This is a genomic window from Streptomyces sp. TLI_55, assembly GCF_900206255.1.
GTDB classification, from domain to species: Bacteria; Actinomycetota; Actinomycetes; order Streptomycetales; family Streptomycetaceae; genus Streptomyces; species Streptomyces aquilus.
In genome coordinates this window covers 2,676,073-2,732,748 of the sequence record NZ_OAOJ01000001.1, presented here as the reverse complement: position 1 = coordinate 2,732,748, position 56,676 = coordinate 2,676,073, and the positions used below count along the sequence as shown (strand labels likewise).

Sequence of the window (56,676 nt, the reverse complement as noted above, 5' to 3'; positions counted from 1 at the left end):
CTACATCCCGGTGGAGGCCGCATGAGCGCGAGGCGTCTCCGCAGCATCGGTGTCGATCCCGCCACCGGCAAGGAGGCATTCGTGGTCGCGCAGCCCGGCGGTTTCCTTGAGGAGCTGGCCGACGCGTACGCACTCAAGGCCGCCGCAGTCCTGGTGACGGTCGTCGGCGCCGTACTCGAGGGAGGCAAGGCGTCGGACGTCGAACTCGCCGCCTTCGTACCGTCGTTGCACGCGGCGCTCGAAGAATGCGTCGGAATCATGGCGGCCGACAGAGCGTGACCGTGTAGGCGTCTGGCCGCGGCGCCAGTGACCGGGTGCGACCTTGTTGGCGAAGGCGTAGAGGCCTCACGGAGTCAAGGTCGCACCCGGCGTGCCCGGCGACAGGGCCAGTGCTCATTCCCAGAACCAACCAGGGTCTCACCGGCCGCCGGGCGACCAGGCCTGATCGGCTCGTGCCCATGCGTTGATCCGGCCGTCGATGCGGCGCGGTGCGGGTACCGTCTAGAACACAGCCAACATCCACCCTCGAACCAGGAGCACGGCCGTGACTGCACTGCCCGCGCAGCCGCAGCCCGGTGAGCCGCTCATCCCTATGCCTGCCTTGACCCCGGACGCCCTGCGTGCCGCCGTTGAGGAGCTGACGCCGAGCCGCATGCCGGCGTTCGTGCGTGATCTCGTCGGCGCGACTACCAGCGCGCAGCGGGCCCAGTCTCTTGCGCCACTGCGCACCTTCGTCCACACGTGGGGCGTGTTCGTCGCGATCCAGCGCTATCCCTCGCGAGCTGCTCGTCTGCGCCAACTGGAAGACGTGGTGAACGGCGGAGTGGAGGATCCGGCGGATGCCATCACCGAGATAAGGAAGATCCACGCAGAGGCGGAGGCCGAGGCCGGACTGTGACCGACTGACAAACCCGGCAGCCGCCAGGCCGGGCCTGCCCGGTAAGAACCGGTCAGGCCCGAGGCCCTTGCGCTCAGGCCATATCCCGGCTCTCCCAGCGGTCCCGGAACCACATCAGCGTCTCCGTGAGCAGGTCGAGGTTCCCGTTCTTCTCCAGCAGGGAGAGACGGACGTTGGGGCGCAGCTCCAGCTTTCCCTCGGGGATGTCGACGCCCTCCAACTTGTTGAGCCGAGCCAGGAGTTCGGCGCGTAGCGCACGGTCGGTGAACGGGTCCCGGGCGGCCAGGTACTGGAAGACCACCTCCGCCGTGCCGCCCCTGCCACTACCCGGGTACAGCGTCATCGGCCAGATGCCCCGGCCGGGGGCGCCTGCCTGGCCGAGCATGAGGAATGCGCTCGTCATGACCTGGCCCGCCCCGTGGCCGATCCAGCCGCCCAGTTCTTCCCAGCGGGCGAAGAGCGCCCGGACCGTCTCGACCGTCTCTGGGGGGTCGTCCGCCGCGAGCTGGCGGAAGAAGCGGTCGGCGCGTGTTTCCTCGCCCTGGCCGGCGCTGGTCGTGCGTTGCGCGGTGTCTTCGGCCTCGGCTCGGTCGTCGTCCTCGGTGACCAGTAGTGCGAGGTCGTCTGCGGTGAGGCGCTGCGCCGGGTCGGCGGCGCCTGTCACCGTGAAACGGACACCTTCGGCGGCCAGGCGGGAGCGGACGTCGTCGTCCTCGTCGTCGGATGTCCAACGGAAACCCTCGGAGACCTTGCCCTCGGATGTGAGGACCCGGTACGCGCCCACCACTCCGGGTGTGTTCGCAACGTGGTTGCCTACGGCCTGGGCGCCGGAGCCGAGGAACGCGGCTAGGTCGCCGTAGGACGTCCACGTGCCGTGGGGGAGTGCCGCGAGCACCTGGTGCGCCAGGTGCCAGTCTCGGCTGCGTTCCGCCCGGCCGACTCCACGTAGCGGGGCAGGCCACAAGGAGACTGCGCGGTCGGCGAGTTCGTCGGCGCGGGCGAGGATCTCCTTCGCGCCCCAGCGCTCGGTGGCGGCGATGCGGCGGTTCATCTCCAGGTGGCTGCCGTGGAGGAGGCCCTGCTTGCGCTCGAAGGGGTGGTTCGACAGCTCCGAGTTGACCGCGGTGAGTGTCAGGTTTCCGAGGGTGTGCTGCAGGCGGGAGTGCAGGTCCTTCGCGCTCTCCCCGTCGGCCGCCTCCTCTTCCAGCATCTCGAGCCACTCATCGCCGGGCGACTGCGGCATGACGTGCTCGATGGTGAGCTGCGCCGCGGCGAAGTCCACAGGCTCCGGATGCTCGTAACTCTCCTCCAGCCGCTGCAGCACCACCTTCCGCTGCTGTGAGCGTCCGAACTGGTAGAAGGGCGCCTTCCGGATCTTCTCGCGCAGCTCCACGTCGTCGGGCCAGAACCGGTTCTCGGAGGAGAGCAACTGGTGCAGCCCGTCGGCGACGGGCGCGTCGAGCGGGAGCTGCCCGGGCACGGACTGGAAGATCCTGTTGAGGTTGTTGGTCGGCACGCGGCAGATCATCCGGCGTACCAGGAAGCTCTCGATGTATGACATCGCACGGGCGGTGTCGGCTGAATCGAGGTCTCCGCGGGCACGGCGGTCGAGGAGCAGCATCAGCGCGGGGTAGGTGACCTGGGCCTGCCAGGCGTTCAGGCGGTGCAGATGCGCGCGGACCGCTGCGTCCGGCTCCTCCTCGGGGTGGAGCAGGCGACGGAAGACGGCGGCGCGGCTGTGCAACTCCCTGATGTAGTCCTCGATTTCCTTCTCGCTCGCCTCGCCGCGCTCGAAGCGCTGCTGCTGTGCCGCGTACAGGTCCTGGCGGCGCACCCGGTCGTCGCCGTCGAGGACCAGTTGCAGCCACATGAGCTGTTCCAGCTCTTCGTTGCTCAGGCTGTCCTGCAGCGGGAGCCAGTACGTCTCGTAGACGTGCTCGCCGCGTGTGGTCAGCTTCATGAACAGGTAGTTGCGCAGCAGGTCCGCCTGGCTGAGCTTGAGCCCGGTGTTGTTGAGGGACTCGAAGATGCGGTGCACGTTGTCCCCGGGCTGGGCGGTCACCGCTACCAGCGTCAGCCGGGAGGTGATGGCCTGCTCGATGCGGAACACGTCCTGCGGGGCCGACGGGTCGGCCGCCTCGACGAGCTTGCGGCGGAAGAAGCTGTAGGCCGTGGCGACACTACTGCCGACCTGCTCGGTGAGTGGTCCGCGGATGTGCGCGGCGAACTGCGTCCGGTCCGCCTGGGTCGGCAGCAGTCGGAAGTGGTCGATGCCGGTCTGCCACTTGTTGATCAGGTATTGCTCGTCGATCCGCTCGGCTTGGCGCGGCTCGGCGTCCTTGACGTGATCGCGGATCGCGGCCAGAGCGAGGGAGAGCGTGGTCAGGCGTTGCTGGCCGTCGACGACGAGCCATCGGGAGAATGTCGCATCGTTCTGCGGCGACGGCGCGAGGACGACGGACCCCAGGAAGTGTGTGTTCGCCTGCTCCCCGCGCTCGATCAGCTCGGCCTGCTCCAGGATGTCACTCCATAACTGTCTTAGCTGCTTCTCCGTCCAGGAGTACGTTCGCTGATAGAGCGGCACCTGAAACTGCTGAGCCCTCCCCTGCACGAGATCGGCGAACAGCGTCTCCTTCGCCTGCATCGTGGTCCCCCTTGGCAGTTGATGCGGTCGTGGCACGTGAGAACGACGATATTCCGTCTGTGGATGTGCCCCGAGCACGTCGGGCTGATAGACAGCGAAGGTGAATGCTGCCGGATGTCAGAAGTCCGGCGGCAGGACGACCCGAACCACCAGGGCGAGGACACAGGACATGCTGCTGGCCGAGCAGGCACTCACCGGACTGAGGCTGCGCGGACAGCAAGTGCAGGCCATTGTCAGTGTGTTCGCGGACGAGGCCCGTCGGCGCTCCGTAGTCGGTCTCGGCGCGGTCGACAGCAGGGCGTTGCTGACCGTCCTGCATGACCTTCCAGCGGACATCCCAGTCCCGCTGTCTTCGCTTGATGCTTATGCCCTGCGGATGCTGCACGCCGCGCCGCCCGGTGTGGTCGAGCTGGTGGAGGGGCAGTGCGTCGTCGTACGGCGACTCGTACCCGCTGCTTGTGTCGAGCTGGTTCTCCTTCACGGGCCACGAGGCATTCCACCCCGCGAATGGGACTCCGCGGTTCGGGACGCCTCGCAGTTCGCGCCGTTCTGCGCCCGCGGGGTCGTCGTATCGCACCCTGGGTCGGCGTCAGGGCAGCACGACTTCGCATCGCCTGACGATTCCGACACGGACCTGCTTCTCCTGAAGGCCCGCTTCTACGGGGTCGGCGTAGCCACCCAAGGGCCGGCGGGGCTGCGTTGGCTCCTGGAACCCGCCCCCTACCGGCCTCGACGGCATTCCGCCGCCCAGTGGCTGCTCCATGAGCAAGCCTGGCGTCAACTAGGGCCGGAATGGTCCTGAGAGGACCGGTCCTTCCCGTTCGTGGGCAGTGCGGGCGGACTCCAGCGGCGCCAGGCCTGAAGCACCTTCGGAAACGAGACCTCCGTGTCCGTCTGGGACGACAGTAGACGGTGGTATTCCCGGGCGTCCGCGAGTTGCTGACGCCACCAGTCGATGCGGTCCTCGCCTGGGAGGGTAGCGTCCAACTCCTCATGCAGTGAGTAGAGTTCGCAGACACTGTGCTGCAGGGCCCCGAGGACGTCGGCGTCGCTGTCCGTGAAGCGGGTGAGAGCCGCCCCTGCGCACACCGCGCAGTCGCAGGTCCACGGATCGACGTGGGCGAACCAGTCCTGGAGCGTCGCCACTCGGTGGTAACGGAGCAGGCGCCGTACCAGCACCACTGGAAACGGCTTGTGGCCGCCGCCTCCGTTGTCGGGCCGTGGAGCCACACCGTGCCGGAGTACGGCCGATGCTCCGACCGCTGCCCCCAGTGCCCCGTGTGCCATGGCATCGAAGGCTGCGAGATCGGTGCGCCAGAGAACGAGCCGGGGACAGGATCGGCATAACTGCCGCAGCCCTTCGGAGGCTTGGTCGCGTTCGAGTGGGTCGCCGTCCGCCTGCATGATCAACGCCACGGGATGCCGGCAGCTCCGGATCTGCTCGGCGAGGTCGGGAAGGGAAGAGCGCCGTAACCATCGCCAGCTGCACGGCAACAGTACGACGGTGTCCCCGCGGCGCAAGGAGTTGGCCTGACGGATTACGGCCTTGAGTATCGACGCGTCGCCCACGCAATCAGCCGGGATGAAACATGTGGGTGTGACGGCATAAGACGCCTTGTTGTCGCGCTGGCCGTCGAGAATCTCATTGAGCCCGGCGAGGTCCAGGTCGCGCCAGCCGTAGTTGGTCTTGAGACCGAACGGTGCATCAGTGGTGGCGATTTGGTGGGTGTGGCTGCCCTGGTCCATGACCACAGTCGTCTCGGTCCGGGCGTTGCGTATCTCCCTGCACCTGACCGGCGCGGCAGCACCCGTCAGCACCAGTCCGCCAGTGCGGGCCGGGATGTACGGGAGCACGTCGATCGCCAACTGGTCGTTGACCATGATGAGCAGACGGTCCCGCAGCATTTCGTCTATTGCGTCGATCCCAGCCCCCACGAGATCGTCCCCCTCACGGTTGTCAGGCCGCCCCGCTGTTTCTCACTGTCAGAGCAGTGAAATGAACGGCGCAAGACCGCCTGCCAGGGGCGGAGCGGTTCTCGGACAGGGGGTGATGGCGTCCAGAAGAGTTCGAGCTTCCCGCCAGCGCCCTTCTGGTTACGTTGGGTGACGTGTCGGCAGAGGGATCAGGAATCGGTGTAGGTGTGCTCAAGGGAAGGATCCTTCAGCGGACTGACATTGCGGCGAGGTAGCGTCAGGCACTGCCAAGAGCCACTTCAGGAGCCGCCGATGGACGACGACCTTCAGCTGATCAGCGACGGCGACGGCCTGGCCGTCATTGGAAGCCCGACGGCTGTCGAACGTTTCCTCGTCTCCGAAGGACTGCCGTCGAAGGATCTCGGACTGCCGAGGCTCGGCCCCACCCTCAGTGCTGTGGCCGGAGCAGCGCAGAAAGGGGCCGAGATCGCGGCCGACTCGGGCCGCTGGGTGAAGTTGACCGAGCAGTCGGCGCACGCTCTCAAGAAGTACGGGCTGATGAAAGGCTCGAACTCGGGTGTAAGCCGTGCCGTGTTGACGAAGAACGGCAAGATCAAGGGACTCCTCGAACTGGAGAAGACGCCCGGATCGTTTCTCACCAACCCGGCACGCCTGGCCGGTGCAGCGGGGCTCATGGCGCAGCTTGCGATGCAGCAGACCATGGACGAGATCACCGACTATCTCGCCGCGATCGATGCGAAGGTCGACGACGTGCTCCGTGCTCAGAAGGACGCGGTGCTGGCGGACATGATCGGAGCGGGCCTCCTGATAGAGGAGGCCATGACCGTCCGAGAGCAGGTGGGCCGGGTCTCCGCGGTCACGTGGTCGAAGGTGCAGGCCACGGCGATGACGATCGCGCGGACCCAGGCCTATGCGCTGCGTCAACTCGACGCGCTCACCGAGAAGATGGAGCACCAGAGCAGGATCGGTGACCTCGCCAAGGCCTCGAAGGAGGCGGAAGTCACAGTGGGCGAGTGGCTCGCCGTTCTGGCTCGTTGCTTCCAACTGCACGACGCGATCTCCGTGCTCGAACTCGACCGCGTACTGGACGCATCCCCGGATGAACTGGACCGGCATCGCCTCGGACTTCAGGTTGCCCGTCAGAACCGTAGGCAACTCATCTCGCAGAGCACCGAGCGGCTGCTGGCCCGCGTGGACGCGGTCGTCGGCAGGGCCAACACGAAGGTGCTGCTGCACCCGACCGCGTCCCCGGCCGTCGTGCATGCGGGCAATCATGTCGCGGTCGCCGTCGTCGACTTCCATGGGCGGCTCGGGATCGAGCACGGTCGACAGACGATGGACGCGAGACGGTGGTTGGACGCCGCTGCGGAGGCGAGGGACAAGGCGCTCGACACGGGAGCCGGAGGCGTCTACGCCGCCAGGCGGCTCGGTAACGAGACCCTCAATCGGGTCAGATCGGTGACGGGCAGGCTCTCCAGCGAGATTGGCGAGCGAGCGCTCCGTCGAAGTGGGGATGACGAGGAACGCAACGACGAACGAGACGAGGAACGAGACGAGAAAGGCTGAGACTTCGGGAAACGTCAGCGGGGCGCAATTGCTCACGTGCTCATGCAGTACACGGGCGAAAAACTGAGGCCCGCGGTCCCGGCGGTCGCGTGGCAGCGGAGCCGCCGGGGTGCTGGTACGCCTGGATCAGTTGGCCAAGGCCATGCGCTCGACCCAGGCGACCTTCACGGACTTGATGTCGGACAGTTTGTGGCCGTCTTCGAGGGTGACGTACTCATCGAACTCGCCCTTGTCGGCGTCGGTCTTGCCGGCGGCCAGGTGGGTCGTACCGATGTAGGTCTGGCCGACGAAGTCGCCGTCCTTGTCGAAGCCGTTGACGAGCACGGAGTAGTTGGCGGGTTCGTCGCCTTCGTTGGTGATCTTGTAGACGAACTCGTAGGTCGGGCTGTCCGAATCGCTGTACGAGTCACAGTCGTTGTATGAGAGTTCGTCGGTGTCGTCGCAGTCGTCGTTGTCCCCGTACGACTCGGTGTCACCCGTCACGAGCTTGCCTCCCGAGACCTCGACGTGGTCCATCGGATCACCGTCGCGGGCCAGGGCCCACCAGGCGATACCGCCACCGGCGAGGAGCACGGCTGCGGCAGCACCCACTATCAAGGCACGCTTACGCCGACTGCCCTGTGGGGCGGCCCAGGGCAGCGAAGTCGTGGGCGGCGCCGGGGGTATCGGAGGGAGCGAGGTTCCCACGAGTTCCGGCTCGGAGATGGCGGGCTGGGGCTCCGGCTGCTGGGGCGCCTTGTCGTTCAACTGGTTCTGCCTTGTCAAGAGGTTCGGACGGGGCCGGGCGGGTGGACGCGGAGGTCAACGAAAGGAAACACGTCTGTGGCCTGCGAATCGGTTCCGGCGCCGGGACGAAGTCGGCGTTGCGCCCGATGGATTTGCAGTCCTGCACAGACGCGGGTCAGCCCACCCACGGCGACGGCCGCGACAATGGCTCCCGAGTCGATGACGTGCGGCAACGAGGGAGCTCACCGGGGCAAGGGCGACCGCTGGTATCTGCGCTTGCTCAGAGGGCGCTCTCTGGAGTCACGCTCCTGCCCCGGCGTAGTGCTCGACCTGTCTCCATCTCTTCGCCTACGGTCCGGCTCGCGTCGTCAGACGGACGTCGCCTCCGCCGTCAGGCGTTCGTCCAGGGTGTGGATGATCGTGGCTGCCTTCTCGGCCGCCTCCTCGTCGTCGGGGGCGCCGATTACGGCCATCAGTGATTCCACCAGGGCCATCTTCAGGTCGTCCGTGGGGCGGGTGTCTTCGGTGGTGGTCGTCATGTGGGGTCTCCTGGCTTGTCGTGGGGTCTCAGAAGGCGTTGCAGGCCCGGAAGATGTGGGCGAAGGAGGCGATGGAGGCCGGGCCGTCGAAGGCTACGTACTCGGGGAGCGTGGCGTGCGGGGCCCACTTCTCCTTGTAGTCCAGTTGGGTTTGGGCGGGGTACAGCGCTGCGCCCTCCGCCCACAGGAAGTGCATCAGCCATTGGAAGGACGGGCTGGCACCCGGGAGTTCGTTGGCCTCGTCCAGGCCTGTGAACGGGGTGAAGCCGAAGTGGAGCCACTCCACGCCCTCGGCTGTGAACTTCTCGATCGCGTGGGCGTTGATGGCCTCCATCAGGCCCGGTGAGCCGTTCGGGATGCGACGGCTCAGGTCGTGCATCCAGCCGGCCTTGCTGCCGTAGACGGGGGAGTAGGAGATGTAGCTGACCGGGGCGCCGTCGATGTTGCCCACGAAGAGACGGCGGTGTTGCTGGGCTTCGCCTCCTATCTGGCCTACCAAGAACTCCAACGGCCTCGCGTGGTCGCCCTTTGAGCCGAGCCATGCGTTGTCGATTGTCTGGAGGGCCTCCTCGCAGTCCTCCGCCGGGACCTCCTCGATCGTCAGGCCGTTGCGCAGGGCGCGGGAGATCTTGTTGCGCAGTTGCATGAAGCGGGTGCCGCGGAGAGTGAAGTCGGGGAGGTGTACTGCCCAGGACGCGCCTATCTGGTTGACCGTGAAGCCGGCCTCCCGGTACTGCTCGGCGTCGGGGCGCTGGAGTTGGACGGAGACCAGCTGGAGCTGTTCGGCGCGGGCGTACTCGCGCAGGCCGTCCACCAGCTTGCCGTAGGCGTCGGGCGCGGCGAACGGGCCGCCGAACTGGACGAGATGGCGGCCGGTCCGGCGGTAGATGGCTACGCCGTCCACGCCGGGGAGGGTGAAGACGCTGTTTCCTGTGTTCAGGGCCAGGAAAGAGCTGGGGTTGTCTGATTGGGTGTGCGTCTTGATTGCCCGCAGGACGGGGTTGTCCAGGGTCGTTGCGCTGGTCGCCGACATAGCGTTCCTTCCTTGGTGACGCGAATCTTCTGTCGAAAGTAGAGCACCTTCGAATACCGCTTCGGTAGAGCTGCCGAGAATGGTTGTGAGGGCGTCAGGTGGACGTCAGGATGATGTCAGCGGGGCATGGCAATGTATTTCTCGAGAGCAGGACGGGGAGCCGAAAGGGGAACCGGATCTGAACTCGAGGAGAGGTGCCCGGAGCGGCTTATCGGGGACCGTGCAAATGGTCGGGCTCTTTGGGTCCGCGCAGGTTCGAATCCTGCCCTCTCCGCGCAGTGGAGCTAGTTGTTGGGAGAGGTGCCCGGAGTGGTTTATCGGGGGCCGTGTGAATGGTCGGGCTCTTTGGGTCCGCGCAGGTTCGAATCCTGCCCTCTCCGCGCAGTGGAGCTAGTTGTTGGGAGAGGTGCCCGGAGTGGTTTATCGGGGGCCGTGTGAATGGTCGGGCTCTTTGGGTCCGCGCAGGTTCGAATCCTGCCCTCTCCGCGCAGTGGTGCAAGTTGCTGGGAGAGGTGCCCGGAGTGGTTTATCGGGGACCGTACTCACGGTCGGGCTCTTGAGTCCGCGCAGGTTCGAATCCTGCCCTCTCCGCGCATGGTGTATGTCCCCGCCGAACGGGCCGGGGGATCGAGGTCTCATGGGCGAATGAGGCGGCCTTCGGTCCTCCGGCCCTTTCCCATGTTCGGCCCTGACATAATCCCCGGCTTCATCAGTCTCCGGTCAGGCGGGCGTCAGCCGCCACTGATTCCATCAGCCCATGTTCCAGCCCCCTGACCAACTGGCCCCGCCACTGACGTACAACCATCCGCCTCTTACCCGGTGACGCCCTATGGAGCATGCGATGAGCGAACAGGCCCTGGTGGTGGAGAAACTCTCCGAGCTGCCCCGGTCCGAGCGGTCGGAATATCTTGAGGAATTGGTCGTCGCGGAGTTCAGGGATGTTCTCCTCATGGGCGGCGACGAGGAATTTCCCGTCGATCAGAGTTACTTCTCCCTCGGGTTCACCTCGCTTCGGATCATGGAAGTGAAATCCCGGCTGGAGGCTCTGCTCGGGTGCGCGCTCAGCACGAACGTCCTGTTCAACAAGCCCACCGTCGAGAACCTGCTCGAATACCTGGCCGACGAGGTCCTCGGCGACCTCATGCCGTGACCACTGCGGGCTGTCGAGAAGAGGGAAGACCGTAATGTCGAAAACCCCGCACAACGAGCCCATCGCACTGGTCGGCATGGGTTTCCGGCTCCCGGGCGGCAATGAGTCGCCCGAGGGGTTCACCGAGTTCCTGAAGAACGGCGGGTCCGGTATCCGGCCCGTGCCCGAGGACCGGTGGGATGTCGCCGCCCTGAAGCCCCGCCCCGACGAGGGCGACGAGCCCGAGCTCGGCAAGGTGCGCACCACCGGCGCCGGATTCCTCGACCAGATCGACCAGTTCGACGCGCCGTTCTTCAACATCTCGCCCAAGGAAGCCGCGTTCGTCGACCCTCAGCAGCGACTGCTCCTGGAGACGGCCTGGCAGGCCCTGGAGCAGGCCAACATCAATCCCGCCGAACTCCGGCACGGCAACGGCGGCGTGTACGTCGGCGCCAGTTCCATCGACTACGCCCTGGAGATGGAGGGACTGCCGTACGAGGAGCTGGACGGGCATCTCGCCGCCGGCATCACGCTCTTTCCGCTCTCCGGCAGGCTGTCGTACTTCTTCGGGCTCCGTGGGCCCAGTCTGACGGTCGATACCGCTTGTGCCTCCTCGTTGACCGCCACCCACCTCGCCGTCGAGGGGCTGCGCAGCGGGTCCTGTGACGTCGCCCTCGCCGCCGCCGTCAACTGTCTGCACCACCCGCGCATCTTCGTGATGTTCTCGCACGCCAACATGCTGGCTCCGGACGGTCGTTGCAAGACCTTCGACGAGGACGCCGACGGGTATGTGCGGGCCGAGGGATGCGCCGTGCTCGTGCTCAAGCGGTTGTCCGACGCACAGCGTGACGGGGACCAGGTGCTTGCCCTCATTCGGGGCACCGCCATCGGTGAGGACGGCGAGAGCGCCGGGCTCACCGTGCCGAACGGGACCGCCCAGGAGACCGTGATCCGCGCGGCGCTGCGCAACGCCGAACTGACCCCCTCCGACATCCAGTACGTCGAGGCGCACGGCACCGGCACCCCGCTCGGCGACCCCATCGAGATGGGCGCCATCAGCGACGTCTTCGCCGACTCCCACACCGCCGAACGGCCCGTCACCGTGGGCTCGGTCAAGACCAACCTCGGGCACACCGAACCCGTCGCCGGCATCGCCGGTGTCATCAAGACCGTCCTCCAGATGCGGGCCGGGACCATCTTCCCGCACATCAACTTCAGCAAGCCGTCCGGTCGTATCCCGTGGTCCAACATTCCCGTCACCGTGCCGACCGAGAATCGCGCGTGGGAAGTGGACGACGACACCCCGCGACGCGCCGTCGTCAACAGTTTCGGGTTCGCCGGGTCCATCGCCGCCGCGGTCATCGAGGAGGCGCCGGCTCAGGAGGTCACGCCCTCGGTCCCCGCCGACGACGGCGGTCACGTCTTCACCCTCTCCGCCAAGTCCCGCCGCTCGCTCGGCATGCAGATCGAGCGCTACCGGCAGCACCTGGAGCAGAACCCGGGCGTCGACATCGGCGACCTCTGCTACACCGGCAACGTCGGGCGCAGCCACTTCACCCATCGGGTCGGCGGTCTGGTCACCGACCATGCCTCGCTGGCCGCCCTTCTGGAGCGTCACGCGGACGCCGCCGAGGGACCCGGCCGTCGTAACGACGTACGCAAGACCGCCTTCCTGTTCGCCGGGCAGGGGTCGCAGTACCCGGGCATGGGGGCCGCACTGTATCGGCAGTTCCCCGCCTTCGCCGCCCAAGTCGACGCCTGCGACGCGCTGTTCGCCGACAAGCTCGGGCGGTCCGTCAAGGACCTGATGTTCGCCACCGACACCGACACCGGTGGGCAGAGCGCCGGCGCGCTCCATCAGACCCTCTACTCCCAACCCGCCCTCTTCACCTTCGAGTACGCCCTCGCCAAGCTGTGGATGTCGTGGGGGCTCCGGCCCAACGTGCTCATCGGGCACAGCATCGGTGAGGTCACCGCAGCCGCCGTCGCGGGGCTGTTCAGCCTGCAGGACGCCACCGCGCTCGTCGCCGCCCGTGCCCGGCTCATGCAGTCGGTCACCGCGCCGGGCGGCATGGCCGCGGTGGGTGCGCCCGTCGAGGAGGTCGCGCCGCTGCTGGAGAAGTACGACGACCTTGCCGTGGCCGGGGTCAACTCGCCGCAGCAGACGGTGATTTCCGGTGGTGAGGAGTCGCTCGGCGAGGCCATGGCCTCGTTCGCGGAGCGCGGGCTGCGCGTCAAGCGGCTGACCGTCTCGCACGCCTTCCACTCCCCGCTGATGGCCGAGGTGTACGACGCCTTCCGTGCCGAGATCGCCGGCATCGAGTTCCATGAGCCGGCTCTCACCCTCATCTCCAACGTCACCGGGAAGGTCGCCCGGTTCCGGGAGATCGCCGACCCCGACTACTGGGTCCGTCACATCGGCGCGCCCGTTCAGTTCGCCGACGGCATGCGCACGTTGGAGAAGCGCGGTCGGCACGCCATGGTCGAGATCGGGCCGTCGCTCGGGCTGAGCGCGCCGGCCAAGCAGTGCGTCACCGCGCAGGATCACCTGTGGCTGGCCAGCTCGCATCCGAGCGACACCGACGGGCGGACCATCCGGAACGCCGTGGCGCAGCTGTACGGCGCCGGGTTCACCCTCTCCTGGACCGGGTTCCACGCGGGGCGGGAACGCACGGCCGTGGCCCTGCCCGGCTACGCCTTCGACCGCAAGCGGTACTGGCTGCCCACCACCGCCAACCGGCGGCACGGCCTCGGCGCCCGGATCGCCGACACCAGCGGGGTGCAGCATCCGCTGCTCGGCGCTGAGAGCAGTACCGAGGAGCAACGCGCCAACAACATACGGGAGTTCTCCGCCGTCATCAGTGCCGAGCAGCCCGGCTATCTCGCCGCGCACGTCGCCATGGGCAAGGTCGTCTTTCCCGGCACCGGATATCTGGAGATCGTGCTCGCCCTCCAGGACGCGGTGCTCGGGCACACCCGCCGTGCCGTCCGTGACGTGAGTCTGCGGGAGGCGCTGATCCTCGACGCCGACACCCCGACCCGGCTGCGGACCCGGCTCACTCCGGGCGCGGACGGTGTCCTCGCCGTCGAGATCGTCAGTCTCGTCGGCAGTGGTGAGGACGCCGTCGAGCGGGTGCACGCGACCGCCGTGCTGTCGGCGGCCGACGAGGCGCAGGACGGACCCAGCGACGCCGCGAGGGCACTCGTAGGGCTGGCGGGTGACGGGGAGCGGCCGTCCGATGTGCTGCGGGCGGAGGATGTGTACGCCGCCTACGCCGGTGCCGGACTCGACTACGGGCCCGCGTTCCGGCTGATGCGGTCCGTCACCCGGTTCCCGAGCGGGCTGACCGTCGGTGACCTCCAGGGCGTCGACGCGGGGCCGTTGGAGCATGTGCCGCCGGCGCTGCTGGACGCGGCCATGCACAACATGGGCGCCCTCGCCGACGACGGCAACTCCTATCTCCCCGTCCGCTTCGGGCGGTTCACCCTCTTCCGCAAGCCCCGGGCGCAGGAGCTGCGGACCCTGCTGCGGCTGGTGCCGGCCGACTCCGCGGACGTCGACGTGTGCGCCGATGTGCTGGTACTCGAAGGTGACGAGCCCGTCATGGAGTTGCGCGGGCTCGGGCTCAAACAGCTTGCCGACACGCCCGGTTCGCCGCGGCGCAGCTTCTTCCACCAACTGCGGTGGACCAAGCGGTCGTTGACGGGCCAGGACGCGGTCGCCGAGCGGCGGGTGCTGCTCGTCGGGCGGCCCGACGACGGGTTCCGGGAGACCGCCGCCCGGCTCGCCGAGAGCGGCGGACGGATGTTCTTCGCCGACGGCGCCGACGAGGCGGGCGCCTTGCTGGCGCAGGAGCGGATCACCGACGTGGCCTGGCTCTGGCAGGACGGTGTGGACGGGCTGCGGGCCGAGTCCGAGCGGAACTACGCCCGGCTGCTGGCCCTGCTCGCCGTCCTCGACCGGCAGGGCTTCGGGCGGGACCAGCGGCTGTGGCTGGTCACCGAGCAGGCCCAGCCGCTGCGCGGGGACGACCCGGCGCGGACCCGGCTCGCCGCGGCCTCCCTGTGGGGCTTCGGGGCCGTACTCCTCAACGAGTACCCGTCGTACCGGACCACGATGATCGACCTGCCCGCCGACGGCACCGGACCGGCCGCGCTCGCCGCGGAGTTCACCGCGCGGGAGACCGGCGACTTCCAGATCGCCTACCGCGGCGGCCACCGGCACGTACGGCGCCTCGTCGCCGACGACGCGCGGGCCCGCCGGGACAACGGGTTCGGGCTCGCGGTCAAGGAGTACGGCACGTTCGCCGGCATCCGGCCCGAGCGCGTCGAGGAAGTGCCGCCCACCGGTGACCAGATCCAGGTCCAGGTCGCCGCCGTCGGGCTCAACTTCAAGGATGTCCTCAACTCCCTCGGCATGATGCGGGAGTTCGGCGAGCAGCCGCTCGGCTTCGAGTGCGCCGGAACCGTCGTCGCCGCCGGACCCGACGCCTCCTTCGCGCCCGGCGACGAGGTCATCGTCAACTACCTCGGGCTCATGCGGCGCCGGGTGACCGTGCCGTCCGCGGTCGCCGTACCCAAGCCCGCCGGGCTCGACTTCACGCAGGCCGCCGGGCTCATCTCCGTGTACGTCACCGCGTACTACGCCCTGCACCGGCTGGCCGGCATGAAGGCCGGCGACCGAGTGCTGGTGCACGCGGCGGCCGGCGGCGTCGGACAGGCCGCCGTCCATCTGGCGCGGCTGGCCGGGGCGGAGGTCTTCGCCACCGCGAGCCCGCACAAGTGGCCGCTGCTGCGCGAGCAGGGCGTCGAGCACCTGATGAACTCCCGCACCCTCGACTTCGCCGACGACATCGAGCGGATCACCGGCGGGCGCGGCGTCGACATCGTCCTCAACAGCCTCAACAAGGACTTCATCCCCGCCGGTATGAAGTCCCTCGGAAAGAACGGGAGGTTCGTCGAACTCGGCAAGGTCGGGGCGTGGACACCGGAACAGGTCGCCGAGGAGCGGCCGGACGTCTCGTACTTCAACTTCGACCTCAGCGAACTGCCCGAGGACCGGCTGATCCCGCTCAACCAGGAGATCATGCGGATCATCGTGGACCTGGTGGCGGCCGGTGACCTGCCCGCGCTGCCGGTGACCGGGTACACCCTCGACGAGGTCGAGGAGGCGTTCGGGGTGCTCAGCCGCGGCGCCAACATCGGCAAGCTGGTCATCGAGTTCGACGACCCGTCCGCCGCCGAGGCGCGCCCCGTCGAGCTGCGGTCCGACCGCGTCTACGTCGTCACCGGCGGCCTCGGCGGTCTCGGTCTCGTCGCCGCGGAGAAGCTCGTCGACCTCGGCGCCGAACAGGTGGCGCTCGTCGGCCGCCGCACGGAACCCGTGGCCGATGTCGCCCACCTGCTGCAACGGCTGCGTGAGCGGGCCGAGGTCACCGTTCTCCAGGGCGACGTCTCCGATCCCGCGGACATCGCCCGGATCATCGCCTCCCTGAAGCGGGCGGGCGTGCCCGTCGGCGGCATCGTCCACGCGGCCGGTACCACCGCCGACCAGCCGGTCGCCGACCAGACCTGGCAGAGCCTCGACGAGGTCTTCCAGGCCAAGGTGTACGGCTCCTGGCTGCTGCACGAGGCCACCGCGGACCTTCCCGAGCTGGACTTCTTCGTCGGGTTCTCCTCGGCCGCCCCGGTCGTCGGCGCGCCCGGCCAGTCCAACTACGCGGCGGCGAACGCCTACTTGGACACGCTGATGGTCTGGCGGCAGGCCCAGGGACTGCCGGGGCTGTCGATCAACTGGGGGCCGTGGGCCGAGGTCGGCATGTCGGCCAGGCTCGGCGAGGCGCTCATCCGGCGCTGGGAGGACGAGGGCATCAAGCTCTTCTCGCCCGGCCGTGGCGCCCGCGCCTTCGCCTCGGTGCTGGGCCGTCCGCTCGGCCAGCTGGTGGCCGGCGAGGCGGACTGGGACCGGTTCACGTCCGCCAAGCCGGTGCGCAACGCCCTGTACGAGCGGCTGGTACGGGCCGGCGGCGGCGCCGAGGCACACGCCCTGGACCTTGAGGCCCTGCGCCAGCTGCCGCAGGCCGAACGGGTCGCGGCGCTGGAGGAGTTGGTACGGGCCAGGACCGCCGAGGTGCTGCACCTCGACGACCCCGACTCCATCGACCCCTACGCCGAGTTCGCCCAGGTCGGCCTCGACTCGCTGGTGGCGGTGGAACTGAAGACCAAGCTGGAGGCGGCACTTCGCCTCCCGCTCCCGCCCCAGTTGGCCTTCGACCACCCGTCACCGGTGCAGCTCGCGACGTTCCTGGAAGGGGAGTTGACGGCCGCGGCGGCGACCTGACCGAGAGCCGGGGCACGGGCCAGGCCACACCGACCCGCGCCCCGGCACCTACGGGACGGCACCTACGCCTTGATGTCCACGTCCGGCGCTTGGTGGGTCCGGGCTCGGGCCGGGGGCTCGTTGCCCGGCCCTTGCGTCCGGCACCTGATAGGTCCGGGCTCGAGCCGGGGGCTCGTCGCCTGGCCCTTTCGTCCGGCACCTGTTGGGTCCGGGGTAGGGCCTGGTGTTTGCCGTCCGGCCCTTGTGTCCGGCACCTGATAGGTCCGGGCTCGAGCCGGGGGCTCGTCGCCTGGCCCTTTCGTCCGGCACCTGTTGGGTCCGGGTTAGGGCCTGGCGCTTGCCGTCCGGCCCCTGCGTCCGGCACCTAATACGCCCGCACAGGGGCCGGGGGCTCGTCACCTGGCTCTTACAGCCGGTACCCAACACGTCCGCAGTCGGGCCCGGCGCTCATCGCCTGGCCACTGAGCCCGGCACCCGCCAGGCCCGCACCCGCGCCCGGCGCGCCCCTCACACCCGGCATCGATCGATCCGCTTCCGTCCCCGTCCCGCACCCATCCACCCGCCCCCGCCGCACACCCGCGCCCATCCACCCAGCCCCCTCCCCACCCCGCCCCTGCCTCCATCCGTCCCCCGCCCCAGCACCCCGCCCCCTATCCGCCCCACCCGGCACCCCCCAAAGGAGACTTCCGTGGCCGGACCGAGCACGGACACCATTGCCGCCCGATCCCTTCAGCACGCCGCCCGGCGGCCGGACCACCCGGCGATCATCTGCGAGGGCCGCGAGACCAGCTACGCCGAACTGCACCGGGCCAGCAACCGCACCGCCCACGCCCTTACCGCGGCGGGTCTGTCGCGCGGTGACCGGGTCGCCTTTCTCGGGCGGGAGAACGAGCACTACTACGACCTCGCCGTGGGCTGCGCCAAGACCGGCGTGGTCCTCGTCCCCATCAACTGGCGGCTGACCGCGGGCGAGGTGGACCACATCCTGCGCGACTCCGGCGCCCGGATGGCCTTCGTGCAGGGCGAGTTCCTGTCCGCCGTCGAGCGGGTGCGGGACAGCTTGCCGGAGCTGCGCGAGGTGCGGCGCTTCGACGGTCCCGACCACCCCGCCGAGGGCTTCCTCGCCTGGAAGGGCGACGCCCCCGACACCGACCTGGACGTGCCGGTCGGGTCCGAGGACCCGATGGTGCAGATGTACACCAGCGGCACCAGCGGCCTGCCCAAGGGCGTCGTCCTCGCCCACCGCACCTTCTTCACCTTCGTCGAGCAGATGCGACAGGCCGACTGCGACTGGATCGACTGGCGGCCCGAGGACCGCACCCTGATCTGCTTCCCCGGTCTGCACTCGGGCGGCATGGCCTGGTTCATGCATGCCTTCAACGTCGGCGCCACGTCCGTGGTGATGGGGATGTTCGTCGCCGAGGAGGCCGTACGGCTGATCCCCGAGCACCAGGTCACCACCGTGTGGGCGGCCCCGGCGATGCTCGACATGATGATGGCCGAGCACCGGGCGGGGCCCGAGGCGTTCGCGTCGCTGCGCAAGGTCGTCTACGGCGGCGCCCCCATCTCCCCGTCCCAACTGGAGCGCTGCCTCAGCGTGTTCGGCTGCGAGCTCGCCCAGATGTACGCCGCCGCCGAGACCGGCAGCGTCGTCACCTGCCTCACCCCGGCCGACCACGTCCTGGGCAACCCCCGGCTGACCTCGGCCGGCCGGGTCTGCCCCGGCAACGTCGTACGGATCGTCGACGAGGACGGCAAGGAACTGCCGACCGGAGCCATCGGGCAGGTCACCGTGTGGACGCCGGCGCACTTCGTGGAGTACTTCCGGCAGCCGGAGGCCACCGGGCGGGCGCTGCAGGACGGCTGGCTGAAGCTCGGCGACGCCGGCTATCTCGACGAGGACGGCTATCTGTTCCTCTGCGACCGGATCAACGACACGATCATCGTCGCCGGGCAGAACATCTACCCCGTCGAGGTGGAGAACGCGCTGCGGGCACACCCCGCGGTCGCCGACGTCGCCGTCGTCGGCGTCCCCGACGCCCGCTGGGGCGAGACGGTCCGCGCCTGCGTGGTCGCCGCGCCGGGCGCCGAGGTCACCGGGCGTGACCTGCTGCTCTTCCTGCGCGGCCGACTGGCCGACTTCAAGATCCCCAACAGCTACGAGTTCCTGGACGTCCTGCCCCGCAACCCCACCGGCAAGGTGCTGCGCCGCGAACTGCGTCAGCGCATCGCGGCGGCCGCGGGATGACGAACGCACCGACCATCAGCCCACCACCTCAAGGAGCGAGATGACCGAGCCCGTCGCCGCCGGGGCGGACCGCTGGTTCCAGCCGGAGAGCGCACCCGAGGCCGGAACCCGGATCTTCCTGCTGCACTACGCGGGGAGCGGGGCGTCGATCTACCGGGACTGGCCGCCGCTGATCCCCGCCGACGTCTCCACCCAGGCCATTCAGCTGCCGGGCCGTCAGGAACGGCTCGGTGAGCCGATGTTCACCGACGTCGGCCCGCTCGTGGAGACGCTGGCCGACTGTGTCACCGCCGAACTCGACGGCCGCCCCTACGCGGTCTTCGGGCACTGCATGGGGGCGCTGCTCGCCTACCGGCTCACCGTCGAGCTGGCCGAGCGTGGCGAGCAGCCCCCCGTACTGCTCGGTGCCTCGGCCTGGGCGCCGCAGGGCTTCCGCACCCCGGCGCCCGAGCAACTGCGGGTGCCGCAGAGCGAGTTGGTGGAGTGGGCCCGGGGGCTCGGCTCGCTGCCCGAGGCCATTCTCAACGACACCGAGGCACTCGGGCTGATGATGCCGGCCATGCGGGCGGACCTGGAGGTCTGCGCCAGCTATCACGACGACGCCGCCGAAGTGCCCTGCCCGATCGTCACGTACAGCGCCGACAAGGACCCGCTGGTGGACCCGGAGGCCATGGACTCCTGGGTGCCGCGCACCACGTCCTACCTCGGCAACCGCCTCTTCCGGGGCGGCCACTTCTTCCTCCACGAGGAGACGACGACCATCACCGCGGACTTCGTCCGTCTGCTGCTCGGCCGGGCCGCGGCGGCGGCCAGGTCCGCGCTGTGAACGACCCCGAACAACACGCCACCGAAAGGGAGTCCGACATGACTCTGGTCAACCCCAATGACTTCGCGGACCGTTACGTCGCCGCCTGGACCGAGACCGACCCGGAGGCCCGGCGCAAGCGCGTCGAGGAGCTGTGGGCGCCCGACGGCATCTACGCCAACGCCATCGCCGTCGTCACCGGCCACGAGGCCATCGCCACCCAGGTCGGCTACGCCCACGACGCCTACGCCACCGGCGGGTTCACCTTCCGCTCCTGCAACAACGCGCGCGGCCAGCACGACACCCTGCGCTTCAACTGGGTGATGGTGTCGGAGGCCACCGGCGCCCTGGAGGCCGTCGGCTTCGACTTCGTGACCCTGGACGACGAGGGCCGGATCATCGCCGACCACCAGTACTTCGACACGCCGCCCACCTATGTGGTCCCGGCGCCCGGGGAAGCCGCCGCCTGACCGTTCTGCTCCGCTACTCCGCTGCCCCTGTCGGCTCCTGCCCGGCAGGGGCAGCGGCATGCAGTCGGGTCAGCAGCGCGCCCGTGTCCGCGTCGGCCGGCAGGAACGCCTCGACGGCCAGCTCGGCGACGGTCACGTCCAGCGGCATGCCGAAGGTGGCGATCGTACAGAACAGGGAGAGCTCCATGTCCTGGTAGCGCAGCCGCAGCGGCAGGGTCAGATCGGCGTTGTCGCTGCGCGGCGGGTGCGTCGGCTCGGGGCCCGCCGGATACGTGCACAGTTCGTCGTACAGCTCCGAAAGGCCCGGCTCGGCGGTGAGTTCCACGCGTCGCCGCAGCCGCTGCATCAACTGCGCGCGCCAGTCGGGGAAGTTGAGGATGCGCGGCTGCATGCCCTCGGGGTGCAGGGCGAGGCGGAGCGCGTTGACGGGGGAGCGCAGCAGATGGGGCGCGGCGCCCTCCGCGAAGAGCGCGAAGCCGCTGTTGCTGAGCACGACGTTCCAGTGGCGGTCCACCACGAGGGCGGGGAAGGGTTCGTGCCCCGACAGGATCTGGCGGAGCGCATCGTGTACGGGGCGCATCTCGGCGGCATCCAGGGGAGAGTCCGTGTAGGCGGGCGCGTAGCCGGCGGCCAGCAGCAGCTGGTTCTGCTCGCGCAACGCCAGTTCGAGTTGTCGGCCCAGTCGCAGCACCATCTCGCGGCTGGGCTTGGAGCGCCCGGTCTCCAGGAAGCTGAGGTGACGTGCGGAGATCTCGGCCCGGGTGGCCAGCGCGAGCTGGCTGTAGCCCCGCTGCTCCCGCCACTGTCGCATCAGCTCACCCACGGAGCGGGACACTTGCCGGCTTACCTGCACCTCGGTCATCTCTTCACCCTGCATCATTCCGGGCGTCGGGGACAACCGCGGAAGACGGTCGCCCGAGCGGTCCACGAGCGGCGACGGGGGACACCGCTCGCGGACCGCCGTGTCCCGGTCCGCGGCACCTGCGAGTGCGCCGCGGACCGGGGGTTTGCGGGGGTGTGCGTGACTACGCCTGCGCCTGGTGCCGTCCGGCACCGACGAAGCGGTGGTGCTCGCGGATCAGGCCCTGCTCGTCGCGGAGCAGGAAGTCCACGCCGGTCTCGCCCGCTGCCGTACGCCACGGGTAGCGGAAGGCGTCGTGCTGGGCCGAGGCGCTGCCCGCCCGCTGCCGGGCCCCGCCGGCCGTGAGGGCCGCCGCGATGGCGTCCACGCCGTCGTGCGCACCGGTCTCGTCGACGTAGAGCGCGCCCGGCAGATAGAGGTCGGCGACCTCCTTGCGCGGTTCCTCGGCGGCGCCGGCCGCCAGGAGGCGTTCGGCCTGCGCGTCCAGCTCGTCCGTGGGCATGGGCGGCTCGTTGAACTGGTAGTCGGCGACGATGCGGCCCTCGTCGTCGAGGAGTACGACGTCGAAGCCGACGGCGAGCACGGTGTCGGAGTCACCGGGTGTCATCAGCCAGTTGAACGTCAGCGCGCCGGCGTGGCCGACCGGGTTGTCCCCGGACCGGAAGCGCAGGCCCTGTCCGGCCACGAACTGGTCGTGCGCCTCGGTGACCCGGGCCACCAACTGCTCGGTGCCCTGGAAGCGGCGGGTCTGGGTGTAGTGGAGCCCGTCCGGAGTCCACAGGTTCGCCACCTCGGCCCCGCGCGCGGCGGCGTCGGGCTCGTTCCAGACGGCGACGTAACGCTTCAGCAGGTCGTCGGCGTTCAACGTCAACTCTCTCTCTGTGTGAGTGTCGGAGCGGCGGCACGAGGGCCGCCGCTCCAGGGGGTCGTGCGCGAGCGCAGGTGCTCGCGGGCGTTACTTCCCGGCGTTCGTCCGCGGCAGCGCCTGCACCAGCAGGGCCAGGGCCGCGGCGACCCCGACGAGGAAGTAGATGCCCATGTCGAAGGCGTGCGCGTAGGTCGAGGCCACGGGGTGGTCGCCGAGCGCGTTGTAGAAGATCACGCCGATGATCGCCACGCCGATCGAGTTGCCGATCTGCAGGCCGGTGGTCAGCACACCGGAGGCCGAACCCGCGTACTGCGGGTTGACCCGGGCGAGCACGGTGGACGCCAGCGGCGCGACCGCCAGGCCCATGCCCGCACCGTCGATCGCCAGGCCCGGGATCAGCCACGCCGTGTGGCCGCCGTCGCCGAGCTGTGCGGCGGTGATGCCGATGACGATCAGGCCGACGGCCATGATCACGGCGCCGACCGCGATCACCTGGCGGCCGAGCTTTGCGGCGAACTTCGTCGCGTTCATCGAGGTGTACATGTAACCGGCGCCGATGGCGGCGAAGAGCAGCCCGGCCTCCAGCGCGCTCAGCCCGCGGCCCGCCTGCATGTACAGGGCGAGGACCAGGAAGAACGACGCCTGGCCCATCCAGAAGACCAGCTGGCAGCCGAGGCCCACGACGAACGCGCGGTCCTTGAACATCTCCATGTTCACCAGCGGGGAGCCGCCCCGAGCGGCGATCGACCGTTCGACACCCACGAACACGGCCAGCAGGACCGCGCACGCCGCGAAGGAGCCCCAGGTCCAGGCCGGCCAGCCCTTCTCGCGGCCCTCGATGAGCGGCAGCACCAGCGCGACCAGCGCGAGCGTGATCACGCCGACGCCGAGGAAGTCCAGCTTGGGCTTGCCCTCGGCCTTCGACTCGGGGACCAGCTTGACGGTCAGGGCCATGATCAGCAGGCAGATCGGCAGGTTCACCAGGAAGCAGGCACGCCAGTCCAGGCCCGCGATGTCGGCCTCGATCAGCAGACCGCCGATCAGCTGCCCGAAGACGGCTGCCAGACCCATGGCCAGGCCGTACCCGGCGAACACCTTCAGCCGGGCCGGGCCGGTGAAGATCGTGCCCAGCAGGGCCAGCACCTGGGGGGCGAGCAGTGCCGCGGCCAGGCCCTGCAGGACCCGGGAGAAGACCAGGAAGTCACTGCTCTGCGCTACACCGCACAGCAGCGAGGCGATGGTGAACAGGCCCATGCCCAGCAGGAACATCCTGCGGCGGCCGAAGAGGTCGCCCAGCCGGCCGCCGGTGATCAGACCGACGCCGTAGGCGAGCCCGAATCCGGCGACCACCCACTCGATGGCCGAGGCGCCGGCATGCAGGTCCGTCTGCAGCGAGGGGATGGCGACGTTGACGATGAAGAAGTCCAGCGTGGTGATGAAGACACCGGCGAGGACCGTCGGCAGGATCAGCCGATGCGGTACGGCCGGGGGCGCGGCCGCCGGTGCGCCCGCGGACGACGCCGGGGCGCTGCGGTTGGTCTCGGTGGTCATCCTTAGTAACTCCCAACGAACACACGGGTGTTCAGCTGCGCCCACGGCCGGATGGCCGATGGGTCGAGTGCGAACTCCAGCGTGTCGCCGGGGCGCCCCGGGGGTCAATTACCTACCAGGTAATCACTGGCGGGCTCCGGTGATTACCCTGCCCGAACTCAAGTGCGGTGTCAGCGCGAAGTCAGGCCATCCTGAATGCTCATCGCAGCAGTGCGCCGTCGGCACCATCGAATAGGGATCAGGCCAGGACCTGGTCACGATTCCCGGATCAGCATCGCGTCAGGACGCGGTCAGTACCGACTGCAATCATCATTTCCGAATTCTCCTGCAATCCCCTGCAATCCCATTTCGATTGCATTTTCCGAAGGGTCCGCGAGATGAATCCCGGAAAAAAGTTGCGCAGTTATGGGCTGTTTATCGCGGGGAGAGACATCGAAGGCGACGGCTGGGTTTACACCGTCAGCGCCAAGTCGCTTCTCGAGGATGTCTTCACCAGTGTCAGCCTCAAACGCACCCTTGAGAAGGACGCGGACTCCGACGCCGCGGAGCACCCTTACGTCATCGGCCGCTGCGCGATAGCCGACGACGCGGCCATCGACCTCGCCACCGAGGCGGCGGCCGCCGCGGCGCCCGGCTGGGCGGCGGTTCCGCTGGAGCGGCGCATCCGGCTCGGCAGCCTCTTCCGTGAGGAACTGCTGCGCCGCGAGGACGAGTTCGTGGAGATGCTGGTCGCCGAGTCCCACCCGGTCAAACTCGCCCGCTGGGAGCTGAGTTGCCTGCTCCAGGTCTACAGCGAGGAGAGCATCCGCTGGTACGCGCAGCAGATGCACACCGAGTTCGACGACCGCGGGCGCCGGCTGATCGTCCGCCGGCAGCCGGACGGCGTGGTCGCCTTCAACCCGCCGCAGAACGCCCCGGCGCCCAGCGCCGCCCTCGCCGTCCTGGCGATGATGGCCGGCAACGCGGTCGTGGTCCGGGCCCCGCGCAGCATCGCGCTGAGCACCCTGTGGGTGCTGCGGGACGTGGCGGCACCGCTGCTGGACGAGATCGGGGCGCCGCCCGGCACGCTGAACGTGGTGTGCGCCAACCCCAAGCAGACACTGGACCGTTGGATCTCCAGCCCGCTCATCGACGACATCTTCTACATCGGCGGCAGCCAGGAAGGCCTGCGCTTCCAGGAACAGTGCGTGGCCCACGGCAAGAAGCCGATCCTGGAACTCGCCGGCAACGACGGCATCATCGTGTGGAAGGACGCCGACCTCGGCTACGCCGCGGAGGCCATCACCGAGTCCTTCTACGGCTCCGGACAGATCTGCATGGTCCCCAACTACGTGCTGGCGCACCCCGACATCGCCGACGAGCTCATCGCGGAGGTCAAGCGGAAGGTCGCCGACGTACGCCCCGGCTATCCCGACGAGGAGGACGTGCTGCTGTCGCCGGTGCGCCGCACCGAGCGGTTCTTCGGCCTGCTGGAGCGGGCTCTCGAACAGGGCGCCGAACTGGTCACGGGCGGGCTGCGCACCGAACTGGACGGCACCCCCTCGGAGACGGGGGTCTTCCTGCAGCCGACCGTGCTGCGGGTGGACGGCATGAGCACGGCCCGCGAGCACGAGGTCGTCCGGCACGAGACGTTCTTCCCGCTGCTGCCGATCGTGGTCGCCGAACCGGACACCGACGAGGTGCTGCTCGACCGCTTCCTCGACTTCGTCAACAGCAACGAGTACGGGCTGCGCAACTCGCTGTGGGCCAAGGACGAGACGGTGGTCGACACCTTCGTCCAGCGGGTCGTCAACGGCGGCCTGCTGAAGGTCAACGACTCCCACATCGGCTTCCTGCCCTATCTGCCGAGCCACGGCGGCACCGGCCTGACCGGCGGGGTCTTCGGCGAGGCCAACTACCCGATGCTCAAGACCTCGCACGTCCAGGGGATCAGCATCGCCCGTGACGTCAGCCCCCACGAGACGGTCTTCGGCGACTGACGCGGCGCCTCCACTCGACCGACTCACGCGGCGCCCCCACTCGGCCGACTGACGAGATGTCCGCACTCGGCCGTCTCACGCGGCACCCCTACTCAGCCGACTGATGCGGCGCCCCATGCGCCGACTCCCGCGGCGCCCCACGCGCCCGAACTCCCGCGGCGCCCCACTCCACCACCCACGAACTCCCCCTCAACGAGGTGACACCTGTGCGCACACTCGACGCCGCCCGCGACACCTGCGAGCGCTTCCATCCCGGGCTGGTGAAGGCCCTGGCCGCCCTGCCGTTCGAGGAACGCGAGGCCCACGGCAGCCCGGTGGTCGACCTGTTCCGGCAGGCCGCCGGGGTGGGGCTGCTGATCCCCACCGAGTACGGCGGCCTCGGCGCCGACCCGGTCGACGCGGTGCTCGTGCAGCGGGCCGTCGGCTCGCTGTCCCCGTCGCTGGCCGTGGCCTCGACCATGCACCACTTCACCGCCGCGATGCTCTACGCCCTCGCCGACGGCAAGAACCGGCTCACCCCCGCCCAGACCGAGGTCCTGCACACCGTCGTGCCCGAGCAGCGGCTGATGGCCTCCGGCTGGGCCGAGGGCCGCACCCAGCAGAACATCCTCACCCCGGCCGTCACCGCCACCCCCGTCGACGGCGGCTATCTGCTCAACGGCGCCAAGAAGCCGTGCAGCCTGTCGCACTCGATGAGCCTGCTCACCGCTAGCATCGCCGTGCCCGGCGCCGACGGCACCCCGGAACTGGCGCTGGCCCTGGTCGACGCCGCGTCCCCGGGGCTCACCCGGCACCCCTTCTGGGGCAGCGAGGTGCTGACCGCCGCGCAGAGCGACGAGGTGCGCCTCGCCGACGTCTTCGTCCCCGAGGACATGGTCGTGCGCACCACCGACGACGACCCGGACCGCATCGAGGACCTCCAGAACGCCGGCTTCGTCTGGTTCGAGATGCTCGTCTCGGCCGGGTACGCCGGCGCCGCCGCCGGGCTCACCGAAGAGGTCCTCACCCGGGGCCGCGGCACCGCGAGCGAGCGCGGCGCCCTGCTGATCCGTACCGAGGCCGCCTTCGACCTGCTGCTCGGCGCCGCCCGCGCGGTCCGCGACGGCGTCGGCGGCGAGGAAGCCGTCTCCCAGGTGCTCATCGCCCGGTTCGCCGCGCAGGAGGCGCTCTCCCTCGTCACCCAGCAGGCCCTCGAACTCCTCGGCGGCATGGACTTCATCCGCTCCTCCGCCCACCAGCGGCTGGCGGCCTCGGTGCGCCCGCTCGCCTTCCACCCGCCGTCCCAGGGCGCGACCGTCGAGCCGCTCCTGGCGTACGCGGGCGGCGCCGCCCTCGACCTGTCCTGAAAGCGGGCCCTGTCCCGCCAGCCAAGCCGGCCCTGTCCCGCCAGCCCAACGGGCCCTGTCCCGGCAGCGGGCCCGGCAGCGAGCCCCGTCCCGAAAGCGAGTCATCGATGACCACGTACGCCGAAGCCCCGGCCGGCCAGGAGGCGGAGATCCTCCAGCTGTACCGGGCGCACCTCAGCAAGGGCCGGGCGACCCTGGCCGAACTGTTCGGCACCCATATGGAGGTCGAGTCGCAGGGCGCGTGGGTGACCACGTCCGACGGCGAGCGCTTCCTCAACGCGGGCGGCTACGGCGTCTTCATCATGGGCGCCCGCCACCCCCGCGTCATGGAGGCGGTCCGCCGCCAGCTGGAGACCCACCCCGTCGCCACCCGCATCCTCCTGGAGCCGACCGTCGCCCGCGCCGCCGAGGCCCTGGCCGAGGTCGCCCCGGAGGGCCTGGACCGCGTGCACTTCGCGCTGTCCGGCGCGGAGGCGGTGGAGACCGGCCTCAAACTGGCCCGCGCCAACGGCCGCAAGCGGACCGTGTCGATGAAGGGCGGCTACCACGGCAAGACCCTGGGCGCCCTGTCCGCCACCGCCAAGGACGTCTACCAGGCACCCTTCCGCCCCCTGATCCCCGACGTCAGCCATCTCCCGTTCGGCGACATCGACGCCCTGCGGGAGGAGCTGGCCGCGCACCCGGGCGAGGTGTGCGTGATCATCGAGCCGGTGCAGGGCGAGGGCGGCGTGATCATCCCGCCCAAGGGCTACCTCAAGCAGGTCGAGGAGGCGGTCCGGGAGTACGACGGCTTCCTGATCGTCGACGAGGTGCAGACCGGCATCGGCCGCCTCGGCGAGTGGTGGGGCCTGGACACCGAGGGCGTCCGCCCCGACGTGCTGCTGGCCGGCAAGGCGCTCGGCGGCGGCGTCGTACCGGTCTCCGCGGCCATCGCCACCCGCAAGGCGTTCCGGCCCTTCGACAAGGACCCCTACGTCCACACCGCCACGTTCTCCGGGCAGCCGCTGCTCATGGCCGCCGTGCAGGGCACCCTCCGCGCGGTCCGCGAGGAGGAACTGGTGTCCAGGTCCCGCGAGTTGGGCGCCCGGCTGCTGCCGCGGATCACCGAGATCGCCCGCCGCAACATCCCCGACCTCGTCGTGGACGTCCGCGGCCAGGGCCTGCTGATCGGCGTCGAGCTGGTCGAGCCGGGGCTGGCCGGCGAACTGCTCATCGAGCTCTTCAACCACGGCGTGGTCGCCAACCACTCCATGAACGGTTCCTCCGTGGTGCGGTTCACCCCGCCCGCGATCCTCACCGACCGGGAAGTCGACTTCCTTCTCGACTCCTTCGACAAGGCCACCGTCGACCTCGTGCGGCGCTCGGCCACGATGCCCGAAGGCGGCAACTGACCATGCGACACGTCGAACTCCACGCCCTGGTGCCTCTCGTCTCCGCCGAGGAGGTCTTCGCGACCGTCCCGCGCTGGGAGCGTTACCCCGAACTCGCCCCGCACGTCCGCGCCACCGAGGTGCACGCCGGCCTGCCCGGCCCGGTCGGCAGCTCCAGCTGGGAACTCCACTTCCGCAGCGGCCTGTTGCGCTGGACGGAGGAGGACACCTTCCTCCCCGAGAGCCACCAGATCCGCTTCGAGCAGACCGACGGCGACTTCGACAGCTTCGAGGGCGTCTGGACGCTCCGCCAGGAAGGCCCCGACGTCTCCGTCGTCTTCACCGCCGACTTCGACTTCGGCATCCCGAGCCTCGCCAGCATCCTCGACCCGATCGCCGAGCGGGTCATCAGGGAGACCGTCGCCTGGGCCGTCACCGGCTTCTTCCCGGGCGCCACCGTCCTCGACACCGACATCGACCTCGCGGCGGCGAGCTGACCCGCACCGCTCCCGCCCACCGGCGGCGGAGCGAGCCGACCGCACCGACGCCCGCCCACCGGCGGCGGACATCCCACCGCCGCCGGCCCCGTCCCCACTTCACCGGAGCCCCACAGGAGTGCAACCGTGGACCAGGCCAACCCCTTCGAGACCCCCCGCACCTACTCCCTGCATCGCGCCGAGTACCTGGTCGGCCTCGCGGTCACCACCGGCCTGATGGCCTATCACTTCTCGGACATCCGCTGGCTCCCCGCCATCGGACTCTTCCTCTACATCGACCTGATCGGCTACATCCCCGGCGCGATCGCCTTCAAGAAGGCCGGCGGAGCCCCCATCCACAAGGGCTACTACGTCGCCTACAACGTCATGCACAGCCTCATCACCCAGGGCGCCGTCGCGGCCCTGTGGTGCTGGCTGGTGAAGCCGGAGTGGGCGCTGCTGGTGCTGCCGTTCCATCTCTTCGGCGACCGGGGCCTGTTCGGCAACTTCATGAAGTCGTTCGCGCTGCCCTTCGAGCCGGTCCGCCAGCCCGGATACCTGCGGCTCCTGGACGACCTGGGCCTGCCGCACCCCAAGCCGGTCGGCCACGCCATGGACCCGACCCCGGTCGGCCACATCCCCGCCGCCCCCGGCACCGCCCCCGCCCCCGTCACCCCCGTCCCCGCACCGGCCGTACAAGAGGTGACCCGATGACGACCAACGTCACCCTGCGCAACCGCTGGAGCTCCCAGGAACGCGCCTTACGACGACTGGCCGCACCGGTGTCCGTGCTCACCGCCGTCCACGAGGGCCATCAGCACGGCACCACCGTCAGCACCGTCACCCGGGTCTCCCGCCGCCCGCAGGTCCTCGGCGTCTGTCTGCGGCCCGACTCGGTGCTGGCCAAACTGGCCACCGCCGAGGGCCGGTTCGCGGTCAACATGCTCAGCGCGGCGCAGGGCCCGCTCGCCCGGCACTTCGCCGAGAGCTCCCGGCCCGACGGCGCCGCCCAGTTCCAGGACATCGACTGGAACCCGGCCGCCTACTCCGGCGCACCGCTCTTCGCCGGGGCCCTCGCGCACTACGACTGCCGGGTGGTGGGCCGCTTCACGGTCGGCGACCACGAGGTGCTGCTCGGCGCCGTCGTCCACGCGTACAGCCTCGACGGGGACCCGCTCGTCAGCCAGGACGGCGAGCTGTACGCCGGAACCCTGATCCCCGTCGCCGACCACGACGACCGCACCGCGCAGCCCCCGGCCCCGCTCGGTGTGGACCTGCGGCTCGCCCTGCCCCTGACGCCCGCCAAGGAGAACGTACCGACATGACCACGCCCACCGCCCACGAGGCCGACTGGGACACCGCCCCCGGTCTGCTCGACGGTGCCAAGGACCTCACCCTCGGCCCCGACCGGTGCAATCTGGCGTACTGGTTCACCGAGGTCGCGCAGGGCACCCTGCGGGACCGCGGCGCCACCGGACACCACGAGAAGGCGGACGTACCGGAGTTCCTGCGCCGGCCCGGGCCGCTGCGCGAGGCGCTGGTCCTGGAGTTCGGCTTCCGCAGCCTCTCCGAGGAGATCGCCACCCGCCTCCTCGCCCACTACGTCGCCCGCGCCCCCGGCATCCCGGAGATGGAGTTCTACGCCACCCAGCTGATGGACGAGGCCCGGCACGCCCGGGTGTTCCGCAACCACCTGGTCGAACTCGGCCTGCCCGAGAAGACGTTGCTCGCCGACATCGACGCGATGGCCGTCGACTACCGGCGCGAAGTCCTCCAGCCCGTCGAGGACTTCACCCTCGACATCATCCGCGACCAGGGCGACTTCTACGGCGGCGTCGCCGTGTTCGCCATCGTCATCGAGGGCGTCCTCGCCCCCGCCGCCGAGCTCAGCGAACGCAAGTGGACCCCGCTGTCGGAGGCGACCCAGGAGGTCTCCCGGGGCACCGCCATCGACGAGATCCGCCATCTGACCGTCGCCAGCACCATCCTGCGCGACCACGTCCGCGACCACCCCGAGTACCTGCCGAGGCTGCTGGAGATCCTCGCCGCCGGCAACGAACTCTGGGACCGTGTCCCCGACAAGCCCTACGTCCTGCACCGCGAGGAACTCTTCCAGCAGGGCATGGCCGAACAGGCCGAGCTGATCGGCGACTACGAGGTCTGGCCCGGTGTCCGGCTGCTCGACACCACCCCGGAACAGCGCTACGACATGGCGGAGCGGTGGACCGACGAGATGGCCGAGAGCCGGATGGCCTACATGGGCCTGCCGACGGACGCCCTGGGACGGAGTGAGCGTCCGTGACGGCGCCCCTGCCCGCCTTCGGCGCCCCGCCCGGCCGGGCGCCCGTCATCGTCGGCGTCGGCGGTCATGTGCCGCCGAACGTGGTCACCAACGACGACCTGGTGGCCCGCCTCGACACCTCCGACGAATGGATCCGCACCCGCACCGGCATCGCCGCCCGGCACGTCGTCACCCCGGGCACCGCCACCTCCGACCTCGCAGTCGAGGCGGGCCGCAAGGCCCTGAAGTCGGCGCAGGACGCCCAGGTCGACGCGGTGGTGCTGGCCACCACCACACCCGACCACCCCTGTCCGGCGACCGCGCCCGCGGTGGCGGGACGGCTCGGACTGACCGGCGTACCGGCCTTCGACGTCGCCGCCGTCTGCACCGGGTTCCTGTACGCCCTCGCCACCGGCGCCGGCTTCCTCGCGAGCGGCCTCGCCGAACGGGTGCTGGTCATCGCCGCCGACGCGTTCACCACCATCGTCGACCCGGCCGACCGCGGCACCGCGGTGATCTTCGCCGACGGCGCCGGAGCCGTCGTACTGAAGGCCGGCGACGCGGACGAGCCCGGCGCGCTCAACTCCGTCGTGCTCGGCAGCGACGGCGAGCTCAGCGACCTCATCTCGGTCCCGGCCGGCGGCTCGCGCCAGCGCTCCACGGGACTGCCGCCCGAACCCGGCGACGAGTACTTCCACATGGCCGGCCGCGCCACCTACCGGCACGCCGTGGAACGCATGACCACGGCCGCGCGGCAGTCCCTCGCCGGCACCGGCTGGACCCCCGAGGACGTCGACCGGTTCGCCTCCCACCAGGCCAACGCCCGCATCCTCGAAGCCGTCGCAGAACGGCTCGGCATCGGACCCGAGCGGCGGCTGTCCAACATCGAGCACGTCGGCAACACCGGCGGCGCGTCCATCCCGCTGCTGCTGGCCCAGAAGTCGGCCGACGGCGAACTGAAGGCCGGCCACCGGGTGCTGCTGACCGCGTTCGGCGGCGGCCTCGCCTGGGGCGCGGCCACCCTCACCTGGCCCGAGCTGTGACCGGGCCCGCGCCCACCCACCCCACACCGTCAACCGGAGGTCGATCACCCATGTTCGAGAGCCTGAAGGAAATACTCGTCAACAAGCTCAAGGTCACCCCCGAGCAGATCACCCTCGAAGCCACCTTCGAGGACATCGAGCTGGACTCGCTGGCCGTCGTCGAGCTGTCCCTCGTCCTGGAGACGGAACTCGGGGTGTCCGTCTCCGACGACGAACTCCTGGACACGCACACCGTCGGCGAGATGGTCGAGCTCATCGAGTCGCGGAGCGCGCGGGTGTGATGGCCGCACACGACATCGCCGTCACCGGTCTCGGCCTGGTCACCCCGGCCGGGATCGGTACGGCCGCGAGCTGGTCGGGCGTCCGCGCCGGGCGCCCGGCCGCGGCGTACGACCCCGTACTCGCCGACAACCCCGTCCGGATCTCCTGCCGGGTGCCCGACTGGGATGCCGACACCCTGCTCGGCGCCCGCCGGGCCCACCGCCTCGACCGCTTCAGCCAGTTCGCGCTCGTCGCGGCCCGCGAGGCACTCGCCGACGCCGGCCTCGACCCCGCCACCTGGGACGGCGCCCGCGTCGGTGTCGTCCTCGGCTGCGCCGACGGCGGCCCCGGCACGGTCGAGGCACAGCACCGGACGCTGGTGGAGCACTCGCCGGACCGGGTCTCCCCGCTGCTGCTGCCGATGCAGCTGCCCAACATGCTGGCCGGGCAGACCGCCATCGAGTTCGGCGCCACCGGCCCGAACCTCGTGGTCGCCACCGCCTGCGCGTCCGGTACGACCGCCATCGGCACCGCCCGCGACCTGCTGCTCCTCGACCGGTGCGATGTGGTGCTGGCGGGCGGCAGCGAGGCCATGATCACGCCGCTGGTGATGGCCGGCTTCGCCCGCATGGGCACGCTGTCCCGGCGCACCGACGACCCGGCCGCCGCCTCCCGCCCCTTCGACCTGGACCGCGACGGGTTCGTGGCCGGCGAGGGCGCCGGGGTGCTGGTCCTGGAGCGGCCCGCCGACGCCCGGGCCCGCGGCGCCCGGGTCCGCGCCCGGGTGACCGGGTACGGCGCCTCCGCCGACGCCCACCACGTCACCTCCCCGCACCCCGACGGCGTAGGCCTGGAGGCGGCGATGCGCGGCGCGCTGGCCGACGCGGGGGCGCAGGCCTCGGACGTCGGGCACGTCAACGCGCACGGCACGGCGACCCGGCTCAACGACCTCGCCGAGGCCCGGGTCGTGCACCGCGTCCTGGGCGACCCGCTGGTCACCTCCACCAAGGGCGTCACCGGTCATCTGCTGGGCGCGGCCGGCGCGGTGGAGGCCGCGTTCACGGTGCTCGCCCTCGAGGAACAGACGGTGCCGCCGACCGCCAACCTCGACACCCCCGACCCCGACTGCGAGATCAAGGTGGCCACCACCCTCACCGGCACCCGCTTCGACCTGGCCCTGAGCAATTCCCTGGGCTTCGGCGGCCAGAACGCGGTGCTGGCCCTGGCGACCGCCTGAACCCAGCACGCCCCCGTCCCCTCAACTCCCTCCCCAGGAGCCCACGATGACCGCCGGACCACCACCCTCCGCCCACGCCCCGACCCGCACCCTGACCACCAGCTACATCGTCTTCATGATCGTCGCCGCGGCGGCCCCGCTCTCCGCGATGGTCGGCACCGTCCCCTTGGCGTTCGCCATCGGCACGGCCGAGGGCGTACCGGCCGCGTTCGTGTTCGCCGGCGTCACCCTGGTCTGCTTCTCCGTCGGGTACGCGATCAGCGCCCGCCGCACCGGCGGCTCCGGAGGCTTCTACGCCTCCGTCGCCGACGGCCTCGGCAAGCCCGCCGCGGTCGGCAGCGGCTGGGTGGCGGTCGTCTCCTACAACTGCGCGACCATCGGACTGGTCGGCGCCTCCGGGTACTTCACCAGCCTGGTGCTCGCCGACCACGGGATCACCGTGTCATGGCAATGGTGCTGCGCGATCGTCCTGGCGTTCGTCGCCCTCCTCGGCTACCGGGACATCGCCGTCAGCGCCCGGGTCCTCGCGGTCCTGATGGTCGCCGAGATCGGCATCCTCGCCGCCCTGGACGTGGCCGTCCTCGCCCGGCACGGGCTGCACGCGCTGCCCGGCGAGTCGTTCTCCTGGCACGCCGCCACCGGCCCCGGCGTCGGCGTCTCGCTGATGTTCGCCTTCGTGTCCTTCATCGGCTTCGAGTCGGCCGCCCTCTACGGCAAGGAGGCGCGTGACCCGCGCCGCAGCGTGCCGCGCGCCACTTACGCCGCCGCCGTGCTGATCTCCGGCTTCTACGCCCTGACCAGCTGGGCCGCGGTCGGCGCGATCGGCACGGGCCGGGTGCGCGAGACCGCCGGGACGCACCTCGGCGACCTCTTCTTCGTCCTCGGCGACGACTACCTGGGCTCGGCCGGCAGCACGCTCCTGCAGATCATGCTCTGCTCCAGCCTGTTCGCCGCGACCCTCGCCCTGCACAGCGCCGCCAACCGGTACTCCCAGGTGCTGGCCGACGACAAGCTGCTGCCCGCCGCCCTGGGCAGGCTGCACCCCCGGCACGGCTCCCCGCACCTCGCGAGCGTCCTCCAGGTGGTCGTGAGCGCGGTCGCCGTGACGGTGTTCGCGCTCGCCGGCCTCGACCCGTACGCCAACCTGACCACCAGCATGCTGGGCCTGGGCACCCTGGGGATCGTCGTCCTCCAGGCGCTGGCCGCGCTCTCCACGCTCGCCCTGCGCCGCAAGGGCGTCCGGCTGGGGTGGACCGGCACGGTTGCGCCGCTGCTGGGCTTCGCCGGCCTGGCCGCCACGGTGTGGCTGGTGGTCGGCAACTTCGACGTGCTGACCGGCGCGACCGGCGGCATCGTCGTCCAACTGCCCTGGGTGATCCCGGCGGTGGGCGTGCTGGGCGCGTTGTGGGCGCTGCGGCTGCGTGCCGTCGCCCCCGACCGCTACCGGGCCCTGGCCACCACCCACCTCGCCGCCGCCCCCGTCTCCGACGAGTCCCGCACCCCGGTGGCGGGCCCGCACACCGCCACGACGGTGACGGAAGCGGCCTGACCGGTCCGCAACGACCCCTGTGGCAGCCGCTGTTCACGCGGCCCGGCCGCAACATCCCGCACCGCAACCGCCGTTCACGCGACCCGAAGGGAACGACATGCATGACGTACGCGAGTTGATCGAGAGCGGGGCGGAGGCGGAACGGCGGCTCGCCCGGCGTGGATATCTGCTCGACCTCGACGCCCTCAGGGCCGCGCAGAAGCGGCGCGCCGGCGCGCAGGAGGCGGTGAGCGGGCTGCGGGCCGAGATGAAGAAGGCCTCCCGCGGCCCGCACGGGGCGCCCGGCGCGGAGGGCGTGGCGGAGGCACGGGAGCAGAGCCGGCGGCTGCGGGCGCAGGTGCAGGCCGCCGAGGCCGAGGCCCGCGACGCCGAACACGCCCTGAAGGAACTGCTGTTGACGGTGCCGAACCTGCCGGCGGACGACCTGCCCGACGGCTTCGGTGAGAAGGAGGCGCTGGAGGTACGCCGGGTCGGCCCGCGGCGCGGCTCGGGCCCCGGCCTCGGCCGGCACCACGCCGAACTCGGCGAGCAGCTGGGCGTGCTGGACGCGGGCGCGGCGGCGAAACTGTCGGGGGCGCGCTTCAGCGTCAGCCGGGGCCCCGGTGCCGTCCTGGAACGGGCCCTGGCCTCCCTCCTCCTCGACCTGCACACCCGGGAGCACGGATACACCGAGTACGCGGTGCCGCACCTGGTCAGCCGGGAGACGATGACCGGCACCGGACAGCTGCCCAAGTTCGAGGAGGAGCTGTTCGCCACCTCGGTGGGCGGCCGGGAGATGTTCCTGATCCCGACCGCCGAGGTGCCGCTGACGAACCTCGTGGCGCGGGAGCTGCTCGACGAGCGCGCGCTGCCGCTGGCGATGACCGCCCGCACCCCCTGCTACCGGGCCGAGGCGGGCTCGTACGGCCGCGACACCCGGGGCGTGCTGCGGCTGCACCAGTTCGAGAAGGTGGAGCTCGTGCGCATCTGCCGGGAGGAGGACGCGGGGGAGCAGCTGGAGCTGATGCTCGGCCACGTCGAGGAGTGCATGAGGCGGCTGGAACTGTCGTACCGGGTCGTGCTGTTGCCAGCCGGGGACATCGGGTTCTCGGCACGCCGGACCTACGACGTCGAGGTGTGGCTGCCGGGCAGCGACACCTACCGGGAGATCTCCTCGGTGTCGGACTGCGGCACCTTCCAGGGCCGTCGGGCGGGCATCCGCCACCGGGCGGGCGGCACCCGGCGCATCGCCGCCACGCTCAACGGCTCCGGTCTGCCGATCGGGCGGACCGTCGCCGCCCTGCTGGAACAGGGACAGCAGCCGGACGGCTCGGTCCTGCTGCCGGAAGCGCTGACGCCCTACACGGGCTTCCGCCGACTGCTACCCGGCGGCGCCACCGAGTAGACCGACCGCCGACGGGTGCGGGTCAGGCGGGCTGGCGCAGGAAGGTGCTGGTGCCGTGCAGCGCGGGGTCCTGGTTGAGCATCTGCTGGAACAGCCGACGCAGCTTGGGCGACGGCTCCATGCCCAGCTCGTCGTCCAGTCGCAGCCGGGCCGCGTTGTAGACGCTGATCGCCTCGGCCTGCCGGCCGCTCTGGTAGAGCGCCAGCATGAGCAGCTCGGTGATCCGTTCCCGCCACGGGTGGGTGATGCTCATCCGTTTCAACTCGCCCACCGCGCCCATCGGTTCGCCGGCACGGATCCGCAGCCACAGGACGTCCTCCTGCGCGGACAGATGCTCCTCCTCCCACTCGGTGACCGCGCTCTGGCAGAGCGGTCCGAGGGCCGCGTCTCCCAGCGGGCGGCCCTGCCAGAGCCGCAGGCCTTCCTCCAACTGCTTCTGTGCGGTGCACAGATCGGCGTCCGCCATCGCCCGGTGGGCCTCACGGATGTACGTGCGGAACAGGTTCAGGTCGATGTCCTCCGGTGCCACGTCCAGGCTGTAGCCGGAGGTGCGGCTGAGCAGCGCGGCCGCGGCCGGCTTGCCGGCGAGCTGCGCGAGGGTGCGGCGCAGCCGGGACACATGGGCCTGGAGCGCGTTCTCGACGGTGGCCGGGGGGTTCTCCCCCCACAGCTCGCTGTACAGCGTCGAGACCGGGACGACGGCCGGGGCCTGGATGAGCAGACTCGCCAGCAGCGCGCGCTGCCGGAGCCCCGGGACGGTGTGGAACACGCCGTGGTCGCCGACGGCGATCGTGCCTAGGATGCGGAACCGCATGAGAAACCCCCGTATGGGCCTAATATTGGATCTTCTCTGACTCCCGGCGTTTGTTCTGCCATGGCTAGAAGTGTGCAGGCCCGCTCTGGAGTTCGACTCGATGCCGAAGAGGCGCTCTTCAATGCTCTGACCAGGTAAGAAGCAGGTAAGAAGGGGGAAGGCGAGGGGCGTCACTCGCGGCGCACGAGCGTCGCGCCCACCACCATTCCCACCGCGATCGCCGTCATGATCGTCACCAGCTTCAGCAGATCCCGGAAGCCCTCGATCACATAGCCGCCCGCCGGCGTCGAGCGGGTCCTGACGAGGTCCTTGCGGAGCTCTATCGGGCTCCTAGCGGGGCCCCAGCGACCGTTCCCGCACCCGCTCCAGATGTCCGGCGAAGACCTCGCGGGCGTCCGGTGTCAGCGTGCGCAGGGCGATCAAGGCGGTGATCACGACGTCGCACAGCTCGCTCTCGACGTCCTCCCAGGTATGGGAGTTGCCCTTGCGCGGGTTGCGGTTCATCGCCCCGATCACCGCCTCGGCCACCTCGCCGACCTCCTCCGACAGCTTCAACACCCGCAGGAGGAGGCTCTGTTGCCCGTCAGGGAGTTGGCCGTCGGACGGGCGGTGCGAGTCGAGCCACGTCCACAAGTCGTCGATGCCCGACCAGATGCCGGGATCCTGATCACTCATGGACGCAGCTTGGCACGCTCGGCTCAGCTCTTGCCGCTCAGCTCTTGCCGAGGAGCTTGTTCATCTCCTCGATCTCCGCGGTCTGTCCGGTGACGATGTCGTCGGCCATGGCGGTGGCGGGGTCATAAGCGCCCTTCGCCTTCTCCGTCTTCGCCATCGCGACCGCCCCCTCGTGGTGTTCGACCATCATGGTCAGGAACATCGTGTCGAAGGCCTTGCCGGACGCCTTCTCCAGCTTCGCCATGTCGGCGTCGCCCATCATGCCGGGCATCCCGGACATCCCGGAGTCCGCACCGTGGTCCATGCCCGGCATCGACTCCGCCGATCCGGTCGCGGCCGGGACGTCCTCGCCCCATGCCTTCAGCCAGCCGGACATGGTCTCGATCTCCGGGTCCTGCGCCTTCTCGATGCGCGCGGCGAGGTCCTTGACGTCCGCGGACGACGCCCGGTCGGCGGCGAGCCCGGCCATCTCCAGGGCCTGACGGTGGTGCGGGATCATGCCCTGCGCGAAGGAGACGTCCTGCGCGTTGTGGGCGGTGGACGCGGACGCCGTGGGGGAGGCGGACGTGCCGTGGCCGGCCGCGTGACCGCTGTCGTCGCCCCCGCACGCGGTGAGGACGAGGGCGGCGGTGACGGTCGCCACGGCCAGAACGGCAGCGCGGCGCGTACGGATGGTGCTCATGCTGGAACTCCTGCTGGATGAAAGGGATCTGGACTGCGGGCATGCCGAGGCGCACGACGTGCGCGCGGCAGTCGTGTCTAGATCCGCAGGAGTTGGAGTTCCGCCAGGGACGGGGGAGCGCGGGCCCCGTCCGGGTCCGCGACCGCACACGCACGCAGTACGTCGTCCCGTACGACGCCGGCGACCGGGTCGGCCACCGGGGCGGGCAGCGCCGGCGTCCCGCTCACCGCGGCCGCGGAACAGGCCGCGTCGGCATGCGTCACATGCCCGGAGCCGCAGTGGCCCTCGCCACCGCAGTCGTCGTGGGCCGCCGACACGGAGACGACGCCGGCCATCGGGGAGGAGTGCGGATGATCGCCCGGGAGGGCCGCGCCGGGGGCCAGGGCGTGCATTCCCATGACCCCGGCCAGCACCGCCAGCACGAGCAGCCCGCGCCACCGCCGCAGAGGCGGTCGCAGGCGGAGGTGCTCGGGACGGTTCACGGGGCACAGCCTAGGGGCACGAGGGAGGGCAGTTCCGGGTGGGGCGGTCGGAGGTGAGGCGGGTCACTCCTCCCCGAACAGCGCCTCCTGCTCGTCGAACCCCTCCGCCGCCTCCTCCTTCTTCCCGTCCCGCACCCGCCGGGTCCGCGCCCCCACGACCACGGCCGTCAGCGCGGCGGTCGCCGCCAGCGCCGTGGGGACCATCCAGCCGCGGTCGAACGCGTGCCCGATCGCATGGTCGAGGGAGAGGCGCCCGGGACCCGCGACGGCGAGGCCCGTGGCCGCCAGGCCCAGGGTCGCCGCGTACTCGAACCCGCCCTCGGTGTTGAAGAAGCCGTTGGGGGTGTGCACGGCGGACGCCCCCGCCATCGCCCCGGCCGCCGCCGCGCCCGCGGCCGGCGTCGCCAGGCCGAGCGCCAGCAGCGTCCCGCCACCGGCCTCCGCGAGGCCCGCCGCGGTGGCGCTGGCCTTGCCCGGCGCGTAGCCGACGGACTCCATGAACTGGCCGGTGCCCTCCAGGCCGTGGCCGCCGAACCAGCCGAACAGCTTCTGCGCGCCGTGCGCGGCCAGCACACCCCCGGTTCCCAGGCGGAGCAGCAGCAGGCCCAGATCACGTCGGTCGTACGTCGTCACGATGACTCCTGGAGAAGACGGCAAGAACAACCCCTCCCGCGTTTCCACCGTCGCACCCCTGACACCTCCCGGGGTCGCCCAGGGCCGCCGTTCGGGTGGCGGCCCCGGAACGGTGGTGTGAGTCTGACTGGCATGACGATTCAGACGTCCAAACTCAGCGACCCGGCCGTCCGCGCCTTCGTCGGTGCCGTCAACGCGCACGACCGCGACGGGTTCATGGCCCTCCTCGCCCCTGGCGCGACCATGTCGGACGACGGTTCCGACCGCGACCTCACCGACTGGATCGACCGGGAGATCTTCGCCTCCCGCGGTCACATGGAGGTCGACAACGAGTCCCGCGGCGGCCGCGACCTCATCGCCCGCTACAGCAACGACACCTGGGGCGAGATGCGCACCAAGTGGCACTTCGAGGTCGAGGACGACGGCAAGATCTCCCGCTTCGAGACCGGCCAGGCGTGAACGATCAGCACCACGCCCGCACTTCTAGTACCGCGCGTACGACTGCTGCTGCCGTTGTTCGGTCAGGGTGATCCGCCCTGCCTTGATCGTCGCCAGCCGAGGCGCTCGCCGTGCGATCGACGAGTCGTGGGTGACCATGACGAACGTCAACCCGTACTCGTGCCACAGCCGTTCCAGCAACGCCATGATCTCGTCCCGCATCGACTCGTCGAGGTTGCCGGTCGGCTCGTCGGCAAGCAGCACCTTCGGCTTCTTGACCAGGGCCCGCGCGATGGCCACTCGCTGCTGCTGTCCACCTGACAGCTCGGCCGGTGCGTGGGTGAGCCGTTCGCCGAGACCGACCGAGCGCAGCACCTCGGCCGCCCGCTCGCGGCGTTCGGCGGGCTTGACGCCGAGCGGGACCAGCGCCGTCTCCACGTTCTCCTGCGCGGTCAGCGTCGGGATGAGGTTGAACGACTGGAAGATGATGCCGATCTTCTCTGCCCGCAGCCGCGTCAGCTTCGCCTCGCTGATGCGCGCGAGGTCGACGCCGTCCAGCTCCACGCTGCCCTCGGTCGGCCGGTCCAGGCCGCCGATCATCTGCAACAGCGTCGACTTGCCGCCGCCCGTGGGGCCCTGGATGACGAGCTGGTCGCCGTCCTCGATGGTGAGGTCGATGCCGCGCAGCGCCTCCACCGTCTCCTTGCCGCGTGCGTAGCGCTTGGTGACGCCGGTCAGTCTGTACATGGGGTGCTCTCCGTAAGTGAGGGGGACGCTCATGAGGGGTCAGGACACGCTGCGCAGCGCGTCCGCCGGCCGCATCCGCGAGGCCCGCCAGCCGCCCATCGCGCCGGCGATCAGACCGCCGGTCACCGCGAGGCCCACCGCGAGGGCGATGGTGGTCGGCGAGACGGGCGCGGAGAGCGCGATCTCCATGGTGTTCTGCGTGGACTGCTGCCCCGGACCGCCACCGCCGGGACCGCCGCCCATGCCCCCACCGCCGCCGGTGCTGCCGAGCTGGGCGGTCAGCTTCGGGCTGATCGCCGTCACCGCGTAGGCCGCCGCGAGGCCCAGCCCGATGCCGAGGGCGCCGCCGAGCAGACCGTTGACCATCGACTCGCCGACGACCTGCCGGGTCACCCGGCGGCTCGGCCAGCCCAGCGCCTTCAGCGTGCCGAACTCACGCACGCGCCGGGACACGGCGGACGAGGTGAGCAGCACGGCGACCAGGAAGGCCGCGGCGAGCACCGCGATCGACAGCCACTTGCCGACGCTGGTGGCGAGGTCGGAGGCGGTGGACAGGGAGCCGGAGACGGTGTCGGCGAGGTCGGCGGAGGTCGTCACCGTCGTACCGGAGATGTTCTTCTGGATGGTCGGCTTGACGGTGTCGATCTGCTTCGAGTCGGTCGCCTTGACGTAGATCGTGGTGACCTGGTTCTTGGCGTCGGCGAGCGTCTGGGCCTGCTTCAGCGGCAGGTAGACGTCGGTGGTGGACTCGCTGCTGGAGGCCGTGGCGATGCCGATGACCGTGTACTTGGTGCCGGAGATCTTCAGGGTCTTGCCGACCTTGTACTTGTTCTCCTTGGCGTACGACGTGCTGAGCACCGCGACCTTCGCGTTGGTCTGCGCTGCCGTGAAGGTCTTGCCGGAGGTGATCTCCATGCCGGCCAGCGGGCCGAGGGTCTGGTCCGTGACGTCCACGCCGGCGACAGAGTAGGAGTTGACGTCGAACGAGGCGCCGCCGCCCTGCACCTGGGGCGCGGCCGTGCTGTTGCCGCCCCCGGGACCGCCCTGGCCCTGCGACTGGCTGTTCCCGGTCGTGGACTGCGCCTTGCCCTGGGTGAAGGAGCCGTTGACCTTGGTGACGTTGAGGGTGAGCGCGCCGACGGCGTTCGCGACGCCGTCCTGCTCGGCCACCTCGGCGACGAGCGCGGCCTTGAGGGCCTGGCCGCCCTGGGTCATCACCCGGTCGGAACTCTGCTCCTCGTCACTGTCGTTCGACTTGGCGTCGAACTCGAAGTTCGGTCTGCCGGAGCTGTTGCCGGTGGGCGCCGACCGGGCCTTGGTGACGGTCATGTCGGTGCCGAGGCCGTACAGCGACTTCAGGAACTTGTCCTGAGCCTGCGTCATGCCGGCCGACACCGAGTTGACGGTGATGACCAGCGCGATACCGAGCGCCAGACCCAGTGCGATGACCAGAGCCGCCTTCTTGCGCCGGCCCAGCTCGCGCTTGAGATAGATGCCAAACATCCCGTTCCTCGAGGTTCATGGCGCCCGCGTGGTGGGCGCGGCCTCAAGTTAGGGACGAAAGGTTGAGCGGCCGTGAGGAAGGGATGTGGGGGACCTGAGAGGCGATGTGCGTGAGCTGAGAATCCGAGCACCGGCCCGAAAACGTCCGGCCGGAAACTGCACGGCAGCCGTTCCACCCGCCGGTGTGCACCCCGCGGTCCCACGCGGAGCCCACCCCCAACCGGCGTGGTGGAACGACTGCCGTCTCCCCCCTCGGTGTGGCCGGAATGTCTCCACTCCAACTGTGAAGCTCTTGTGGAGAGGAGTTGAGCATAAGTCCGCGACCGGCCGCAATGGTGCGGAGTGAACGATTCCGCTTGTGCAAATTGCCAGTCGCCGAGGGCGCCGGTGTGGCTCAGCCGCGCCCCACGTACGGCATCGCCGTCGCCAGCACCGTCGCGAACTGCACGTTCGCCGCGAGCGGCAGCTCCGCCATGTGCCGCACGGTGCGCGCCACATCGGCGACGTCCATCACGGGCTCGGGCGCGATCTCGCCGTTGGCCTGCAAGGCGCCCGTCTGCATCCGTGCCGTCATGTCGGTGGCCGCGTTGCCGATGTCGATCTGCCCGACCGCGATGCCGTACGGCCGCCCGTCCAGGGACAGTGACTTGGTGAGGCCGGTCAGGGCGTGCTTGGTCGCCGTGTAGGCGACGGAGTGCGGGCGCGGGGTGTGGGCGGAGATCGACCCGTTGTTGATGATCCGGCCGCCCTGCGGGTCCTGCTCCTTCATCTGCCGGTACGCCGCCTGCGCGCACAGGAACGCCCCGTTGAGGTTGGTGTCGACGACATGCCGCCAGGCGTCGTACGGCAGCTCCTCGACCGGCACGCCACCGGGCCCGAACGTCCCCGCGTTGTTGAACAGCAGGTCCACCCGCCCGAACCGGTCCACGGCCGCGGCGAACAGCGCGGCCACGTCCTCCGGCTGAGCCACATCGGTGCGTACGACGAGAGCGGCGCCCTCGGGCGCGAGTGCCGCCGTCTCCTGGAGCGTCTCGGTCCGCCGCCCCGCCAGCGCCACCGACCAGCCCGTGCGCAGCAGTTCCACGGCGACGGCCCGCCCGATACCGGAACCGGCGCCGGTCACCACGGCGACCTTCACATGTTTGGTGTCCATGAGCGCGCAGCGTAGGTGAGCCTCCGTGATGCGGAAGCCGCTGTCCGCCATCCGGGTGCTGCCCCCCGGTGACCACGTGTCGGCGCCGGCCCCGCACCCTTCCCCTCCCTCAACTGTGACGGGAGGAACGAATGACCATCACACCGGGCCGGCCGGGCGGGCGCAGCCGTGAACCGCGCGCCGCTCGCCCTGTCGGCCGCCGCCGCTTCCTGGGCCTGACCACCGCGGCCGCCGCCCTCGCGTTCGCCATGGACCTGCCCGCGACCGGGACCGCGGCCGCCGCCGAACTCGACGCGAGACGCATCACCGACTTCCCCTTCACGCTCGGCGTCGCCTCCGGGGACCCGCTGCCCGGCTCGGTCGTCCTGTGGACCCGGCTGGCGCCCGCCCCCTACCAGCCCGACAGCGGACTGCCGGCCGAACGCGTCGACGTGGACTGGGAGATCGCCGAGGACGAGACGTTCGCGACGGTCGTCGCCGGCGGCACGGCCGTCGCGCACCCGGAGTTCCACCACAGCGTGCACGTCGAGGCCGAGGGCCTGGCCCCCGGCCGCGTCTACTTCTACCGCTTCCGGGTCGGTGACTGGCTCAGCGAGACCGGCCGCACCCGCACCGCGCCCGCCGCCGACAGCCCGGTCTCCGCCATGACCCTGGCCGCCGTCTCCTGCCAGGCCTACCACGACGGCTACTTCACGGCCTACCGCCGGCTCGCGGAGGACGAGGTCGACCTGGTCCTCCACCTCGGCGACTACCTCTACGAGTACGCCGTCGACCCGGCGGGCGGCGCCCGCGACTACACCGACCGGTCGCTGCCGGCCCTCTTCGGCCACGAGGCCGAGACGCTGGAGGACTACCGGCTGCGGTACTCCCTCTACAAGAGCGACGAGGACCTGCGGGCCGCGCACGCCATGCACCCCTTCGTGGTCACCTTCGACGACCATGAGACCGAGAACAACTACGCCGGTTCCGTCTCCGAGGACGACGTCCCGGCAGAGCAGTTCCTGCTGCGCCGCGCCGCCGCCTACCGCGCCTACTGGGAGAACCAGCCGCTGCGCCTGGCGCAGCTGCCCGTCGGCCCCGACATACAGCTCTACCGAAGGCTCCAGTGGGGCCCGCTGGCCCAGTTCGACGTCCTCGACACCCGCCAGTACCGCTCCGACCAGGCCTACGGCGGCGCCAAGCACGCCCCCGGACCCGAGTCGGAGGGCCCCACCCGGACGATGACCGGGGCGGCCCAGGAACAGTGGCTGCTGGACGGCTGGAGCACCTCGCGGGCCGTGTGGAACGTGGTACCCCAGCAGGTCTGCTTCGCGCGGCGCCGACTGGACCTCACCCCCGAGCCCGCGGTCTCCATGGACGCCTGGGACGGCTACCCGGCCGCCCGCCGCCGCATCCTCGACGGCGTCAAGGCGGCCGGGATCCAGAACCTGATGGTGCTCACCGGCGACCTCCACCGGGGGTACGCCTTCGACATCAAGGACGACTTCGACGACCCGTTCTCCCGCACCCTCGGCACCGAGCTCGTCGCCACCTCGGTCAGCAGCGGCAAGGACGGCGAGGAGAAACCCTCGAACTGGGGCACCATCAAGGCCGCCAACCCGCACCTGAAGTTCTACGACGGCCGGCGCGGCTACGCGACCGTCACCCTCGACGGGGCCGGGGCGCGCGCCGACTTCAAGACCCTGCCGTACGTCACCACGCCCGGGGCGCCGATGACCACGGCCGCCTCCTTCGTGACGGAGGTGGGCAACCCCGGGTTCACGCCGGCGTGACGGCCTCCTCGGCGAGCTCTCCCGGGTAGCGGACGCCGACGCGGCCCCTGATCGCGTCGAGCGTCCGCATCACGGCGAGGGTGCCGTCGAGCGGGACGAGCGGTGACTCGGTCTCGCCGGCCCGCAGGGCCCGCATCACCTCGGTGGCCTCGTGCTTGAGGCTGTTGCGCGGACCGGCCGCCGCGTCCGCCTTGAACTCCTCGGGATCACGGCCGTCCCGGTGCAGCACGAACCGGTCCGGGAAGAAGAAGCCGTACGGCACGTCGATGCGGCCCTGGGAGCCGGTGATCGAGGCCGAGGTCGCCGTACCGCCGATGATGGAGCAGTGCACCGAAGCGAGAGCGCCGCTCTCGAAGGAGAGGAGCGCACCCGTCTGGAGGTCGACGCCCTCGTCGGAGAGCACCGCTCTCGCCGTCACATCGGACGGCTCCCCGAGCAACAGCTGAGCGAACGACACCGGATACACGCCGAGGTCGAGGAGCGCGCCGCCGCCCTGCGCGGGGTCGCGCAGCCGGTGCGAGGGCGGGAAGGGGCCGGCCAGCCCGAAGTCGGCCTGCACACTGCGCACCTCACCGATCGCCCCGTCGTCCACCAGCGCCTTCAGCTGCCGGATCAGCGGGTTGCAGTACATCCACATCGCTTCCATCAGGAAGCTCCCGCGCTCCCGCGCCAGCCCGACGAGCTCCTCCGCCTCGCGCGCGTTCAGCGTGAACGCCTTCTCGCACAGCACGTTCCGCCCGGCCTCCAGACACAGCCCGGCGGCGGCCCGGTGCGCCGAGTGCGGTGTGGCGACGTACACGACATCGATGTCCGCGTCCTCGGCCAGCGCGCCCCACTGCCCGTACGCCCGCTCGATCCCGAACCGCTCCGCGAACGCCCGCGCCGACTCCTCGCTGCGCGATGCCACCGCCACGACCTCCGCGTCCGGCAGGTCCACCAGATCCGCCGTGAACGCCGCCGCGATCCCGCCCGTCGCCAGAATGCCCCAGCGCACGCTTCTCTCCGCCATCCCGCTGCCCGCCCCTGCTCGCGTTGGTTCGCGTGACCCTCGCCACTGTGTACGAACTGAGAGCATAGGTGCCGGACCATGGGAGACACCGGGAGAGGGAGGGGCGCATGCCCGAGCGCGGGGCATCGACACCGGACCTGAACAAGGCGGCCGTACCGGAGACGGAGGCGGCCGCCCCTGCTGTGCGCCGCACCGGACTGCTCGTCACCTTCATCCTCGGCGGCCTGACCGCGACGCCCCCGCTGGCGATGGACATGTACCTCCCCTCGCTCCCCGAGGTCACGACGTCCCTGCACGCGCCCGCGGCGACCGTCCAGCTCACCCTCACCGCCTGCCTCGCCGGCATGGCCCTCGGGCAGCTGGTGGTCGGCCCGATGAGCGACCGCTGGGGCCGCCGCCGCCCGCTGCTCATCGGCCTGGCCGTCTACGTCCTCGCCACCGCCCTGTGCGCCCTCGCCCCGACCGTCGAGACGCTGGTCGCGTTCCGGCTGACGCAGGGCCTCGCGGGCGCGGCCGGGATAGTCATCGCCCGGGCCGTCGTGCGCGACCTCTACGACGGGGTCGCCATGGCCCGCTTCTTCTCCACCCTCATGCTGATCGGCGGCGTCGCCCCGATCGTGGCGCCGCTCGTCGGCGGCCAGATCCTGCGGGTGACCGACTGGCGGGGCGTGTTCGTCGTCCTCACGGTCATCGGGGCGCTGCTCGCCGGGCTGGTGTGGGCGCGGCTCCCGGAGACCCTCCCGGTGGAGGTCCGGCACGTCGGCGGCGTCGGCGAGGCCCTGCGCTCGATGCGCACCCTCCTCGCCGACCTCCCCTTCGCCGGGTACATGCTGACCGGCGGCTTCGCCTTCGCCGCGCTGTTCGCCTACATCTCGGCCTCGCCGTTCGTGGTCCAGGAGATCTACGGCGCCTCCCCGCAGACCTTCAGCCTGCTGTTCGGCGTCAACTCGGTCGGCCTGGTGGCCGTCGGCCAGATCAACGGCAAGCTGCTCATCGGGCGGGTCAGCCTGGAGTCGGTGCTCGGCGCGGGCCTCGCGATCGTGACCGCGGCCGCGGCGGCGCTGCTGCTGATGTCCCTGGGCGTCTTCGGCGAGGTCGGCCTGGCCCCGGTGGCGGCGGCGCTCTTCGTGCTGATGTCGGCGATGGGCCTGACCCTCCCCAACGCCCAGTCCCTCGCCCTGCTGCGCACCCAGCACGCGGCGGGCTCCGCGTCCGCCCTGCTCGGCACGTCCTCCTTCCTCATCGGCGCGATCGCCTCCCCGTTGGTCGGGATCGCGGGGGAGGGAACCGCGGTCCCGATGGCCGTCGTCCAGTTGTCGGCGGCACTGGTAGCGCTTACCTGTTTCATGGGAATGTGCCGTCCTTGGAACAGACGTGCGAGTGCGGAGGGAGCGGAGAGCTGAGCGCGCCGAGACTGCGCAACGACACACCGGAACGGGCCGGACTGGACCCCGGGGAACTGCGGCTTCTCGCCCAGGACGTCCACGACCTCACCACCGGCGAACGCCCCTGGGCCGCGGGCGCGGTCGTCGTGGCCGGCCGGGGACCGGTCGTCGCCGTGGAGGAGGCGGCGGGCTGGGCGGTCCGCTACGCGTCGTACGACCCGGAGGCGGACGCGGGCGTGGAGCTGCCGCGCAGGAGCCGCGTCCCGATGACCACGGACACCCCCTTCGACCTGGCCTCCCTCACCAAGCTGTTCACGGCGGTCGCCGCGATCCAGCAGATCGAGCGCGGCACGCTCGGCATCGACGCCAGGGTGGGCGCGTACCTCCCCGACTTCCGGGCGGCGGCCGCGCACGGCATCACCGTCCGCGAGCTCCTCACCCACACCTCGGGCCTGCGCCCCGAACTCCCGCTGTACGACCACCCGGACGACACGGCCCGCCTCGCGGCCCTCCAGGCGGAGCCGCCCATCGGAGTGCCGGGCACGTACTGCTACTCCGACCTCAACCTCCTGCTCCTCCAGCACGTCCTGGAGCGCATCACCGGCCGCACCCTCGACGTCCTGATCCACGACGGCATCACGCGCCCCCTGGGCATGACGGCCACGACCTTCGGCCCCTGTCCCGGGGCGGCGGCGACGGAGGACCAGCGCCGGCCCTGGGCGAAGGTGGACCGGGGGATGCTGCGGGGTGTCGTCCACGACGAGAACGCGTGGGCGCTGGGCGGTGTGGCCGGCCACGCGGGCCTCTTCTCCACGGCCCACGACCTCGCGGTGTTCTGCCGCACGATCCTGGCGGGCGGCTCGTACGGCCCGGCGCGCATCCTGGGCCCCGACTTCGTGGAACTGCTGCTGACCCCACCGGGCCTGGGCTTCGCCCTGGACCAGCCGTGGTTCATGGGCGAACTGGCGGGCCGGGGCGCCGCCGGCCACACGGGCTTCACGGGCACGTCCCTGGTCCTGGACCGCGCGACGGACACGTTCGTGGTCCTGCTGGCGAACACGGTCCACCCATGCCGCCGCCCGGCGGCGAACGGACCCAGGGCTGCGGCGGCGACGCGGGTGGCGAGGGCGGTACGGGAGAAGTGAGGACCTCTTCGGGGCCGGGCCGGCGACCGTAGAATCACCGGGTGAACGCCCCCGTACTCCCGGCCGAGACCCTCCGTGCCGCCCTCGCCGGTCTCCTCGACGGTCTTCCGCCCAAGCAGGCCGCCCAGGCCGTGGACCGGCTGATCGCCAACTATCGCGGGGCCACCCCGACCGACGCCCCGATCCTCCGCGACCGCGCGGACGTCGCCGCGTACGCCGCCTACCGGATGCCCGCCACCTTCGAGGCCGTGCGGTCGGCGCTGGAGGAGTTCGCGGCGGCCGCCCCCGACTGGTCCCCGCGGAGCCACGTCGACGTCGGTGGCGGCACCGGCGCCGCGACCTGGGCCGTCACCGCCACCTGGGACGGCACCCGCCCGGTCACCGTCCTCGACTGGGCCGAAGCCGCACTGGCCCTGGGCCGCGAGATCGCCGCCGCCAACCCGGCGCTCGGCGCGGCGAAGTGGCAGCGCTCTCGTATCGGAGCAGCGCTCTCTATCGAGAGCACCGATCTCGTCACCATCTCCTACGTCCTCAACGAACTCACCCCCGCCGACCGCACCGCCCTCGTCGACGCCGCCGCCACCGCCGCGCAGGCCGTGGTGATCGTCGAGGCCGGCACCCCGGCCGGCTACGCCCGTGTCATCGAGGCCAGGGACCGGCTCATCGCCGCCGGCTTCCACATCGCCGCCCCCTGTCCGCACAGCGCCCGCTGCCCGATCGTCCCCGGCGAGGACTGGTGCCACTTCTCGGCCCGGGTCAGCCGCTCCTCCCTGCACCGCAAGGTCAAGGGCGGCTCCCTCGCCTACGAGGACGAGAAGTTCAGCTACGTCGCCGCCACCCGCTTCCCCGTCACCCCGGCCGCTGCCCGCATCGTCCGCCGCCCTCAGATCCGCAAGGGCCAGGTCCTCCTCGACCTGTGCGAGCCGGACGAACGCCTGACCCGGACGACGGTCACCAAACGCCACGGCGACCTGTACAAGGCGGCACGGGACGCGGACTGGGGCGACGCGTGGCCGCCGGCCCACGACTGAGACGCCCGCACCGGCCCCACGACCGGCGCGCGCAGGCGCACACCTCCCCGGACGGACACCCCCGCACGCCCCTCCCCGTCCGGAACCGCCCAGAGCCGCCCGCACGTTGAAGCGGGAGTGGGGGCTGTGGGGGACTCCGGGCGGACCGGGGACGGCTCCATCGCGGAGGTACCCGTGCTCGTCCTGGCGCTCGTCATCACCGGCGGCACAGCCGTCGTCTCCGGCCTGCTGATCGTCGTCATGCGGTCCGCCGACTCCACCACCCAGCAGATCGCCAAGGCCCTCCTGGGCGTCGCGGCCATCGCCATCGCGGTCTTCTTCGGCGTGCTGGCGCACCTGGACGACGCCGCTGACCAGCGCGTCGGCGACGACAGCGCCGCCGTCGCCCGGTCCGCCACCCCGTCCCCGCCGTCCACCGCGACCCCGTTGGTGTCCTCCCCGAGCCCGTCGCCGGCGACGGCGTCGGAGTCGACACCGGCGTCCGGCCCGCCGGGGACCGCACCCCCGCCGGACACCCCGCCGCCCGCCTCCCACAGGCACTCCACCGCAGCCGCGCAGCCGCCCGAGGAGACGCCCGGCGAGACCCCCATGGACAACGCCCCCCGCACCACCCCGGCCAGGGTCCGCATCCAGGGCGCCGAGGCCCCGTGGACCGGGATGTGCCTGGACGTCTACGGACCGCTGACGGACCCCGGCACCCCGGTGCAGATCTGGCACTGCGAACACGTCGCCGAGATGGAGTGGCGGTACGGCTCCGACGGCACCCTCGTCGGCTTCGGCGGGAACTGCCTGACCGTGGTGGGCGTGGCCGCCGACGCCACCCCGGTGGAGATGCACCCCTGCGACGGCGGCAAGGGGCAGCGGTGGCGGCGGGTGGGGGAGGAGTTCCACGGGCCCGACGGCTACTGCCTGGACATCAAGGGGCCGGGCACGACGGACGGGACGCGCGTGCAGCTGTGGACCTGCGAGGGAGTGCCCCAGCAGCAGTGGGAGACGACCACGCTCTGAGCGGGGCGAGACGCTCCGTCTCACCTCCTTGGTACCGTCACCCCATGCCCAAGCAGCAACCCTCTGCCCCCGACTCCAGCCGTCGCAGCGAGAAGTCCCGCCGTGCCATCTACGAGGCCGCCCTCGCGCTCGTCGTCGAGGTCGGCTACCCCAGGACCACCGTCGAGGGCATCGCCGCCCGCGCCGGCGTCGGCAAGCAGACGATCTACCGGTGGTGGTCGTCGAAGGCGGACGTCCTGCTGGAGGCGTTCCTGGACCTCTTCGCCCAGGCGTCGCGGGAGGCGGGGGAGGAGCCGTACGTCATCCCGGACACCGGTGATCTCGCCGCCGACATCAAGGCCGTGCTGCGGGCCACCGTCGACCAGCTGATGGACCCCCGGTACGCGGCGCCGTCACGGGCCCTGGCCGCCGAAGGCCTGGTCGACGAGGAACTCGGCCGCAGATGCGCGGCCACGCTCATGGAGCCGTCCCTCCAGCTCTACGTCGACCGGCTGCGCGCCGCGCAGCGAGCCGGTGAGGTGCGCCCGGACATCGACCCGCGCATCGCCCTGGAGTTCTTCATCTCCCCGCTGGCCCAGCGCTGGCTCCAGCACACCGGCCCGATCTCGTACGAGTACACCGACACCCTCGTCGACTACGCCCTCCATGGGCTCGCACCCCGCTGACCCTCACCGTGCTTCTTGTGACCATGCCGACAACCCGGGGCGCGACAGGGGGCTAAATCACGGCAAAGCGGGCCATGGTGCGCGATCGACGGCCCCGGTACGCCCTGTCCCACCTACCCCGGTTGTCGGCTCCGGCCCCCCGGAGCGCAGGATGGTGGGACCATAGGGCATGCTGTCCGCACACAGCGAGGCGAGGGGATAGATGAGCCAGGAGTTCGGCGGCCGGACCGGCCTTCAGGGCAAACTCACCCAGTGGCTGCGCGGACGCCGCCCCAAGGAGGCCGCCGACGACGGCGGCCGTGAGGCCCTGCTGCTGGCCGCCGCCGGAGCGGGACTGCCGCTCGCGCCCGCCGCGCACCCGGCTCCCGGCTTTGGCTGTTCCTGCGACCGGGTCGGCTGTCCGACCCCCGCCCGGCACCCCGTCTCCTTCGCGTGGCAGACGCAGTCCACCACCGACCGCGGCCAGATCGAGCGCTGGGCCCGGCATCAGCCGCAGGCCAACTTCATCACCGCCACCGGCATGGTCCACGACGTCCTGGACGTCCCCCTGGACGCGGGCCTGGAGGCCATGGAACGGCTGCTCGCCTCCGGCATCGAGGTCGGCCCGGTCGCCGAGAGCAGCGACGGCCGCCTCCTCTTCTTCACCCTCACCCGAGGCACCCCCGAGGACGAGGACGAGTGGTGGCCGTGCGAGCTGGACTGCCACCCCGAGACGATGGACGAGCATCCCGGACTGCGCTGGCACTGCCGGGGGTCGTACGTCCTCGTACCGCCCGCGCAGCTGCCCGGTGAGGGCCAGTCCGTGCACTGGGTCCGCGGCCTCGAACACCCGCTGCCCGACCCGCTGAGCCTCCTCGAGGTCCTCACCGACGCCTGCGCCCGCCATGCCGGCGCGGAGCCCGACCATGCCTCCGCGGCCTGGCCCCTGCGCGGCTGACTCCTTTAAGAGGGGCGCCCTTTCAAGAGCAGCTCACTCGCCCTTGCCGGCCGTCAGGCCCTGGATGCGGCCCAGCAGCTTCACCTGGCCGCCGGCCGTGCTCCTCGGCGGGTCGAGGGCGATCTCGTTGGAGATCGACTCCAGCGTCAGCGACTGCTTGACCTCGCCGGTCGTCAGCGCCCGCACGGCCGCCGTCTGGGCGGGCACCGAGGTGCCGGGCGCGGCGGTCTGCTTCACGTAGTGGCGCGTGGTGAAGAACACCGCCGCGCCGCCGTCCTTCGTCCGCAGCGCCAGTGGGGCGTACGCGCCGCTGGTGAGCGGCTCGTCGATGTACTGCTTGACCAGGCCCGGCTTCTTGGCCTCCTTCTGCCGGTCGGTACGCCACCCGCTGGTGTGCGTGCCGTCCGCGAAGACCTTGCCCTTGCCGTCCTGGAGGTAGGTCGCGTAGTCCTGGCTCAAGTCCCCGGGCGCGACGGTCAGTTCGGTCGCGTTCACGGGGACCGCCTCGGCCCAGCCGTCCGCGTCCGTCTTGAACTCCGGTACGTCGTCCGGGGCGACCAGCGTCAGATACGCCGCCTGGAACGGCTCGTCGAGGCCGCCCCGGGTGAACACGAACAGCCAGCGCGCGCTGCCGCCCTTGTTGGCGGCCGCGTCCGCGACGAACCAGCGCGGCCAGCCCGCCTTCTCGGTGATCGTGTACTTCACGTCGGTCAGCTTCAGCGGCGTGTGGGACGGGTTGCCGTCCGGGCTGGTCACCGAACCGGCCTTCAGACGCGCCGCGTCGATGTCGCCGAGGGGCCCGGTGACATGGTCCGCGTCCAGTGAACTGTCGTACGCCTTGTCCGCGTCGTTGTACGCGGTCGTGAACTCCTGAAGTGCCTTCGCGGCCTCGGCCTTGGTCGTCGCGGGAAGGACTTCGCGTTCCCCGTGCACCACCACGCATCCGCTCGCCGTCAGCGACAAAGCGGTCACCGAGGCCGCTATCAGCGCTCTTCGGTCAAGATTGCGAAGCCTTCGAGGGCTGCGATCCCTGCTCATCGGGTACCTTCACCTTCCCCTTCCCGGAGGCGAACCCTACCGGGGCGAGGAACAGGGCGAGCGTCGGGATCAAGTACAGCAGCCACACCGTGACCTGGAGGACCGTCGGGTCCGGCTGGAAGTTGAGGATGCCCTTGAGCAGGGTGCCGTACCAGCTGTCCGGCGGGATGGTGTCGGAGATGTCGAAGGCCCGGTTCGTCAGGCCCGGCAGCCAGCCGGCCTCCTGGAGGTCGTGGAAGCCGTACGCCAGCACGCCCGCGGCCACGACGACCAGCATGCCGCCGGTCCAGGTGAAGAACTTGGCGAGGTTGATCTTCAGCGCGCCCCGGTAGAACAGCCACCCCAGCACGACCGCCGTGGCGATGCCGAGGCCGGCGCCGATGACCGGGCGCGGGGTGCCGTCACCGGCCGCGTGCACCGACGTCCACACGAACAGGGACGTCTCCAGGCCCTCCCGGCCCACGGCGAGGAACGCGGTGGCGACCAGGGCGCCGGTGCCCATCCGGAGCGCCGCGTCCAGCTTGCCGTGCAGCTCGGACTTCAGGTGCCGGGCGGTGCGCCGCATCCAGAAGACCATCCACGTCACCAGGCCGACCGCGAGGACCGACAGCGAGCCGCCGAGCGCCTCCTGCGCCTCGAACGTCAGCTCCTGGGAGCCGAATTCGAGCGCGCAGCCGAAACCGAGCGCGAGCGCGACGGCGACGCCGATGCCGGTCCAGACGGGCTTCAGCGCGTCCTTGCGCTCCGTCTTCACCAGGTAGGCGATGAGGATGCAGACGACGAGAGAGGCCTCCAGGCCCTCGCGCAGACCGATCAGATAGTTGGAGAACACGGTCGCTCACGCCTCCTTGGAGAACAGCGTCCGGCCCCACCAGTCGTCCTTGTCCCGGACGCCGGGCGGGACGGCGAAGACCGCCGAACCCACGTGCTGGATGTACTCGTTGAGGGCGTCCGTGGCCAGATTGCGCTGGATGCGGATGAACCCCTCGCGCACGTCATGCATGTACGCCAGGAAGAACAGGCCCGCCTCCAGACGGCCGAGGCCGTCCGTGCCGTCGGTGAAGGAGTAGCCGCGGCGCAGGATCGTCGACCCGTGGTTGGCGGACGGGTGGGCGAGCCGCACGTGCGCGTCGGGCTTCATCGCCTTCAGGAACGGCTCGTCGCGCTCCTTGGCCTTGCCGACCGGGGCGCCCTCGCCCTTGTCACGGCCGAAGATGTCCTCCTGCTCCTGCAGGGGAGTGCGGTCCCAGGTCTCGATGTGCATCCGGATGCGCCGGGCGACGAGATAGGACCCGCCGACCATCCAGTCCGGCCCGGCCTTCTCGTCGACCCACACGAACTTCTTCAGCCGGTCCGTCTCCGTGCCCGCGATGTTGCGGGTGCCGTCCTTGAAGCCCATGAGGTTGCGCGGGGTCTGCTCCTCGGGCGTGGTCGACGACGTCTTGCCGAAGCCGAGCTGCGACCACTTGATGACGACCTTGCCGAAGCCGATCCGGGCGAGGTTGCGGATCGCGTGCACGGCGACCTGCGGGTCGTCGGCGCAGGCCTGGACGCACAGGTCGCCGCCGCTGCGGTTCTTGTCCAGGGCGTCCCCGGCGAAGTGCGGCAACTCGACGAGCGCGTCGGGCTGTTGGCCCGCGAGGCCGAACTTCTGGAACAGGGAGGGCCCGAACCCGATGGTGAGGGTAAGCCGCGACGGCTTGAGCCCCACCGCCTCGCCGGTGTCGTCCGGCGGAGCCTCCGCCAGCCCGCCGAAGGCCCCGTCCCCGACGGCCTGTCCACCGGTCATCCGGCGGGCAGCGGCCGTCCAGTCCTTCAGCATCTGCACGAACTCGGCGCGGTCCTCGGTCTGCACGTCGAACGCGGCGAAGTGCAGCCGGTCCTGCACGGGCGTGGAGATACCGGCCTGATGGGCGCCGTGGAAGTCGATCGCGGCGCCCGTGTCGGCGGCCACGGTGTCGACGTCGTCGCCGCCACGGGTCATCGCGACCGCGCCCCCGGCCGCGACGGCACCGAGCGCGAGCCCGGCACCGCCCCAGCCGATGAGCGAACGCCGGGACGGGGCCGTCGCGTTGTCGGTCTGCGGGTTCTCACTCATCGGGTGTCCCCCACTCACTTCACGACGACAGCGGCGGCGAGCTTGGACAGCGGCTCCGCGAGCGCGTTCACCGCGTCCGACAGCTGCTTGCGGTCGGCCTCGCCGACCTTGTCGTACGAGGTGAAGTCGTACGACGTCTTGTCCGTCCGGTACTTGTCCAGCAGCGTGTCGATCGCGGCGAACTGCTTGTCCAGCTCGGTCACCAGGGCGGGGTCGTTCTCCTTGGCGACGGGCTTCAGCAGCTCGTACGACTTCTCGGCGCCCTCGACATTGGCCTTGAAGTCGACGAGGTCGGTGTGCGAGTAGCGCTCCTCCTCGCCGGTGACCTTGCCGGTGGCGACCTCGTCGAGGAGCTCCTTGGCGCCGTTGGCCATGGAGGTCGGGGTGATGTTCGCCTTGCCGACCCGCGTCTGCCAGTTCTTGAGGTCGCTGATCAGCTGGTCGGCGAGCTCGGACTCGCGCGCGGTGAGCTTCTTGTTCTTCCAGAGGGACTTCTCCAGCCGGTGCCAGCCGGTCCAGTCCTTCGCCGGGTCCTGGCCCTCGTCCAGACCGTCCTCACGGACGTCGACCTTGGGGTCGATGTCACCGAACGACTCGGCGACCGGCTCGGTGCGCTCCCAGCCGATCCGGGAGGGGGCGTAGGCCTTCTGGGCCGCCTTGATGTCCCCGTCCTTGACCGCCTTGGCGAAGGTCTCGGCGAGCGGCAGGGTCGCGTCGGCCTGCTCCTGCACATAGGTGCGGTAGGAGGCGACGGCCTTGTCGAGGCGCGGGTCGCGCTTGGCGGCGGTGCCGCCGGTGGCCTTGACGTCCTGGCGGATGCCGTCGCCCTTCATGCCGGGCTTGCAGGCGATGGTGTAGTCACCGGCCTTCACCTCGGCGGTGACCCGCTGCTTGGTGCCGGCGCCGATGTTCTCGCGCTCG

At 70.7% G+C, this 56,676-nt stretch carries 51 protein-coding genes and 4 tRNA genes (2 of these 55 cut by a window edge); 34 read left to right on the top strand and 21 right to left on the bottom strand.

The window, feature by feature from the left end:
• The 3 genes from CRP56_RS12675 to CRP56_RS12665 all read left to right on the top strand — a co-directional run.
• Positions 1-25, top strand: partial view of a hypothetical protein gene (locus CRP56_RS12675; protein WP_257040759.1) — the final stretch only. Its footprint begins 206 nt before the window's first position; the window shows 25 of its 231 coding nt (coding positions 207-231); the start codon falls outside the window, past its left edge; the stop codon is at positions 23-25.
• Positions 22-279 (top strand): hypothetical protein, encoded by a 258-nt coding sequence (locus CRP56_RS12670; protein ID WP_097263351.1) that lies wholly within the window; start codon positions 22-24, stop codon positions 277-279. Before CRP56_RS12675 ends, CRP56_RS12670 begins: the two co-directional genes overlap by 4 nt.
• Before the next feature lie 265 nt (positions 280-544).
• Positions 545-898 (top strand): DUF6247 family protein, encoded by a 354-nt coding sequence (locus CRP56_RS12665; RefSeq protein WP_306459443.1) that lies wholly within the window; start codon positions 545-547, stop codon positions 896-898.
• A gap of 73 nt (positions 899-971) precedes the next feature.
• Here CRP56_RS12665 and CRP56_RS12660 read toward each other — a convergent pair whose 3' ends face one another.
• Positions 972-3,542, bottom strand: coding sequence for a GmrSD restriction endonuclease domain-containing protein (locus CRP56_RS12660; RefSeq protein ID WP_097263349.1), 2,571 nt, complete (start codon positions 3,540-3,542; stop codon positions 972-974).
• A gap of 169 nt (positions 3,543-3,711) precedes the next feature.
• On the opposite strand from CRP56_RS12660, the gene CRP56_RS12655 reads away from it, so the two are divergent.
• Entirely contained in the window at positions 3,712-4,344 is a 633-nt protein-coding gene (locus CRP56_RS12655; protein ID WP_097263347.1) for a hypothetical protein, read from the top strand.
• Here CRP56_RS12655 and CRP56_RS12650 read toward each other — a convergent pair.
• The gene (locus CRP56_RS12650; protein ID WP_097273981.1) at positions 4,320-5,447 is read right to left on the bottom strand and encodes a hypothetical protein; all 1,128 of its coding nucleotides are present in this window, start codon (positions 5,445-5,447) and stop codon (positions 4,320-4,322) included. The two genes, CRP56_RS12655 and CRP56_RS12650, sit on opposite strands and share 25 nt — an antisense overlap.
• A gap of 321 nt (positions 5,448-5,768) precedes the next feature.
• On the opposite strand from CRP56_RS12650, the gene CRP56_RS12645 reads away from it, so the two are divergent.
• Positions 5,769-7,043: a hypothetical protein gene (locus CRP56_RS12645; protein WP_097263345.1), complete on the top strand. Its 1,275-nt coding sequence runs from the start codon at positions 5,769-5,771 to the stop codon at positions 7,041-7,043.
• Positions 7,044-7,169: 126 nt separating this feature from the next.
• Here the strand turns inward: CRP56_RS12645 and CRP56_RS12640 are convergent, their stop codons facing one another.
• From CRP56_RS12640 to CRP56_RS12635, 3 genes are all read right to left on the bottom strand, one after another.
• Positions 7,170-7,634 (bottom strand): hypothetical protein, encoded by a 465-nt coding sequence (locus CRP56_RS12640; RefSeq protein WP_143664899.1) that lies wholly within the window; start codon positions 7,632-7,634, stop codon positions 7,170-7,172.
• 503 nt (positions 7,635-8,137) lie between these two features.
• Positions 8,138-8,308 carry a hypothetical protein gene (locus tag CRP56_RS47550; RefSeq protein ID WP_179850999.1) on the bottom strand — a complete coding sequence of 57 codons (171 nt, stop codon included), beginning with the start codon at positions 8,306-8,308 and terminating at the stop codon, positions 8,138-8,140.
• A 28-nt stretch (positions 8,309-8,336) separates the two neighbouring features.
• Positions 8,337-9,341, bottom strand: coding sequence for a DUF2156 domain-containing protein (locus CRP56_RS12635; RefSeq protein WP_097263341.1), 1,005 nt, complete (start codon positions 9,339-9,341; stop codon positions 8,337-8,339).
• A 188-nt stretch (positions 9,342-9,529) separates the two neighbouring features.
• Here CRP56_RS12635 and CRP56_RS47545 point away from each other — a divergent pair.
• The 9 genes from CRP56_RS47545 to CRP56_RS12610 all read left to right on the top strand — a co-directional run bounded on the left by CRP56_RS47545 (position 9,530) and on the right by CRP56_RS12610 (position 20,333).
• A tRNA-OTHER gene (locus CRP56_RS47545) sits at positions 9,530-9,615 on the top strand.
• A gap of 20 nt (positions 9,616-9,635) precedes the next feature.
• Positions 9,636-9,721 (top strand) — tRNA-OTHER (locus tag CRP56_RS47540).
• Between the two features lie 20 nt (positions 9,722-9,741).
• Positions 9,742-9,827 (top strand) — tRNA-OTHER (locus CRP56_RS47535).
• Positions 9,828-9,847: 20 nt separating this feature from the next.
• Positions 9,848-9,932 (top strand) — tRNA-OTHER (locus tag CRP56_RS47530).
• Positions 9,933-10,182: 250 nt separating this feature from the next.
• A complete protein-coding gene (locus tag CRP56_RS12630; protein ID WP_097263338.1) occupies positions 10,183-10,491 on the top strand; it encodes an acyl carrier protein in 309 nt (102 codons plus the stop codon).
• 34 nt (positions 10,492-10,525) lie between these two features.
• Positions 10,526-16,810: a type I polyketide synthase gene (locus tag CRP56_RS12625; RefSeq protein WP_097263336.1), complete on the top strand. Its 6,285-nt coding sequence runs from the start codon at positions 10,526-10,528 to the stop codon at positions 16,808-16,810.
• A gap of 688 nt (positions 16,811-17,498) precedes the next feature.
• The gene (locus CRP56_RS12620) at positions 17,499-19,058 is read left to right on the top strand and encodes a long-chain-fatty-acid--CoA ligase (RefSeq protein WP_097263334.1); all 1,560 of its coding nucleotides are present in this window, start codon (positions 17,499-17,501) and stop codon (positions 19,056-19,058) included.
• Between the two features lie 40 nt (positions 19,059-19,098).
• The gene (locus CRP56_RS12615; RefSeq protein ID WP_097263332.1) at positions 19,099-19,884 is read left to right on the top strand and encodes a thioesterase II family protein; all 786 of its coding nucleotides are present in this window, start codon (positions 19,099-19,101) and stop codon (positions 19,882-19,884) included.
• Positions 19,885-19,922: 38 nt separating this feature from the next.
• Positions 19,923-20,333: a nuclear transport factor 2 family protein gene (locus tag CRP56_RS12610; protein WP_097273979.1), complete on the top strand. Its 411-nt coding sequence runs from the start codon at positions 19,923-19,925 to the stop codon at positions 20,331-20,333.
• A gap of 13 nt (positions 20,334-20,346) precedes the next feature.
• Here CRP56_RS12610 and CRP56_RS12605 read toward each other — a convergent pair whose 3' ends face one another.
• The 3 genes from CRP56_RS12605 to CRP56_RS12595 form a co-directional block, all read right to left on the bottom strand.
• Positions 20,347-21,168, bottom strand: coding sequence for a helix-turn-helix transcriptional regulator (locus tag CRP56_RS12605; RefSeq protein WP_257040758.1), 822 nt, complete (start codon positions 21,166-21,168; stop codon positions 20,347-20,349).
• Positions 21,169-21,358: 190 nt separating this feature from the next.
• The gene (locus tag CRP56_RS12600) at positions 21,359-22,066 is read right to left on the bottom strand and encodes a hypothetical protein (protein ID WP_097263328.1); all 708 of its coding nucleotides are present in this window, start codon (positions 22,064-22,066) and stop codon (positions 21,359-21,361) included.
• Between the two features lie 84 nt (positions 22,067-22,150).
• Complete coding sequence (locus CRP56_RS12595) at positions 22,151-23,614, bottom strand: MFS transporter (RefSeq protein ID WP_097263326.1); 1,464 nt, start codon at positions 23,612-23,614, stop codon at positions 22,151-22,153.
• Positions 23,615-23,991: 377 nt separating this feature from the next.
• Here CRP56_RS12595 and CRP56_RS12590 point away from each other — a divergent pair, with 377 nt between their 5' ends.
• From CRP56_RS12590 to serS, 12 genes are all read left to right on the top strand, one after another.
• Positions 23,992-25,593 carry an aldehyde dehydrogenase family protein gene (locus CRP56_RS12590; protein WP_097263324.1) on the top strand — a complete coding sequence of 534 codons (1,602 nt, stop codon included), beginning with the start codon at positions 23,992-23,994 and terminating at the stop codon, positions 25,591-25,593.
• Positions 25,594-25,799: 206 nt separating this feature from the next.
• Positions 25,800-26,939 (top strand): acyl-CoA dehydrogenase family protein, encoded by a 1,140-nt coding sequence (locus CRP56_RS12585; RefSeq protein ID WP_097263322.1) that lies wholly within the window; start codon positions 25,800-25,802, stop codon positions 26,937-26,939.
• A 107-nt stretch (positions 26,940-27,046) separates the two neighbouring features.
• Entirely contained in the window at positions 27,047-28,330 is a 1,284-nt protein-coding gene (locus CRP56_RS12580) for an aspartate aminotransferase family protein (RefSeq protein WP_097263320.1), read from the top strand.
• A 2-nt stretch (positions 28,331-28,332) separates the two neighbouring features.
• Positions 28,333-28,806: a type II toxin-antitoxin system RatA family toxin gene (locus CRP56_RS12575; RefSeq protein WP_097263318.1), complete on the top strand. Its 474-nt coding sequence runs from the start codon at positions 28,333-28,335 to the stop codon at positions 28,804-28,806.
• A 126-nt stretch (positions 28,807-28,932) separates the two neighbouring features.
• Entirely contained in the window at positions 28,933-29,499 is a 567-nt protein-coding gene (locus CRP56_RS12570) for a hypothetical protein (protein WP_097263316.1), read from the top strand.
• Entirely contained in the window at positions 29,496-30,110 is a 615-nt protein-coding gene (locus CRP56_RS12565; protein ID WP_097263314.1) for a flavin reductase family protein, read from the top strand. The genes CRP56_RS12570 and CRP56_RS12565 overlap by 4 nt, the downstream gene beginning before the upstream one ends.
• The gene (locus CRP56_RS12560) at positions 30,107-31,087 is read left to right on the top strand and encodes a VlmB-like protein (RefSeq protein WP_097263312.1); all 981 of its coding nucleotides are present in this window, start codon (positions 30,107-30,109) and stop codon (positions 31,085-31,087) included. The genes CRP56_RS12565 and CRP56_RS12560 overlap by 4 nt, the downstream gene beginning before the upstream one ends.
• The gene (locus CRP56_RS12555; protein WP_179850998.1) at positions 31,084-32,109 is read left to right on the top strand and encodes a beta-ketoacyl-ACP synthase III; all 1,026 of its coding nucleotides are present in this window, start codon (positions 31,084-31,086) and stop codon (positions 32,107-32,109) included. The genes CRP56_RS12560 and CRP56_RS12555 overlap by 4 nt, the downstream gene beginning before the upstream one ends.
• Before the next feature lie 50 nt (positions 32,110-32,159).
• Entirely contained in the window at positions 32,160-32,390 is a 231-nt protein-coding gene (locus CRP56_RS12550; protein WP_097263309.1) for an acyl carrier protein, read from the top strand.
• Positions 32,390-33,607, top strand: a complete 1,218-nt coding sequence (locus CRP56_RS12545; protein WP_097263307.1) for a beta-ketoacyl-[acyl-carrier-protein] synthase family protein — start codon at positions 32,390-32,392, stop codon at positions 33,605-33,607. The genes CRP56_RS12550 and CRP56_RS12545 overlap by 1 nt, the downstream gene beginning before the upstream one ends.
• 46 nt (positions 33,608-33,653) lie before the next feature.
• On the top strand, positions 33,654-35,156 hold the full coding sequence (locus tag CRP56_RS12540) for an APC family permease (RefSeq protein WP_097263305.1): 1,503 nt from the start codon (positions 33,654-33,656) through the stop codon (positions 35,154-35,156).
• Positions 35,157-35,253: 97 nt separating this feature from the next.
• Entirely contained in the window at positions 35,254-36,540 is a 1,287-nt protein-coding gene (gene serS, locus CRP56_RS12535; protein WP_097263303.1) for a serine--tRNA ligase, read from the top strand.
• A gap of 22 nt (positions 36,541-36,562) precedes the next feature.
• On the opposite strand, the gene CRP56_RS12530 is transcribed toward serS, so the two are convergent.
• The 5 genes from CRP56_RS12530 to CRP56_RS12510 form a co-directional block, all read right to left on the bottom strand.
• Entirely contained in the window at positions 36,563-37,354 is a 792-nt protein-coding gene (locus tag CRP56_RS12530; RefSeq protein WP_097263301.1) for an AfsR/SARP family transcriptional regulator, read from the bottom strand.
• A gap of 330 nt (positions 37,355-37,684) precedes the next feature.
• The gene (locus tag CRP56_RS12525; protein WP_097263299.1) at positions 37,685-38,029 is read right to left on the bottom strand and encodes a MazG-like family protein; all 345 of its coding nucleotides are present in this window, start codon (positions 38,027-38,029) and stop codon (positions 37,685-37,687) included.
• Positions 38,030-38,066: 37 nt separating this feature from the next.
• A complete protein-coding gene (locus CRP56_RS12520) occupies positions 38,067-38,711 on the bottom strand; it encodes a DUF305 domain-containing protein (protein ID WP_097263297.1) in 645 nt (214 codons plus the stop codon).
• 77 nt (positions 38,712-38,788) lie between these two features.
• Complete coding sequence (locus CRP56_RS12515; RefSeq protein ID WP_257040751.1) at positions 38,789-39,193, bottom strand: DUF6153 family protein; 405 nt, start codon at positions 39,191-39,193, stop codon at positions 38,789-38,791.
• Between the two features lie 63 nt (positions 39,194-39,256).
• Entirely contained in the window at positions 39,257-39,826 is a 570-nt protein-coding gene (locus tag CRP56_RS12510) for a DoxX family protein (RefSeq protein ID WP_097263295.1), read from the bottom strand.
• A 132-nt stretch (positions 39,827-39,958) separates the two neighbouring features.
• Here CRP56_RS12510 and CRP56_RS12505 point away from each other — a divergent pair, with 132 nt between their 5' ends.
• Positions 39,959-40,285 carry a hypothetical protein gene (locus tag CRP56_RS12505; RefSeq protein WP_097263293.1) on the top strand — a complete coding sequence of 109 codons (327 nt, stop codon included), beginning with the start codon at positions 39,959-39,961 and terminating at the stop codon, positions 40,283-40,285.
• Positions 40,286-40,309: 24 nt separating this feature from the next.
• Here the strand turns inward: CRP56_RS12505 and CRP56_RS12500 are convergent, their stop codons facing one another.
• The 3 genes from CRP56_RS12500 to CRP56_RS12490 all read right to left on the bottom strand — a co-directional run bounded on the left by CRP56_RS12500 (position 40,310) and on the right by CRP56_RS12490 (position 43,667).
• Positions 40,310-41,011, bottom strand: a complete 702-nt coding sequence (locus CRP56_RS12500; RefSeq protein WP_097263290.1) for an ABC transporter ATP-binding protein — start codon at positions 41,009-41,011, stop codon at positions 40,310-40,312.
• Between the two features lie 39 nt (positions 41,012-41,050).
• Positions 41,051-42,514 (bottom strand): ABC transporter permease, encoded by a 1,464-nt coding sequence (locus CRP56_RS12495; protein ID WP_097263288.1) that lies wholly within the window; start codon positions 42,512-42,514, stop codon positions 41,051-41,053.
• A gap of 394 nt (positions 42,515-42,908) precedes the next feature.
• A complete protein-coding gene (locus CRP56_RS12490) occupies positions 42,909-43,667 on the bottom strand; it encodes an SDR family oxidoreductase (RefSeq protein WP_097263286.1) in 759 nt (252 codons plus the stop codon).
• A 131-nt stretch (positions 43,668-43,798) separates the two neighbouring features.
• Between CRP56_RS12490 and CRP56_RS12485 the strand changes: the two genes are divergently transcribed.
• Positions 43,799-45,439 carry an alkaline phosphatase D family protein gene (locus tag CRP56_RS12485; protein ID WP_097263285.1) on the top strand — a complete coding sequence of 547 codons (1,641 nt, stop codon included), beginning with the start codon at positions 43,799-43,801 and terminating at the stop codon, positions 45,437-45,439.
• On the opposite strand, the gene CRP56_RS12480 is transcribed toward CRP56_RS12485, so the two are convergent.
• On the bottom strand, positions 45,426-46,448 hold the full coding sequence (locus CRP56_RS12480; RefSeq protein ID WP_097263284.1) for a Gfo/Idh/MocA family protein: 1,023 nt from the start codon (positions 46,446-46,448) through the stop codon (positions 45,426-45,428). The two genes, CRP56_RS12485 and CRP56_RS12480, sit on opposite strands and share 14 nt — an antisense overlap.
• 107 nt (positions 46,449-46,555) lie before the next feature.
• Here CRP56_RS12480 and CRP56_RS12475 point away from each other — a divergent pair, with 107 nt between their 5' ends.
• From CRP56_RS12475 to CRP56_RS12450, 6 genes are all read left to right on the top strand, one after another.
• On the top strand, positions 46,556-47,851 hold the full coding sequence (locus tag CRP56_RS12475; RefSeq protein WP_097263283.1) for a multidrug effflux MFS transporter: 1,296 nt from the start codon (positions 46,556-46,558) through the stop codon (positions 47,849-47,851).
• On the top strand, positions 47,803-48,978 hold the full coding sequence (locus CRP56_RS12470) for a serine hydrolase domain-containing protein (protein ID WP_179850997.1): 1,176 nt from the start codon (positions 47,803-47,805) through the stop codon (positions 48,976-48,978). Before CRP56_RS12475 ends, CRP56_RS12470 begins: the two co-directional genes overlap by 49 nt.
• Before the next feature lie 41 nt (positions 48,979-49,019).
• Complete coding sequence (locus CRP56_RS12465; protein ID WP_097263281.1) at positions 49,020-50,009, top strand: small ribosomal subunit Rsm22 family protein; 990 nt, start codon at positions 49,020-49,022, stop codon at positions 50,007-50,009.
• Between the two features lie 126 nt (positions 50,010-50,135).
• The gene (locus tag CRP56_RS12460) at positions 50,136-51,017 is read left to right on the top strand and encodes an RICIN domain-containing protein (RefSeq protein WP_097263280.1); all 882 of its coding nucleotides are present in this window, start codon (positions 50,136-50,138) and stop codon (positions 51,015-51,017) included.
• Positions 51,018-51,061: 44 nt separating this feature from the next.
• On the top strand, positions 51,062-51,682 hold the full coding sequence (locus tag CRP56_RS12455; RefSeq protein WP_097263278.1) for a TetR/AcrR family transcriptional regulator: 621 nt from the start codon (positions 51,062-51,064) through the stop codon (positions 51,680-51,682).
• Between the two features lie 202 nt (positions 51,683-51,884).
• Complete coding sequence (locus CRP56_RS12450) at positions 51,885-52,619, top strand: bifunctional DNA primase/polymerase (RefSeq protein WP_097263276.1); 735 nt, start codon at positions 51,885-51,887, stop codon at positions 52,617-52,619.
• 33 nt (positions 52,620-52,652) lie between these two features.
• Here CRP56_RS12450 and CRP56_RS12445 read toward each other — a convergent pair whose 3' ends face one another.
• The 4 genes in view from CRP56_RS12445 to efeO are tightly spaced (at most 14 nt apart) and all read right to left on the bottom strand, a layout consistent with a single transcriptional unit that may run on beyond the window.
• The gene (locus CRP56_RS12445) at positions 52,653-53,657 is read right to left on the bottom strand and encodes a hypothetical protein (RefSeq protein WP_097263274.1); all 1,005 of its coding nucleotides are present in this window, start codon (positions 53,655-53,657) and stop codon (positions 52,653-52,655) included.
• Positions 53,617-54,489: an iron uptake transporter permease EfeU gene (gene efeU / locus CRP56_RS12440; protein ID WP_097263272.1), complete on the bottom strand. Its 873-nt coding sequence runs from the start codon at positions 54,487-54,489 to the stop codon at positions 53,617-53,619. Before efeU ends, CRP56_RS12445 begins: the two co-directional genes overlap by 41 nt.
• 6 nt (positions 54,490-54,495) lie before the next feature.
• The gene (gene efeB / locus CRP56_RS12435) at positions 54,496-55,755 is read right to left on the bottom strand and encodes an iron uptake transporter deferrochelatase/peroxidase subunit (protein WP_097263270.1); all 1,260 of its coding nucleotides are present in this window, start codon (positions 55,753-55,755) and stop codon (positions 54,496-54,498) included.
• Positions 55,756-55,769: 14 nt separating this feature from the next.
• Positions 55,770-56,676: the 3' portion of an iron uptake system protein EfeO gene (gene efeO / locus CRP56_RS12430; protein WP_097263268.1), read on the bottom strand. The gene runs 248 nt beyond the window's last position; the window shows 907 of its 1,155 coding nt (coding positions 249-1,155); its start codon lies beyond the right edge, outside the window; its stop codon occupies positions 55,770-55,772.

Bases quoted from the DNA above. Each gene is read 5' to 3' on its own strand.
- CRP56_RS12670 (WP_097263351.1), top strand. From the start codon at position 22: ATGAGCGCGAGGCGTCTCCGCAGCATCGGTGTCGATCCCGCCACCGGC.
- CRP56_RS12660 (WP_097263349.1), bottom strand. From the start codon at position 3,542: ATGCAGGCGAAGGAGACGCTGTTCGCCGATCTCGTGCAGGGGAGGGCT.
- CRP56_RS12655 (WP_097263347.1), top strand. From the start codon at position 3,712: ATGCTGCTGGCCGAGCAGGCACTCACCGGACTGAGGCTGCGCGGACAG.
- CRP56_RS12650 (WP_097273981.1), bottom strand. From the start codon at position 5,447: ATGCTGCGGGACCGTCTGCTCATCATGGTCAACGACCAGTTGGCGATC.
- CRP56_RS12645 (WP_097263345.1), top strand. From the start codon at position 5,769: ATGGACGACGACCTTCAGCTGATCAGCGACGGCGACGGCCTGGCCGTC.
- CRP56_RS47550 (WP_179850999.1), bottom strand. From the start codon at position 8,308: ATGACGACCACCACCGAAGACACCCGCCCCACGGACGACCTGAAGATG.
- CRP56_RS12635 (WP_097263341.1), bottom strand. From the start codon at position 9,341: ATGTCGGCGACCAGCGCAACGACCCTGGACAACCCCGTCCTGCGGGCA.
- CRP56_RS12630 (WP_097263338.1), top strand. From the start codon at position 10,183: ATGAGCGAACAGGCCCTGGTGGTGGAGAAACTCTCCGAGCTGCCCCGG.
- CRP56_RS12625 (WP_097263336.1), top strand. From the start codon at position 10,526: ATGTCGAAAACCCCGCACAACGAGCCCATCGCACTGGTCGGCATGGGT.
- CRP56_RS12615 (WP_097263332.1), top strand. From the start codon at position 19,099: ATGACCGAGCCCGTCGCCGCCGGGGCGGACCGCTGGTTCCAGCCGGAG.
- CRP56_RS12610 (WP_097273979.1), top strand. From the start codon at position 19,923: ATGACTCTGGTCAACCCCAATGACTTCGCGGACCGTTACGTCGCCGCC.
- CRP56_RS12595 (WP_097263326.1), bottom strand. From the start codon at position 23,614: ATGACCACCGAGACCAACCGCAGCGCCCCGGCGTCGTCCGCGGGCGCA.
- CRP56_RS12590 (WP_097263324.1), top strand. From the start codon at position 23,992: ATGAATCCCGGAAAAAAGTTGCGCAGTTATGGGCTGTTTATCGCGGGG.
- CRP56_RS12580 (WP_097263320.1), top strand. From the start codon at position 27,047: ATGACCACGTACGCCGAAGCCCCGGCCGGCCAGGAGGCGGAGATCCTC.
- CRP56_RS12575 (WP_097263318.1), top strand. From the start codon at position 28,333: ATGCGACACGTCGAACTCCACGCCCTGGTGCCTCTCGTCTCCGCCGAG.
- CRP56_RS12565 (WP_097263314.1), top strand. From the start codon at position 29,496: ATGACGACCAACGTCACCCTGCGCAACCGCTGGAGCTCCCAGGAACGC.
- CRP56_RS12560 (WP_097263312.1), top strand. From the start codon at position 30,107: ATGACCACGCCCACCGCCCACGAGGCCGACTGGGACACCGCCCCCGGT.
- CRP56_RS12550 (WP_097263309.1), top strand. From the start codon at position 32,160: ATGTTCGAGAGCCTGAAGGAAATACTCGTCAACAAGCTCAAGGTCACC.
- CRP56_RS12545 (WP_097263307.1), top strand. From the start codon at position 32,390: ATGGCCGCACACGACATCGCCGTCACCGGTCTCGGCCTGGTCACCCCG.
- CRP56_RS12540 (WP_097263305.1), top strand. From the start codon at position 33,654: ATGACCGCCGGACCACCACCCTCCGCCCACGCCCCGACCCGCACCCTG.
- serS (WP_097263303.1), top strand. From the start codon at position 35,254: ATGCATGACGTACGCGAGTTGATCGAGAGCGGGGCGGAGGCGGAACGG.
- CRP56_RS12530 (WP_097263301.1), bottom strand. From the start codon at position 37,354: ATGCGGTTCCGCATCCTAGGCACGATCGCCGTCGGCGACCACGGCGTG.
- CRP56_RS12525 (WP_097263299.1), bottom strand. From the start codon at position 38,029: ATGAGTGATCAGGATCCCGGCATCTGGTCGGGCATCGACGACTTGTGG.
- CRP56_RS12520 (WP_097263297.1), bottom strand. From the start codon at position 38,711: ATGAGCACCATCCGTACGCGCCGCGCTGCCGTTCTGGCCGTGGCGACC.
- CRP56_RS12505 (WP_097263293.1), top strand. From the start codon at position 39,959: ATGACGATTCAGACGTCCAAACTCAGCGACCCGGCCGTCCGCGCCTTC.
- CRP56_RS12500 (WP_097263290.1), bottom strand. From the start codon at position 41,011: ATGTACAGACTGACCGGCGTCACCAAGCGCTACGCACGCGGCAAGGAG.
- CRP56_RS12495 (WP_097263288.1), bottom strand. From the start codon at position 42,514: ATGTTTGGCATCTATCTCAAGCGCGAGCTGGGCCGGCGCAAGAAGGCG.
- CRP56_RS12490 (WP_097263286.1), bottom strand. From the start codon at position 43,667: ATGGACACCAAACATGTGAAGGTCGCCGTGGTGACCGGCGCCGGTTCC.
- CRP56_RS12485 (WP_097263285.1), top strand. From the start codon at position 43,799: ATGACCATCACACCGGGCCGGCCGGGCGGGCGCAGCCGTGAACCGCGC.
- CRP56_RS12480 (WP_097263284.1), bottom strand. From the start codon at position 46,448: ATGGCGGAGAGAAGCGTGCGCTGGGGCATTCTGGCGACGGGCGGGATC.
- CRP56_RS12475 (WP_097263283.1), top strand. From the start codon at position 46,556: ATGCCCGAGCGCGGGGCATCGACACCGGACCTGAACAAGGCGGCCGTA.
- CRP56_RS12455 (WP_097263278.1), top strand. From the start codon at position 51,062: ATGCCCAAGCAGCAACCCTCTGCCCCCGACTCCAGCCGTCGCAGCGAG.
- CRP56_RS12450 (WP_097263276.1), top strand. From the start codon at position 51,885: ATGAGCCAGGAGTTCGGCGGCCGGACCGGCCTTCAGGGCAAACTCACC.
- CRP56_RS12445 (WP_097263274.1), bottom strand. From the start codon at position 53,657: ATGAGCAGGGATCGCAGCCCTCGAAGGCTTCGCAATCTTGACCGAAGA.
- efeB (WP_097263270.1), bottom strand. From the start codon at position 55,755: ATGAGTGAGAACCCGCAGACCGACAACGCGACGGCCCCGTCCCGGCGT.